The following is a 57,671-nucleotide window of genomic DNA, read 5'->3' as shown; positions in this document are numbered from 1 at the left end:
TTTATAAATATCAGCGTCTGGCCAATACTTGCAAATCTCTCGGTAAACCTCATTTTCAGGTACGCCTATAATATTCTTCTTGGCCAAGGTTTCTGCATAATCAGCAAGCATAGAACGTCTGTCTTCCCTATGTGAATTTATTAATTTCGAATCAATATGATTGGCGGTAGCAACCGCTTTTACTGTTTCTTCCGGCATCCCTAACTCTCTAAGTACATTTTGTAGTCTATGTATATCCGTTGTAGGTACATGTCTATCCGTATTGTGAAAGTACATCTGCAGCAAAATAGCATCTTTCAAAATTTCCTCATAGGGACCATGGCTGCGCTGTTGATCATCTTGATAAAAGATAGATCTAAGAATGATAGACATCTCTTCATCAGAAAAGAGTTCAGAGCTGCGTAGGATGGGTCTTACAGCATCAGCACTATTGTGGCCTGGAAAGGTCTTTATTCCCGTTTTGACGAAATAATAATTGTGAAGTAACCCCGCGATTGCAGCGATTTCCGAGTCTTGTCCTCTCCTTATAGCAAGCATTGAAGCAAAATTTGAAACCCCAGACAGTTGTGACCAGAACTGATGTTGCTTTAAACTGTTTTTAACTAGTAAAAGATTATCAAAAACTAGAGATTGAACAAAATCAAGTCGCCTTGATTTCTTATCACTTATCAAAATTACGCCCCCTAATCTCAAACTATTGCAGACTTATCTTTTAAAATTGATCTATTTTACGATATTATGCCGTGTCTATCCTAGCTTGTACATTTCTAGCGCCCCTCTCCATTTACAGCAATCATCTGCACCACTTTTCTATCATCACCCTTCAGCTTAACGTTACCGGCGAGCAGTTGTGAGGAACCATCCCCGTCTAGAAAAATGCCTTCCTGTAATTTTCCAACGGCAATACTACTCTTTATCGCAGTACGAAATTGCTCAGCCGTAGATTTGGTAGAAGAAACAATGAGGTAGATGTCTCCCGATGTATCATAAGCCATTGCGCTGCGAAGACGCTTGTCGCCAGGAAACGGCAGTCCTTCTTCATTAATCGCAACGTCATACCAACTGTCATCGTTCGTTATATTCATACTTACTCCGCCTTGAGCCCAGAACTTTGTCTCATCTGTAATCGTTAGATCGTCGGCACTTGCAACTCGCTGAACGTCAACCTTCTTTGTGATCCGATCATATACCATCGTTCCACGGTCGTATTTGGTGTTAAACCAGCCTGATCCATATTCTTTGACACTTCCGCTAGTAGGCACACCATCCATCACTGCAATACTGAGCAACTGATCTTCCCAAAAGAATCCGCCATTGATTCCACTTTGGCCCGAACGCAGAATGCTGTCGTTTATCGTCAGCAGCGATATATGATCTGGTTCCGTCTGCAATACGTGTAGAGTAACCCCATTGTCAGTAGTTGTTTGGGTATACGTTATTCCATCAGGAATTTCTTCTTTAGTAAAGAAACGTGTATATACGATACTTGATATTAGAATAAAAACACACATGAGGATTAGTGATAAATATCTTAAAAAAGTCCCCCTATTCATAGCTTGGTCTCTCATTTCACACACATCCTCCTAACAGTAGAACACTTATATTTGACATCCCAACTGCAAAATCCTTCCTGCACGAAATTCTAAAAAATACAGCTGATCAACTGACCAGCTGCATTTTATTCATTAAAATTAATACTGAGCAGATACTTCAATTTTATCGATGTTTGGACCTTCCGTTCCTGTCGTTACTACTTTTACTATATTATTTCCACTGTTCATTAGGAACCCCTCTCTAAATAAATTTGCGATGTAAACTTGTTTTAATAAAAAGCAGTCCGCTCGAAGTTATAACCAGACTCCGCTCGGACTGCTCTATTACGTGTGTTATACTATTTTACTTTTTCCAGACTTCATCAATTGCCGCTTGGAACGGTTCTTTGTATTTCTCAACAACCGTTGATACGGACACGCCTTCTAAAATTTCACCGCCAAATTCATAATAAGGCATGCTAGGATAACCATCAATGGTATCAATTACTTTAATGCTTTCTCCCGCATTACGGGCATTGTTCAGATCGTCCTCATTACTGAACATCGTCTCGAATCTAGATTGTTTCGGATAATCGTACATGGATTCAAAGTCATGCATTTTCTCATAAATATAGACGATTTGATCCGGATTTTCGATAGCACTTGGAACGGTTAAATAGTTAGGTATGGTGTTGTGAGAGTGATATCCGGTAGCACTTGGTCCTTTAGGGAACGGCAGAAATCCGATATCATAATCGGGCATATCTTTTGCGAAATTTTCTATTTCATAATCACTGCTCGCAACCATTAAAGTATTACCTTGACGGAAAAATTGACCAGGCTCAGTCCAATCTCCTCCCTCAGTAGGTCTTGCAACAGATTCCGTAGCAAGTGTAGACAAGAAGTTTAATACTTCCAATGTTTTTGGATCATCCAAGTTTTGTTTATCACCAGCAACCAAGTTAGCTTCATTTGCGGCCATAGCCTGAACAAGAATAGAAGCAGTAGCCAGCCCCCAAATATCCAACTTCCCATCATTGTTCGAATCTTTATTTGCTTCTTTAGCGACCTGTATAAAGGTATCCCAATTCCAGTTGTCCTCGTTAACATACTCTTGTAATGGCTTCATACCTAACTGATTCATTAACGTACGATTGTAAAAAACACCGGAAGAAGCTCCATTAATTCCTGTTCTAAATCCGTAGCCTCTTCCCTCAAATTGCGAGTATTCGTTCGTGTACTGCTGAATAAACACCTTTTCGTTCTTGGTGTATTCATCTACCGGGTGGAATAACTCCTGCTTAACCAGTGTCGGAATCATCCAAGGTCTAGCTACCCTGATAATATCTCCAAGAGGTTCGCCGGCTACGAGCGATGCAGTTACTTTATCTTGATATTCGCCAAAATCGACTACAACATATTCGATTTTAAAATTATGTTTTTCCATTAGAGCATCCAAGTTTTTCTTCACTTCAATACTGTCTGGGTTATCTTCCTTTACCGATTCATCGTACCAAGATACCCATTTAAGTGTCCGGCCGCCCATGTCAAAATCCATCTCAGGTGTCCCGGTGGCTTCTTCCTCTTCTACTGCTGCTTCCTTATCTTTATTCGTCTCATCCGTTCCCGCATCAGTGCTTACATTTCCCGGTTCTGGATCAGAAGCTGTACCTCCCCCGCCACTGCTGCATGCCACCATGAACACTAACAGAAAACAACAAAGCAGCATTCCCAATTTACGCATCTGCATGTTTATCCCCCCTATAATTAACAACCTCAAGATACAGCGCTTTCATTTCTTGATTCTATAGCCCATTTCAAAGCATCAGCTATATATTCATTCCAAAAATCCCATGTATGAGCACCTGAAGTTTCGACATATGTATGATCGACATCTTCGCTCAATAAAAATTGATGCAACCGCTGGTTAACATGAAGTAAAAAATCTTCTGTTCCACAAGCCAAGTATATTCGCGGTATATCTACCTCTTCTGTCTTCAGACAGCGAACCAGCTCCTCTGGGTCTTTATCACTTCCAAGAACAAGATCGAGGTCGCCAAATACACTTTTGTAATAATCGTAACTAGCAATTCCATTGTGTACGTCTGGTCGCATATCAGGTAATGAGTATGGCAGCAGCGCTGACGATAAGGCGATAATCCCTCCAAAATGGTCAGCATACTTTAGTCCGTTACGTATGGCGCCATATCCGCCCATTGACAGCCCGCCGATAAAGGTATCCTCTCGCTCAGAGGATATGGGGAACATACGCCGAGTAAATTGTACGAGTTCACGTCCAATATATTCCCCAAGCCATTCTTCTCTCTCTTCATTATCGAGATAGAACTTATTTTCTCCCGCAGGCATAAACACGGCCACTTGATGCCGATCGGAAAGTTCTCGTATCCTCGAATAGCTAAGCCAATCCGTATGGCTTCCGCAATAACCATGAAGTAAATACAGAGATTTCAGACCTTTCGTGTTTTCTTTAGAATCTGGACTTTCCTCTGCGGCTTGATCAAGCGGCAACAATGCATTGAAAGTTACCTCTCTTTTCATACACTTTGAAAAGAAGCTGATTTGCATTACAGCCATATCCTTCCTCCTCTCTCATATAATCGGTATTATCAAAATTCAAGCAAATTCACTATTCCCTTATCGTTTATCTTATAATCCTATAGTTAAATCCCTATACGATCTTAGGACTCAACAGCATCAATTACATCCCAATAGGAAGCTTTCGGTTTATGCTGTGTATCAAAGAGAAATGGCCAGTTTTTACGATTACGGACAGGAAAATGATCCAGCCAAGTGTAATCATCCGCGGCGCCCCAAAAAGTAACAGAAGTGATGTGATCACTGTACTCCTTAAATAATCGGAAGAACCCGGCATAACGCTCAGCTTGAAGTTCAAGAATCTCTTCCGTCGGTGAAGTCATATCCGTCCTCTTATCTTCATGAGCAAAGAGCGAGACGTCCATTTCTGTAATATGAAGCTTCATTCCAAGACTCGCATATCGTTCAATCGCTCCCCTTATGTGATCCAGCGACGGATGTAACAGGTTCCAGTGTGCTTGCAGACCAACGCCGTGTATGGGAACCCCCTGTTCGATCAGCGACTTGACAAGTGCATATATCTTTTCTCGCTTTTCAGGTATAGATTCGTTGTAATCGTTGTAGAACAAGAGCGCATTCGGGTCCGCTTCGTGTGCATATTCGAAAGCTTTTGCAATAAAGTCTTCACCGATCATATCAAGCCATTTGGACTTACGCAGTATTTGCTCGCCACTGTCTGATACGGCTTCGTTAACAACATCCCAAGCATAAATACTTCCTTTGTAGCGTCCAACGACCTCATCGATGTGAGATTTCATTCTTGTAAGTAAAGTCTCCCGGTCAGCTTTGCCTCCCGAACGACTTTCAAAAACCCAGTCCGGGGTTTGATTATGCCACACAAGGGTATGGCCTCTGACTGCCATGTTGTTCTCCATTGCAAAAGCAACTAGCTGATCTGCTGCTTCAAATGTATACCTTCCCTCCTCTGGCTGAACTCTTTCAAATTTCATTTCATTCTCTGCTGTTACACTATTGAAGTGCTGTGACAACAGATCTTTTTGTGTAATTAATGACATCGGATTAACAGCCGCTCCAATGTGAAATAGTTCCCTATAAACCTCATGGAGCTTAGGTATGGCTACCTTCTGATCGACTGTCTGATCTGTCAATTTTGCTGACCCCCTCTAACCTCATTCAGAATTGGATGACTGGCGTAATGCGGTAGATGGTTCTCCTCAAAAGTTTAGCTTTTGCTTTTATCTACAACAACCTGCTAAACGGTAGATTTTTTTCGCTCAGAATAATGAAATCCATACTTTCACAGGTCTTTTTCAACATCATGATCTTCTATCTCAATAAGATAGGTTTCATTTGCTATTGTATCGAAACGAACCAAATCACCATCCCTTACTGTTTCGATGTTTGTCCCCGTTTCTGTCCTAACCGTTAAATGATGTCCTTCACTTCGAACTTGGCATACGGTGCTGAATTTCGCGTGCACAGCAGCCTGTAGAAGATTGTTCTCTTCCCAGTGAATTGTAACTACGAATCCTCCGCGTGCCCGTAGACCGCTAACCATCCCGGAGGTCCATGCTTGCGGCAAGGCAGGTAGTAAATCAATGATCCCTTCATGACTTTGTAGTAACATCTCCGCAATACCGGCTGTCCCGCCAAAGTTCCCGTCAATTTGAAATGGGGGATGGTTATCCAGCAGATTCGGCAGTGTTGAATCACGTAATAGGTCAGATATATTACGATAAGCTTCCTCTCCATCGCGGAGTCGTGCCCACATATTGATGATCCAAGCCCGGCTCCATCCCGTGTGTCCTCCGCCAAATGCAAGCCTGCGATGTAACGTCGCACGAGCGGCCTCAGACCATTCTGGCGTACTTCGCGGAGTGATCCTGGAGCCGGGATGAAGTGCAAATAGATGAGAGATATGCCGGTGACCAGGCTCCACTTCTTCATAGTCTTCCATCCATTCCTGTAGCTGTCCGTGGCGACCGACTTTCGGCTGAGGCAGACATGATCGCACTTTACGAAACCGTTCACGCAGTGCATGATCGATATTTAGCAGTTCAGCTGCTTCAATACAAGCCCCAAATAAATGGTCAAGGATTTGGCTGTCCATGGATGGAGCGATACATAGTGCACCTGTCTCACCACTTGGTAGACGATATTTGTTCTCTGGCGAGACGGATGGTGAAGTCACTAGCTTTCCATCCGAAGTTTCTATCAGATAATCTAGAAAGAAGACCGCGGACTCCTTCATTATTTCATATGATTTTATGAGAAAATCTCGGTCTAATGTATAGCGATAATGCTCCCACAGATGAAGACATAACCATGCTGCTCCCATTGGCCAAACTGTCGAAGATATCCAAATGTCCTGTGGTGCCGTATCTCCCCACAGATCTGTATTATGATGAGCAACAAATCCACCGCAGCCGTACATTTGGCGTGCTGTCACCCTTCCATTTGGACGCATCTTCTCTATCAAATCAAATAAAGGCTCGTGACATTCGGCTAGATTGCACATTTCTGCCGGCCAATAATTCATTTGAGTATTAATGTTAATCGTATATTTGGAATCCCACGGCGGCGTAAAATGTTCATTCCAGACCCCTTGCAAATTGGCAGGCAATGAACCCGGTCTACTACTTGAAATGAGCAAGTAGCGCCCGTATTGAAAATAGAGCTCTACTAAACCGAGATCTTCCAAGCCTTCCTGAAGTGCAGCCATTCGCACATCCGTAGGCCGCTTTTCATCATCTTCATCTGTCTTGGCAAGTGATAGAGAGACGCGTTTGAACAAACGCTGATAGTCAGCAATGTGAGTTAACCGCAGCCTTTCATAACCTTTCTGTTTCGCTCTTCTCACCGTTTCGCGGCTATACAGTTCTGGGTTCTCATATCGATAAGTTGTTCCTGCGGAGACGAGAATGATGGCTTCATCTGCTTGATTGACAAGGAGGAACTCCCCGCAGTTCGTGACCTCTCCCCCGCTGACTTGTATGTCGACAACGGAACCTATTTGAATTCCGTCCTTACCTCCCGTTCCGGCTTTCATGATAAGCCGCCCCTCTGCTTCCGTATGCAAACTATCAATGAATCGTTGTCGTCCCCGTGTAAACCGGAGTCTGAACGATACCGCTCTTGTTTGATCAGCTTTGATTCGCACGGCAATGACCTCATCAGGAAAACTCGCCAAATGCTCCCTCTCGTAACGTATACCACGCCATTCATAATGCACGGTAGATATACTGTGCTCAAGGTCAAGCTCTCTCCGGTAATTGACAACTTCCGATTCATCATGACCAAATTCCATAGTAAGATCACCCAGCGGTTCATAGTGACGCTGGCTCTCCGGCGTTCCGGGTAAGGACATCGCAGCCAGTTTCTCAGCTTCGCTAAGACGTCCCTCATGAAGTAACTGGCGAATCTTTGGAAGATGATGAAGCGCATCCGAATTATTACGAATCATGGGTCCTCCAGACCAGATCGAATCTTCATTCAATTGAATACGTTCCACGTGAGTCCGTCCGAAGATCATAGCTCCGAGTTTTCCGCTTCCGATCGGCAATGCTTCGTTCCAGCTATCCGCAGCTTTTTCATACCAAAGTTTCAGCGTTCCATTCATCGATTCGTACCCCTCTCATCATGAGGATTAAATGATTTCTTGAAGCTGTTTCTGGCTGTGAGAATCTAACATCCGCCAATCCTTGATTTCGCATCGTTTCCCATTCATATCTGTTATGATAATCCAGCCCTCTCCTGGATATAGAAGATGTTCATGGAGATTTCGCATCACCATTCGAGTCGGTCCTAAGTTCGTTTGTAATTCCCATAGCCATAAACCGGATTTGTTTTTCACACTGTCTATGTGTGTCACTTTTGGCAAGAAATAACGAAGTTCAAGCTCTTCTTTCAGTACGCACGCACTTTCCTTGTCCAGCTCCTCAATCTCGCGGACAATGCCAAGTTCTTCGTCCTCCGCATTTCGGATGGAGATATAGGAAGAATCATATTGAAATGGGAAACAGCGATAGACGATAAGTTCATCGTAATATTTCTCATTCACCGTCCCCTGTATGACCCCTCCCTTGTTTCTTGAGAGGTTAATATCCTGCTGTCTTAGCAGCTGAATATCAAAATGTTCAGCCATTCACGCCCACTCCCCTAATCTGTGACATTTCTTTCTGAGCATCGACCAATTTTCGGTATACCCCATCCGGTTGGTTGAGCAGCTGCTCATGTGTTCCGACTTCGGCAATCTTGCCTCGGTCCAGGACAACCAGTCGATCAGCATTTCGCAGTGTTGATAGACGGTGAGCAATAGCAAACGTAGTTCTGCCTTGCACGAGTCGATTGATTGCTTCTTGAATTTGTCTTTCCGTCTCCGTATCAACAGAGGCCGTAGCTTCGTCTAAAATAAGGATTCGCGGATCATGGATAATTGCTCGTGCGATCGCGATCCGCTGTTTTTCTCCGCCAGACAGCTTATGTCCTCTTTCTCCTACTCTTGTGTCGTAGCCGTCTGGCAATCTAACAATAAAATCATGTGCGTTTGCGATTTTTGCCGCACGCATGACTTCTTCTGGCGTTGCATCTTGTTTGGAGTAGGCAATATTGTCAGAAATCGAACCATCGAACAAAAAAGTTTCCTGTAATACGACGCCGATCTGTCTGCGAAGATCATGCTGACTAATCTGCCGAATAGGAACACCGTCAATACGAATCGTTCCTTCATCCGTATCATAGAACCGGCATATTAAGTTAATAAATGTTGACTTTCCTGCACCTGAATGACCGACTAGTCCAATCATCTCTCCAGCTTTCACTTGTAAGTTTACGTCCTTTAGTACAGGATGATGCTTTTCATAACCATAGGTCACTTGTTCAAAATCTACGTCGCCTATGATCGATTTTATCGGTACGGGATTACTGGCTTCAGGTACTTCAGACGGTGTATCCATAATCTCAAATATACGATGAGCTGCCGTGAATGCATTGCTCGCCCAGCTTACCATCTGGCTAATCCATTGCAGCGGCCCGAATAACATCCCAAGATAAGTAACGAGCGCCAAAAGTACGCCTAGCTGAATTTCGTTTCCGAGAACCTTTCCCCCGCCGTAATACCAAATGAGCAGTGTCCCCACTCCAGCAATGAGCTGGAAAGCAGGAAAAATAAACTGCCAAAGTCCTTCCGTTTTAATATTATTTCGAACCACTTCCAGATTGGCATGATCATAACGTGTCATCTCTTCCTTTTCACGTCCAAATGCTTTCACAACCCGGATTCCTTGCATGGATTCTCCAACCATCGTGTTTAGACGGAAAATGGATCGCCACTGCTGGTATAACCTTCGGCCAATCTTAGGCCAGATGGTAACAGATACAATGATGATGAAAGGAACGGGCAGCAAAGCGAGCAAGGACAATTGCCAATCCAAACCGAAAATAATGACGCAAATCGCAGCGATTCGCAGCATCTCGCCACCGACATACATCACACCATCTGTCATGAACTGGCGCATGGATTCTGCATCACTATTGACTCGGCCGATAAACTGGGAGGTTTGCCTTCGATCAAAATAGGCGAGTGACAACCTCATCAGAGAACTGTAAATATCATTACGAATGTCGCCCATCAGCTTCGAGCCAACCCAAATGCCGATATAACCACGGACGGTTTGCATTAAGGTCATCATAATGGTTGTTGTTCCGAGCGCTAATACGAAAAAGAGAAGTGTCGAGACCGCAGCCTTCGGCTGAAGCACATCGTCAATAATTAGTTTTATTAGATATGGCGGTGCTAGTTCTACAAGTGTTGTAAGAATAAGCAAAATCGCCGCTATAGCCATTCTTAATCGGTATGGTTTCGCGTAACGGAGTATTCTTGCAGCCGCCTGGCCTTTGTTCATACAAAACTGGCAAACCTGTGTCCCCTCGCTAAGTGGGAATTCGCATGTTGGACAGTGCCGTGGCAGATCTTTCTCCGAAATCATCGGGATCGTCTCTTCTTTAACAAGAGCTTCAATCAGCTTCGCTGCGAAACCAAATATGGATGAAAGTTCAGCTGTGTACCGACCAATCGCTATAGGTCCTTCCTTTGTATCAACAAGCAGTGTACCTCCGCCGATCCCTTTTGCGGTTCTCGCTTTACTGATTTCTGACAAGGATATGATTTGTTCCGGTAAATCCCCCGTTCCCCACAAGTAGATCACATCGTCTGTCACTACAATCCATTGCTCACCAAAACTACCGCTTCGAAGCAGGTCCGTTTTTGCGCTAAACAGCACTTCTCCCGTTAACTGCTCCGCAATATTCTTCGGAATCTGATCATAATAGGACATAGCACCCTCCACATAAGAATGATTATTCATTTACACCCGTGGTTTTGAACAAGTAAAAACGCCTTGCACAAGCTCTTAGAGTGGCAAGACGCTTTCTTTCGAAGTGATCTCATTGAACTATCCGACAATACCTGTTCGTTCAATACTTTCAACAAAGTAACGCTGAACGAATAAATAAATGATAATAAGCGGTAAAATCGCAAGCAGAATGCCCGTATCTTGCACCATACTTAAGTAGAATGGATCCGCTTTTGAAGCATCGCCTCCGGAGAGCTCGATTGCCAGATTATAAGGCAGTGAAGACAATTGGGTTGACATAACCTTACTTGAAGTCAGATACGTTGTTGTAAAGAAGCTGTCATTCCACTGCCAGACAAAAGAGAAGAGAAGTGTTGTAACAATAGCGGGAACGGCATTCGGTAACATGATTCGAATAAATGTTTTACCTACACCTGCACCATCGATATAGGCCGCTTCTTCCACCTCTTTAGGAACACCTCTAAAGAACTGACGGAAGATAAAGATATATAATCCTGCCTTAAGTGAATTTGCTGTTACTGATGTCAAAATAAACGGCCAATACGTGTTAAGCAAATTAATAGATTTTCCACCTGTAAATAACGGAATAATGCCCATAAGATTAAAATCTTTTAAGTTTAGATAGATAGGAATTAGAATCGTAGTCGGCGGAACGAGTATCGTCAAGATCACTCCAGCAAATAACAGATTGCTTCCCTTAAACTTCAGACGGGCAAAACCATACCCAGCAAATGCACATGAAATCGCTGTCAGAATCGTCGTTGTTGCGGATAATGCAAATGTATTCAGTAAGGTCTCCCAATAATCCATAATTTGAATGGCATTAATAAAATTATCAAGCGTGAAATTCTGTGGAATCCACACCACAATGGGAGAATACAAGTCGTTCTGATGCTTAACTGCCGTTGAAATTTTTTGAAGTATCGGAAACAAAATGACAAACGATAATCCTATAATTAGTGTAAACCGGACGATTATCCATAACCATTTCTTCCAATTGTCAAGTGATATAAACCGGGAAAAGATCATCCTTACCCACCTTCTTCCTAATCCTGATAAAAGACTTTTCTAGATACGAGATACGTGCTGATCAACAGGATAATGGCTATTGCCACAAAATAAATCCAGGCCATTGCCGAGCTAAGACCAAAATTAAAATTCACGAAACCCGTATTACGAATTAGCTCCGTAAGATCATTACGAGAGAAGGAATCGATAATGGTATAAATCATATTTACCAGGATAATGGGACTTACCATGGGAAAGGTAATTTTCCAAAAAGCTTCATATCCTGTAGCACCCTCGATCTTCGATGCTTCATACAATTGAGGCGATATGGTCTGAATGGCTGCCAGGAAAATGAGGATCTGAACTCCAGATTGGCTGACAATCTGATAAATTCGGTCCACAGCTCCCGTCAAATAATCAACGATGGTTTCACTGACACCCGCCTGAAGCATCATATTCGAAAGTTCAAAACTGCCAAACCCTCTTAGAATACCTGAGCTCTGACTTTGATCATTAATCGCCTGAACCAAACTTGAGCTCTCTAAACTCAGAATGATACCAGAAGACAAAATTACTGGTAAGAAAAACACCGATCTGGCTATCGACCGTAAAGCAAATTTCTGATTCAAGAGAACCGCCAGGAACAAGCTGAAGATGACAATCAGCGGTACATTGACCACCATATTAATGATCGCTTCCGTCAATGTACGGTTAAAGCTCGTATTGACTGTTAATGCTTCGATATAATTCTTCATTCCAGCAAACGATATGGAAATCCCCGATGAATTTGCCTCTACATTGCTGAAACTGTATCTGAGTGAAGATAACAATGGAACCAAAAAGAAGAAAATGAAACCCAATGCCCATGGCAAGACATAGATGAATCCCCAAAATGCTTTTTGTTGTGCGTAAGTTCGTTCTTTCAATCCAAGCTTCATAAAGGACTTCATGAATCTGCACCACCCGTCACATAACTCTCGGCTTCGATTGTTCGCCCGTCGAATGTAACGGCAGAGCGATTATAATTCACAATAATGAATAAGCCATTCTCATATTCTGTCCGAAACACACCGTCAGCAAGTTTCTCATGATGAGTAATGCTTTCATTCTTCACGTTCTTCAGGATGGCATTGACTTCACGGTAGATATCCGAAGCCTCATCGATCCATAGTTTGTAATTCACGGCATATAAATGACTATCTTCTGAATCTTTTACTTTGTAGTTAGGTTCGTGAATCCATTCAAAATATACATTAGCCCCATATTCCAAACTTTTTAAAATGTATGGCTTCACATCGGTGTACGTAGATAGATTATAAGGATCGCCGGTGTAATCGATGTATCCACGCACGACCATTTGATAAAATGGAATCTCTTCGTCTTCAATCTTAAACTTACTGCTTGTCATCGGTGCATTCATAATGTCTGTAAGGTATGGAAGTGTATAAGCATTCCCGCCCTCTGCCAAAACATCGATCCCCGATTCTTTTATTTTTTCAAGAGACTGTATGGATAACTGCTCAGATTCTATCCGATCAATCAGCTTATTTTTACGAAAATCACTGTTAAGTACATCTGCCAGATCTCTCAGTGAAATACCGCCTGTGTCATATTTCTGGAATTCCTTTAGTAAGTCTTCCATCAATGCGTTTGCTGTCTTTGGAGAAATAATGTACGAAGGCAGTCTGCTGCGATCTCGGCGTCCCATAGCTACATCGAGAGGATACAGCGTTGCAGGATCCCCTTTGAGCGTTCTTGCTGCTTCTTTTGCTTTATTAAAGCTAGAACCTGAATTGGCCATTAAAACGGCGACGTCCGGAAATAATGAAATGTTTTGTTCTTTTGCAAACAAAGCGAATGATTTCATTCCTGCCTTCCCGCCAATTGCCTGATCAACCGAGATCTTATCGGGCACCTTATGATTGAGTCCTTCGTTAAACCATCCTGCATATCTCAGCTTAATATCACGGATTTCACGTTCTTGTAATTCCGTAATAATGTCTTTAGCTTGCTCGAACGTAGTTAAAGGTTCTAAGGCCTGATAAGGAATGCCGGCAAAATGCTTTTGTTTTGAAATACTGCCAATCAGTTGAAGATAAAACGGAATATTGTCCGAATTCTGTTCGGATTGTTCTTTTTGTGGAAGACCATTGTTCTGATCTAGATATTGTTGATAATAAGCTGCCATTCCTGAATAGGAGGCTTGATTGCCGCCAAGGAACGCATACCGAATAGTAAAGTCGGTCGCCATCGGACGCTCTTGAAATGAAGGAATGGATCGTTGTTGTCCGTTCGCATCCAAAGTCATGTCTCTCTTATTCAGTACAGTAAAGCTTGGGTATACATAGTTGTAACTGTTTACCTTGCCGCTAATATCCGCATTAACCGTTGCTGCGGGTGCTCCTTCTTCAATAATACCGAGGAATGCAGCGTTTTCCCGCAAAATGCCGAATACCGGCAATCTTATGGCTTCCGTACTTAGCGCATCTTCCGTTCGATCCATGGTTTTATCTGTACCATAGACCGGCTGTTGATAAGCAGGATACTGCGTTTTTCCATTGTTAAAATGAATGAGTGCACCTGATCCGTCCGGTACGAATAGAGAACCTTCCTCCTTTGAACTTCCTGCCCCAAAGTAACTAAGAAGAGACAGCGTTCCAAGAGGATACTTTTCTGGGTATTCAATTCGATCCGCAGGCACTCTTGCTACAAGACTGTCACCGTCCAGCGTGTATTCAATAGAAGCTAGGAACAATCGAGGTTCTGGCTTCGTTTGATCCAGGTTGTTTTCTTCAATATCGATGGCAAGCTCTTCTTCCGTATACCCTGCCTCTTCAAAAGCTTTGAGTGCTCGGTCGAGCTGAAGACCCTTTAACGCTCCATCATTACGAACAAAAACCTCAGCATCACTGTCTTCTGTGTAAACCAGCATAAGTGCCCGCTGATTCGTTTTATCTAATTTAGCGAGGAGTCCTTCATAGCGCGTTTTACTAATCTTCTGCGGCATATCCTCAGCTGACTTGGCACTTGTCCCGAATTGATAATTCACTCTTACTCCATTCTCAATCGGTTCAAAATTAATTTGCTTATGCATCACTGCATCTGTATATGAGTTAACCGAATTCACTTGACCAAACGAGTTGTAATATTGAAGCTTCATCTGAGCAGATAACTCACTTTTATTGACACCAGCAGCCAAAGCATCCGTATCTCGGTCAGAAGGGTTGCTGTACCAAATTTCACCGCTGGCTTTATGAATGACCGCTACTGATCCAGATTCTTCGTCCACGAGAAATCGTAATGAATCATTTTCGGCTACTCCCTTCATATTCGCTGCACGGGAATCGGTGAAGGAAGCTGTGAGCGGCTTACCCTGTTCAAATACTTTCGTCTCGGTCTCCGTTTGATTTGCGCTGACCAGTTTAGCTGAATCCGTACCTGAACAACTGCTGAGAAGCAGGCAGCACACGATACCTACACCAATAAGTGCTTTTTTAGAATTCATATTCATCTCTCTCCCTCCTTCCCTAACTCCTCATAACCAGTTCTTGATAGATGACGGATATGAAGGACACAATTTGCTGAACCAGACTGAAAAACAGCATACCGATAAAAGCCATGAACCCCATTGCAACCACCGTTAGCAGCATAATACCAATGGTTTTTGCAGGAGTGAATTGATGTACGGTCATATTGCCTACGAATAGCAGGAATAGAAACCAAAGAATAGAAAGTGCATTGGAAAAATAATAAAAAGTGGCTTCCTGTAAGGAAATGATGTTACTCAGCCAAATCCAAGGAAAGTTAATGATAACAAGGGGGAGTAAGGCAAAACATGTTGATGTAAAGATTTCAACAAATTTTCCTTCTCCATCCATAAGCGTAGTCAGTGACCAGTTGGCAACGCACCAAAATAGTACGGGAACAACGATATATACGACTTCCAAAAGACTGTTCATGTCCTTCGGGTTATACAAGTTGACCAAAATACCACTGTACTGTGTGCTTAAAATATTCGTAATCACCAGAAAAAACAGAATGAGGTATGAGATCATCAAATTCTTTTTCTGGGTTTGCTCATATTTCAAATCCCAAAATCCGTTAAACGGATGCACGATCAGCTGTAAAGGGAATGTTATGAGTTCTTTATTCAAGCAGACACACCTCTTTTTCTCCGCACGGATTTTCGGTATATACGAGCTCCTACGAAGGCTACAACACCCAGGACGAGTAAAGTCATGATCGTACCGAAATAATCTCGCAACAATTCTTTGCGGTAGAGCAGGAACGACTTGGAGTAATTAGCCAGATCCATACTTCGATCAAAATAACTCATTGCATCTTTATAATCCCCTTGCCTTAGCAGCGCTTTACCGATTCCAGAATAAGCAAATTCTAAATTTGCGTTCATATTTATCGTTTCATTAAATAACTCATAAGCTTTCTCTTCATCACCGCGATAATAGCTGCGTACAGCTTCATTAAGTGTTCTTCCATAAGCAGTCGTACGGAACAAAGTGATCTCACCCAATGCTTTATCAAGCACGATAAAGTCATCCCCTACACGTTCGATCGCTGTCGGTGTTTTAAATTCACCAAGCAAGTTACCAATACCGCCAAAGATATACATTAAGTGTCCATCCCCGTTATATGTGAAAATTCTTCCGCGCTTCGAATCCAGCACGCTGTACATTTCACTATCGGAAACTTCGATATCAATCAATCGGGAAGGGCCTGCATCTACCGTATAATTAATATCGCCTTGGGGGTTAAAATAACCCGTACGCCGTAAGATATCATTGCCTTGTGCGTTCAGTTTTTTAATATTGTCTCCCCACTGATCTCCGTTGGTCGCATAAATAAAACCTTCGTTATCAATGTCAAGATTCGTAAATTCCGTAGGTGTATACATAATCATCTGACTGCGCTGCGCTTGTGTGGAGATTCGCTTCCAAAAATAATCGATAGGATCGATCTTTACTCGGTTCGCACCAATAAAAGAAGTGAATACTCCCTCCGCATTAAATTCCATAAATCCGTCAAATACACCCGTCGACATGACGTACAGACGCTGTGCATTATCCATTACCACACGTACGGGCTGAAACTGAAAATTAGCTTGCAATAGATCCGACTCCGGCGCCCCAATCACTTTTACTAAATGAAAATCCTGGTCTAAATGAACGATTCGGTTATTTCCTGTATCTGCAACGATTACATGATTCTGATCTGTAACGAACAGCCCTTGAGGATTGGAAAAAGTATCCTCCTTCCCATCATGATCGAAAGAGGTAATTGTAACTGCATCAGTGAAGCGATTATTCATCACAACAACTCTGTTGTTACCCGAATCAAGTACATAAATCCGCTGATCACTTGATACATGCAGATCACTAGGTTCTTTTAATGGTCCTACACCAAGATCAGCTCCGCTATACAACTCGGTTGCCTGATAGGCTGCAGGCGCTTCAACGGTCTCTCCCCAAAAAGAATAATTATACGAAGCTCCATCACCAGCAGCATTTGTTACTCCCCCGCCCAGCGTAACACCAAGCATGAAGCAGATTGCTGATAGGAGCAGCTTCTTTCCTTTCGATTTCGTCTTCCGCATCGTGCAAGGCTCCCTTCTAATCCTTCATACCTGATGTCGCCATTGTCTGCATAACACTGCTCTGGGAAATAATGAAGAGCGTAATTGGAACAATCATCAGCAGCAGTGCAACGGCTGCCCCGACACCTGCTCTGGCAATACCGCCTTGTATAATCTGACCCAGCGCATAATGAAGTGTCTTCAAATTTTCGCTGTAGATAAAACTTCCTCCGTCTGATCCCCACAGTGCTGGAAATTGTAAAATCATAAGTGTAAGCCATGCAGGCTTCACATTCGGCATAATAATACTCCAAAAAATACGATATTCACTTGCTCCGTCAATCTTTGCAGCTTCAATAAGTGCATCCGGGATTTGTTCCATGAACTGCTTCATTAAGAACAAGCCTAGCGGAAAAGCAAGTGATGGAATAATGATGGATGCATGTGTATTAATCCAGCCAAGCCATGACATAACCATGTAATTGGGAATGGATGTAACATGTGCAGAGAACATCAAGGATAGAACAACGATAGAAAATAGGATTTTCGAACCGAAAAATCGGTGTTTCGCCAGCGGATAAGCAGCTGCAGAAGCGAGTAAAATATGACCCACTGTGCCAATAATGGTAATCAGCAGTGTATTAGCGATATACCTTGTTAAAGGCACCCACGAATTTCCCATTAAGGACACCAAGTCATAGAAATTATCCATCGTTGGATTGATAACAAAGAAACGCGGTGGAAAAATGAATATCTCATCCAGCGGTTTAAATGCGTTATTGATGGCATAAATAAGCGGTAATGCCATGAATGCACCAAATAGTGCCAGGATGATGAACAACATAATGTTGACAGGTAAGGAACGGTTAAGTTTCTTCTGTGTTCGGAAAATATTTCTCATTTTTAATACCACGTCTACTCTCCCACCTTTCTAAGGAGTCTCTGCGTCAGCTTGTTCGAGCCAATCATTAAGAAGAACAAGACGGTTGCGATCGCTGAAGCATATCCCATCTCAAATCGAATGGTGCCGTAGTCCATCAAATGCGTCACAACGGTATGAGCTGCATAGTTAACACTTGGGAAGCCTGCTAGAGCAATGGAGATATCTGCAACAGCAAAGGAGGCTGTGATTTGCATGACTGCCCCAAACATCAGTTGAGGTCTCATCGAAGGCAGAGTAATGTACCATAATTCCTGCCACCGATTTTTAATACCGTCTACGGCTCCCGCCTCTACGAGTGTTTTGTCAATCGTCTGGAGCCCCGCAATAAACGCCAGGAAACTCGTGCCTAGACTGAGCCATAGCTGAACGATCATTACAATGGCAAGGATATACTTCTCATCAAGCAGCCACTGAATGGGTTCCAGAATAAATCCAGCTTTCATGAGGAACCCATTTAAATAACCGTAACTATCTCCAGAAAAAATGATGAGCCATATAAAGAACACATTCCCAGAAATCGAAGGCGCATAAAAAATGAGAGTCATGAACGCTCGGACCTTCGGTGATAGCTCATTAATAATCCATGCAAAAATAAAGCAGGCTATATAACTAATAGGTCCCGTAATGACAGCAAACAGTAATGTGTTCTTTAAAGCAATCATGAAGATATCATCGTTCAAAAACAGTCTGGCGTAGTTCTGCCAACCGACAAAACGCGGAAACTCCAACATGTTGAAATAGAAAAAACTGAGACCGAATGACAATACAACGGGTATTACCGTAAATAAGAAAAAGATGATCATGTATGGACTCATTAACAGGTAATAATGTTTGCTTCGATGAAATTCTTTCTTAATTCGAAACATTCGGCTTGGCCGTGTTGGATGGACGGCTTCTTTTATTGGCTGAACATTCGTTCTTGTCTGCACCTTTTCCCCACCCCCTTATTCGTAAGGCAAATTGAATTCCTTTCGCTTGATCTCGATTTCATCGTTAATGTAAAGAATATAATCTGAGAATGCTTCCCGTGGATTCTGATTCGCGTTCACTACTTTACGGAAGGCATTATCCAGATGCCTGCCTGTAAAATAACCGCCAGGTACTTGCGGAATCCCTTGTACCCATTTCCACTGACTTTCCAGATTCTTATAATCCTTCACAGGCCAAGGAAGTTCTTCTAATGCTTCTGTATTGGCTGTTGGGTACCTTGCCGCCTCACCCATCAGACCTTCCATCTCTCTGCCGTAACTAATCTGAACATCTTTATTTGTCCACCATTTCATAAATTCCCAGGCGGATTCTTTATCGTCCGCATTATTCAGCATCATAACTCCTGTTGTATGACTCGCTACCTCGTGGTTCACCGATCCATCGGCAAGTTTAGATCCGGGTACAATCGTGAAATCCCAAAGTCCTTTTATTTCAGGAGCCATTACGGTCAGCATGTTGTATGTGGTGTAATCAGCAATTCCGATTGGCATTTCTCCTGTCCGGAATCGGTTAGGGAAATCCGCTTGCAGCGGGAACTTATAACTGGTATAAAATTGTGTCCACTTTTTAAATGCATCCATGGAGATGTCAGAATCAAGCGTGCTTCGCATCCCGTTATCTTGATAGAATTCTCCTCCATTTTGGTACAAGAGCATCGAAAAAGTCGCATTAGGTACAAGACTTGCATTCGATGATTCCAGAGGTAAATAGAATTCCATATTATGTTTTTGCAGCACAGAAATCATATTGTAGATGTCTTGCCAGGTTTTTGGAGGCTCAAGTTCCAGTTCTTTCAAAATGTCTTTGCGATAAAACAACATAGGGAATGTCTGTTGCTCTGGGAGTGCATATACTCCTTCATCGTACATATAAGGCGTTAGTCCACTTTCACGAAACCGATCTGCAACATCTTCATAATCTTCAAATTGAGTTAGATCCGCAGCAGCTCCCCGCATTGCATAATTCACTGGGAGGTCTTCACCAATCTGCATCGCAATGTCCGGTCCTTCATCTGCAAGAGTAGCCGGCAGCAAGATGTTGGAAGGAACAAGTCTAAGATTTACAGAAATGTCCGTCTCCGGAGTGAACGTATCGTCGATTAATGCTTTTAATACCTGAGCCTGATCTCGCCCTGTGGTTACCCATACATCAAGGGAACGATTGCCTTCAGCAATATTACCGATACTGTCGTAATCCTCCGTATAGGAAGCAATATAAGCACCAATCTCGTGCTTTATTTCTTCAAAAAAGGTAGCTTCCGCTCTTGGTAATTTCACGTCAGGTGACGAAACAACCATATAATCAAGAGAAAGCGGTTGTTCACGTACGGTCAAAATCCATGTTCCAAGTCCGCCGACATTGATTTTGAATGAATCCAGCCGCTGAGCCACTGTCTCAGGACGCTGCACCATTTCTTTTAGCTGATATACCATTGCATAAAGAATAGCAACCTTATCACTCTTTTCTCCTGTTACTTTCTCTAGATAATCTGCTACATTTGAAATCGTTTCTGCTTGCTCTTCAAACACTTCTATCATATCTGGGATCCGCTTCTCGAGTTGATAATCACGATAAGGATCCGGTGTGTTCGACGTAATCATCAGTATTTTTCGGTACATCTCATTCAGTTCCAGCACACTTGATTCAATCGTTCTTAGCAGTGGGGCAATTTCTCCAAGGGAGACGGTCATACGAATTTGGTGTTTCCCTTTTGTTAAGTGGAATAAATAAGGCTCCTCCCCACCAAGGACGTTCATCTGCCAATCACGATGAAATTTGAATCGAATTCGTTTCATTTCTTGAAATGGGTATTCCCCGTCAATCATTAAGCTTCTAGTAGCGTAGATTCCTCGAAGTTGATCCTGTTTTTCCTTTAGCGCAATCTGATATAATCCGTCCTCAGGAACTTCGATTTCCCACTCAATCCATTGACCTGGTAGTTTCCAGTTCGTACCGCCGATCGAATTGATTCGGATTTTAGATACATCATAAGGAATTACGGTCGGACTCGAGCGGTCTGATATCGGAGCTAAAGTTGGGGAAGACTTATACGCCGCATCCTCAGCTTGAATCAGCATGTATTGATCCTTTACTGGCGTTAGTCCAGCGGAGGCATATTCACTGCTTACCTGTTCATACGTTTTCTGTCCTGACTGCTGATACAATTCGATATAATCAATCGCCATCGGTTCTCTTAATGCGGTTAAAGAAATTTCTTGTTCACCGGATTCAAAATAAAACGAAAACGGTTCATCATAATAACCTTCTCGATCTGTTAAAGTGCCATGTTGCCATGAAGGTTTCTCAACTTGTCTTGGACGAAGATCATTATTCCGATCATCCTGCTGAATTTCATCCATTTTATTTCCCCAGATTCTGTCAAATAAAAGAATTTCCGCACCCTTGAACGGAACCTCTCCGTTAATCTCTAATTGCCTCTCAATAGCCGAACTTTTTCCTTCGATCGGATAGTAATGTACTCTCACGTTATATAAACCTGCTTCCTCAATAGGCACAGACCAGGATATCATTCCTTCTTCCGGTGTTAAGACAGCAGTTCCATCAAGTTCATATGGATGGTCTGCTATTTCGAATTCGCCGCCTGTAGCGTTTACATAACTTTCCCCTTCAATTCGGATTACTCGGTCAGGTCTTGCCGCACGAGTATGACGTTCCAGGTATGCGGAATAACCGTTCTCATCGTCAGAACTCACGACCGCTTCAAAATCAGAAATCGGTTCCATCTTTTCGCTGGCCATGATGGATTTCAAAGGATAAAAAGAGCCTATAAATACGGCGGATAAACTAAAAACGAGCAACGAAATGGCCCATCGTTTCTTATGGATGTTCAACGCTTTCTCCCCTCCAGCTGCATGACGTAATAAATTGATCCACAGCCCCTCTAAACAAGTGCTTAAAGGGGCTGATAGGGATCAATATCTAACGTTTAATTGCCGTATACTTCGTCAATCGCTGCTTGAAAAGTTGCTTTGTACTTCTCAATTACGGTTGAGACAGAAACACCGCTGTTCAGCTCTCCTTGAAAATCATAAAATTTCAGATTTGGAAACGTATGATGATCAAGCACGAGCATATTCGGTGCAACCATTTTTGCATTGTTCAGATCTTCTTCATTTGAGAATACGGTTTCATATGAACTTTGATCTGGGTAATCATATACGGAATCGATATCGTTAATCTTTTCCCATATATACATTAACTGCTCCGGATTCTCTACAGATTTTGGAATGGTAAGTGCTTGGAAAAGTGCCTCTGCAGAATGGTATTCGGTTGCACTTGGTCCCTTAGGGAAAGGGACGAAACCTAAATCATAGTCAGGCATATCCGTTTTCAAACCGTTAAGTTCATGTAGTGCACCGGCGTACATTAAAGTATTTCCTTGACGAACAAACTGACCTGGTTCAGTCCAGTCTCCGCCCTCTGTTGGTCTTGTGACTTGCTCATTAGCGATGCGGTTAACAAAGTTAAGAGCCTCCACTGTCGCAGGATCATCTAGATTCTGTTTTTCGCCTTTGGTAAGTGAAGTATTATTTGAATACAAAGCTTGCTCTAAAAGAGAATTATTTGCCAAACCCCATGTATCCAGCTTGCCATCATTATTCGTATCTCTGTTCGCCTCTTTAGCAACTTCAATAAAAGTATCCCAATTCCAATTGTCTTCATTTACATAATCTTGAAGCGGTTTAATACCAAGTTGGTTCATAAGAGTGCGGTTGTAAAAAATCCCCACAACTAGATTCGCCTGATTCTCAGTAAATCCGTACCCTCTGCCTTCGTAAGTGTAGTATTCATTCGTTACCTTTTGATTAAAGGCAACAGGGTTCTTCGTATATTCATCGATAGGCCAAAGCAAATCCTGTTTAACCAGAGTCGGAACCGCATAAGTCTTACCAAGACGAACAATATCTCCAAGAGGCTCGCCTGCAAGCAGCGACGCTGTCACCTTTTCTTGATATTCCCCATAATCAACAGCCACGTACTCAACTTTAAAATTATGCTTTTCCATTAATGCCTCGAGGTTTTTCTTACGCTGAATATTATCTGGGTTATCCTCACCGATCGTCATATCCCACCACGAAACAATTTTGATTGTTCTGCCACCCATATCAAAATCCATTTCCGGGGTGCTGTATACACCCTCCTCATCTGCATTGCCAGCTACATCCTCGCCGCTGTTTACCTCGCCAACATCTTCCGTTGGTGTAACATCCGTGTTGACCTCTTTCTCGCTGCCTGAACCACTGCTACAAGCTACAAGCAACACCATTATCATGAATAACACAATGATCGTTTTGCTGATCCGCATGATTCAATCCCCCTCGTGATTTGTGAGCACAATCAAAGTGTAGCGCTTACATAATAAGGCAAACAACCTGCGATATACGTGTTTTAGTACCCCTCAAAATATAGGTGCCTTGGCAGCGGCCATTCGTAATGTAAGAAGAAGTAAACAAAAGTTAGATAAATAAAGATATGCACATTGAGAACTTTCTTTTATTTTCACATAATGAAAGCGTAATCATTTTTACATAGAGAGGATCACATGATTCATAAATAATCGCATGGGGGGCTATGATTATGTATAAGATCCTGTTCGTTGATTTACATCATCATTGGGATGCAAAAAGTCAAGATTTCTTTAATTGGAATAATCTCGGTTTCATATTAGAAGATTACACGAATGAATCCGATTCTGCTTTATCTCTCCTCAAATCAAAATGTTATTCTCTGCTAATCATCGATATTGTAAAATGCCCTGAACAAGGGATTACCCTATGCAAGCATGTACGTGCAATAAGTCCTGTTCCCATTATTCTTATTAGCGATAGTACTGACTTTCAGCTTGCTCGAAAAGCAATGCAGTATCAGGTCAGCGACTACTTACCTGCCCCAGTATCCAGCGAAGATATGACAATATGTCTACAGCTTATGAATCGAAAATTAAATGAAGAAAAAGCAGAGAATAAGAAAGCCAGTTTTGATATAGCGGATGATCTAGAAGAATCCGTTATTGATAAAGTGAAAGAATATGTGACCGAATCTCTTGGACAGAATATCACCTTAAAGGAAATATCGAGCACTTTACATTTTAACTATTCGTATTTAGGGCAAAAATTTAAATATCACGAGAATATGACCTTTAATGCCTATTTGTTGCAGCAACGTATGGAAAAAGCAAAGCAGCTTCTTGAGAAGACCGAAATGAAAGTATACGAAATTGCCAATGAAGTGGGATATTATGAAATGGATTGGTTTTATAAAAAGTTCAAGCTATACACGGGTGTGAGTGCCAACGAATATCGAAAAATGAAAATGGTCACTGCGTAACATGGTTGAACCGAACTCTTCTTTTACCCATACAAAATAGCCGCTTACTTATCTTTAAGTAAGCGGCTATTTTCGCAGATATTTGGGTATTATTAGTTACTCAATCTTACTCTTTCTCTTTCTTTCCTTGATCTAACCAGACAATTTTGTCTCATTAGGAGGGTAAAGAACAATCCGCCCCTCCTCCATTTCAACACGAACTTTATTACTGTCCTTAAATTCTTCTGCATCGAGGTACCCCGCTGGGATCTGAAGTCTCCCCGCCTTGTCAATAACCGCATATTCGATATGGCTGTCTGACATCTTTTGCTTTTCCTCTGCATCCAATAGAGCAAGTTCCTCCGAATAAGAGGTCCGCCGAATCATTTCTGCTGAGGTCTTACCATCACGAATTTGCACAACCCGGTCCACCTTCTGGGCTAAATGCGGATCATGTGTAACAATGACGACCGTAAGACCCGTAGACCGGTTAAGCGATCGAAATAGATCCAAGACTTGGTCTGATGTGCTCGTATCAAGCGACCCGGTGGGCTCATCTGCCAGCAGTAAACGCGGGTTATTTGCAAGTGCAATGGCGATGGCTACCCGCTGCTGTTCCCCACCAGACAGCTCGCTTAAGCGGTTTTTCATCCGTTTTTCCAGTCCAACCGCCGTGAGCAGTTCTATTGCACGCGCCCGGCTCCGCTTGCCGTGCAGCAGCATCGGCAGTTCCACATTCTCTATGGCTGATAAATACGGAATCAGGTTACGGGAGTTATTTTGCCATACGAACCCTACCGTCTCTCGTTTATACACTTTTAAATCTTTCTCTGTAAAAGAAAGCATGTCTTTACCATCTACAAATAGTTTGCCTGCTGAAGGCTTATCAAGCCCGCCAAGCATATTGAGCAGCGTAGATTTACCGCTGCCTGAATTGCCGATGATAGCCATAAGTTCGCCATCTTCTATCGTCATATCGAGTCCTTGAAGCGCAACAACCTCAAGATCGGCCGTTTTATATATTTTCACAAGTCCTTCGCAGTATATCAAGGCTTACTCCTCTCCCAGTCTCAACGCCTCGGCAATTCGGGTACGTGATAAACGGAAACTGATTACGGTAAGTCCAATGATCAGCATACTTCCGATAATACCGTATACTTGTAAATAGTCGCTGAGCTGATAGGTGATTTGAAAAGGCGGTACCTGATCTGTAGTCGCAAATGACATTTCAAACAAAGGAACAAACCGTTCGCTTGTTACATTACCGATCATCACTCCTATGAGGACCGCAGCTACCGAAGTTAACATCTGCTCGCTGACAAGCATACCGATGATGTGCCGAAAAGGCATACCCATCGCCCTGAGCACTCCATATTGGAGCGATCTTCCCGCTAATGTCAATGTCCAGAACAGCAGAAAACCAAAGAAACAAATGAGCATAGAAATGACAAATCCAAGCGTCATTACTCCATTAATAGCCATACGGAAAGGGTCATTCACGGAACGAACCAGCTCTTGCGTCGCGTCCCGAAGGCTTGTAACGGGTACCTTACTCTGTTCCAACTGCGTATAGATCTCTTGGCTGGACACCCCGTCCTTCAGCTTGAGCCATACTTCATATGGCTCAATGGCCAGCCTGTTCTGAATGGTGCTTAGATGTCCGACAATCAAAAAGGGATCTGTCCCCTTACCTTCTGCATCACGACTAACAGCGAGCGGATTCCAACTTGGCCAGTAATCGATAATGCCATAGACGGTAAGCGGAATTTGATTGAGTCCATCCCAAGCAACACTGATGGTATCACCCGGTTCAAGTTTCGCCTTATCCGCGAGCGAACGGGAGATGAGAACCGCTTTCGGATTTGGAGCAATCAGATTTAGATAGCTGTTCAATGGATAATCCATTAGTCCGTTCTTCATCCACGCTGTATTTCCAAATTCCATCGTATTGATGCCTACGAGTTCTACCTTTCCTGATGTGCCGCTCTCTTTTGCACTAAAACGTGCTTCCTCTTTCCGAAACACTTTAGCTACTGACTCTGCACCTTCCAGTTCTTCGAATGGGGTGAAAGGAGGTTCCGTATACTGCACACGTCTTTGTTCGGTAAATTCACTATTCGCTGAACCCGTCTGAGCTGCTGAAGCCATATTGACAGGCGGTAGTGCATTACTTTCCCATTTGGACGTAATTACGATATCTGTTCCTACAGAATACTGGATTTTGCTATCCAGATTATCGTTAATCGTTCGAGCCGCATTTGCACTGAATATACCTGTTGCGACGGTCATGATTAGAAACACATTGATTGTTAGATACTGTCCGGAAGAGCGGCTAATCTGTACGAGTGAGCTATAAAGCGGCGGGGACCACCATTTCTTCCCTGATACGTAGATGATTCGAATCAGCCAAGGATATACCCGCAGCACAAGGAGTCCGCCGCCGAGAATGAATAAGGCAGGAATTAAAAACACGAGTGGATCCATTTGCAGTAATTCTGAATCCAGTGCCAACCGCTTTAAATCAGCCTGTCTTTTATTGAAATTATAAAGCAGATACAATGAGATTCCGACTAAAAGGAAATCGATTCCCGCCTTATACCAGAACGGGGTATGAGCAAGCCGGGCACTCTGCTGCTTATGGCTGACGATACTTACTTTTGAAGCAAGAAACGCAGGAATTAAGATAAGCAAAATGGCGCCTGACACAGCAATGACGGCAATTCGATAAGCATCACTTGATAAGCTGATTTCGAGAGCGGAACGCTGAACAAACTCGAGGAACCCGTTAGAAGCTCCAAGTATTTTAGTGAACCATACCCCAAGTATAGGTCCAACAGCCAGTGCGCTGATGCCTAGAAGTGTACTTTCGAGTACGTAAATACACATAATCTGAAAACGACTGGCACCTCTGCTTCGCAGTACAGCGATTTCCGTCTTCTGCCGATCAATTATAAGATTCGCAGACATATATATGTAGAATGCCAACATCATCATAACGGGAACATAGAGAGACAACATCATTAAGTCAAGCTTCTTTTGTTTCCCCTCATACGATCCTACCGTCTCGGTCGCTGGAATATTTACTTCTTCCACTCCAAGTTTCCCGCGAAAATAACGTTTCACGTCCGTAGCTGCTTTGGTGAACTGTCCTGTTTTCTCTACCGTTAGCTGTTCGTAGTTCAAGGCAAAACGCCACTCTAGTTCGGTAAGGCGGGCTTTTCCACCTTCGATAAATTCACGCTCAAATTGCTCGAAAGGAATCAGAAAACCATTCTCTTCGTCTGTTGTCAAATAGGGGAGATAGGGGTCCGCAGCCGGATCCGTTTCAATCAAACCAACAGGAATTACACGGAATGTACTACGATCTGCTTCCGGCGATACCATCAACAGTTCATCGCCAAGTCCGCGTTTTACTGACAATAGAAACTTCTGTGTCACAAGCGCTTCAAATATACCGTCTTGCCGGTCCTCCGGCATGCGACCCTCAGTCAGTTTGACCCGTTTTTCCATATCAGATAAAGACTTGAAAATTCCTGTTGTTTTCTGTATCTTCTTTTCCTGGTCCGAAGCGTCGGCTCCATATACTTTCATCTTATGAGTCTTGCGCTGCTGGTAGGAAGACATCGCCTCAATTCCCGTCCGCTCCGGGATACTTGCAGCAAATTGATCAGCACGAGAAATCGCACTAATCGTCTTCTCATCCATTACAGAAGAAGATACACTTGTACTAATGCGCATAAACCCAGGATATACACTGCTCTGATGCTGGATCTCCTGTAATTCCTTGGTCAATGTCCGCTGCAAAATGGCATCTGAATAGAGCGGCATAGAACTAAACAACGCCACACATATGGTTAGGCCAAACCACAAATTAAGCTGCAGCCATTTGTTACTTGCCATTTTGCGAAGGATCATCGTCCACAAAGCCATATGATCACCCCCTCCTTCCTGCCCTGAAAGTAGATACAAATTTTAATTATTCAAGATAACTTGCTGAGTTTCTTCGAGACCTTTCACAACCTCCACCTGTGTAGGTGTGGTAAGTCCAAGTTCCACATCGACTTCTTTCCGCTGGTCACCTTCAGCTACTTGAACATAACTGCGCCCCATGTAAGAGCGAATCGCAGACCTTGGAAGAAGGATTACGTTCTCACGGCTTTGTAATTTAATCGTGAGTTCCGCGCTGTGACCAATTTTCAAATCACTTGGTGCATCTTTCATACCTATAATGATGGTCACCGAATTTCGCTCCGACTTTGCTTCATCTGTCGTCTGAGGTGCTTCAGCAGGGGATTGTAACACCGTACCTTCATAATCCTTACCTTTGTATTTCAAACCTACCGGCATTCCGGTTTGGATTGATAGTAGATCTTTGGAATCAGAAGCGGTATAAATAAGCTTCATATCAGAAGGATCAGCGACCGTAATTATCGTTTGATAAGCGCTTACAATATCTCCTGTGTTTAGTGTTTCCGTAAAGGTAACAATACCTGAGATCGGAGCATAAATTCTTGCTGAAGACAGTTTCTTCTCCATATTGTCCAGCTGCAATTCCTCTCGCTCCATATCAATTTCACGCAGTCTGAGTTCCGTTTTAACAACACCGGATTGCTGAGCCTCTTTATACAATAATCTCGCACGCTCAACGTTCAATTTTTGTAAACGGATTTGAAGATCGAGATCGTCTGTTTCCAGCTCCGCCAGTAATTCACCAGCCTTTACCTCTTCTCCAACTTTTGCCTTCATAGACTTTAGACGTCCTCCGTTTTCTTTAAAGAACAGCGTCGCTGAGCTTGCCGAAACAAAATTGGCCGTTCCTCTTAAAGAAGTCTCGATATTGCCACGGGCCGCCTCCACAATATCAAGCTCTTCCTCGGCAGGCTGAACAAGCGGCGGCTGAAGACTTTCGTCTTCAACAGGAAGAAGAGAACAGCCCGTAAGAGTAAGCATGGCAGCGAGAAGAATGCTTACCTTTACATTTGGTTTTCTTTTATACGTACGATGATGCTTATATCGATTAGGGTACAATTTTGCCATCCTCCAATGCAATAACATAGTCAGCAAGCTCCATGATCCCCGGATCGTGTGTTGTTAAGACAATCGTCATTCCTGAATCTTGCACTAGATCCCGAAATACACGCATCACCTGCAGACCCATCTTGCTGTCCAGCTCAGCCGTGGGTTCATCAGCAATTAGAATGGCAGGCTCATGTGCGATCGCCCTTGCGATCGCCACGCGCTGCTGCTCACCGCCCGATAATTCCATAGGTCGATGTTTCATTCTATCCTTCATACCTACTCGCTCCAGTGCTCGTTCTGCAGCTTCTTGATTTCCTTTAACCGACTCGCCTGCAATGCGAAGACCAAATTCAACATTTTCGTATGCTGACATAAGTGGGATCAGCCCAAACGACTGAAAGACGAGTCCAATTTCTTTACGGCGAAGTTTGCTTCGTTCTGCTTCTGACAGCCCGGTAATTTGTTGTCCCTGTAGAATGACGGTTCCTTCTGTCGGTTCATCTAGCGTAGCAAGTATATTCAGAAGCGTCGTTTTCCCTGACCCTGATCTTCCTTGCAGTGCCACCATGTTGCGAGCGGGCACAGATAGATGAATATTATCTAGTGCAGTAACCATCGTATTCCCCCGCCCAAACCTTCGGTACACACCGACGGCCTCAAGAATCGGATCACCGTAAGTCTTCCTATCCTGCTCTGTATATGGCATGAGGCACCCCCTCTTTAAACTAACGAATGAATTGCCATGCACCTAATTGAAACAGTTCTTTCTCTGATTCACCTCTAAAAACAAAATAAATATCATGGATCCCTTTCACATTTGAAATTTCTGTGCTGATTACCTCCCACCGCTCCACGTCTTCTGTATGCGGTACGACAAGGGTTCCTAATAATTCACCATTTGGATTATCCATCCGAATTTCAATCTCACCTTCACTTGTTCCAACAACCCAAGCTACGATGGAGGAAGCACCTTCCGCTAAGTCTGCATTTGCTGCTGCAATCCAATCACCATCATGTATATTAGAAATGACAAGTTTATCGGAATGTCCGTCTTCATCTGCCACAGTAAAAGAACGGACGTTTATTCCTGCATTCCATGCCATAGTTACCGCATCAACAATATGAAATGGATTTAGCGTTTTAATTGGGTCCACACCCTTTAAATCTGCCGTGATCTCTTTTATATCCCCATTTTCAGTAAACTCGACTTGATTAAGATGTGTGGAACGGTATCCTTTAGGAACACCCATTGCAGCTGATAAAGTCTGAGCATGATAAGCGATATACCATGTGTCATGAAGTGAGAAGATGGCATGATGATTATTACCGCCTACGCCAAAAAAGTGACCTGGATTTTTCAGAATCGTATTTTGATAAGTCCAAGGCCCCATCGGATGATCACTCGTCATATATGCAATCTCTCCCGCCGGTGGACTCCCTTCAGGACGTGCTCCCGGATAGAAATTAGAACAATACGTGTAGTAGTACACCCCATTATATTTATGGATGCCCGCAGACTCGAACATAAAGGGAGCTTCGATTACTTTTGCCTCGCCAACAACACTAATCATATCTTCACCGAGCTGAATTACACGGGCGGTATTTGGCATCTCCCATTTTCCTTCTGGTATACCTCCTCCATAATACAGGTACCCTGTTCCATCTTCATCGACCAGAACAGCCGGATCAAATAACCAAGTCACACCTGCAGCTGCTGGCATTTCCCGGGATATGAGCGGTTTGCCGATAGGGTCCACCCAAGGCCCAGTCGGGCTGTCACTTGTCAAGACTCCAATTCCGCTTGCATTATTAGCAAAGTATAAGAAAAATTCATCTTTCCCATTGCGCTCTTTATGAGCTGCAGCTGGTGCCCAGGATTGTGTCGCCCATTTTGCAGCACCTTCTGCACCTGCCGCCTTAATTGCGCCGTGATCTGTCCAATTGATCAGATCTTCAGATGAAATTACAGAAAGTGTATTGATTGTCCCATACGTATTCTCTTTTACATTTCCTTCATTATCATGCTCCAGTACATCGTGAGTATTGTATAGATACACCCGTTCCTCATACACCAGTGCGTAAGGATCTGCACCAAATTTATGGGATACGACGGGGTTACCATTCCGAGGCTGCTTACCAAACGCCTTAGCCTGTAAGTCATCACGGAATTTTACTCCATCAACCGTGACACCATTTACCTCATTCTTCCTATCTTCATATAAGCTTAATTCCTCTTTCATTGCTTTCTTCAACTCCTCGTTAAGTAATCAAATCCTCAAATTGTGAGCTACATATCATGTGCAATCTGATGGCATACTTCGTGTTTAGTCTCTCTAAAAAGTTTATCGCTTACAATTACTGGCAACAACCTGCCGAATCGTATATCCAGTACCTGTCTAGTTCTAGTCCTGAAACAAAGGCAAAGAAGCCGGCAGCATCTCATATCTGCAGACTTTTTAGCGGGTATATCCCCTTTTTAACTATTACGGCCAACAGCCGACTCTTTGTACAAACTGTCTCGAAACTCTTGCGGCGTTATGCCGGTCATCTTTTTAAAGAAGCGTGTGAATGAATGGGCTGCTTCGTAGCCCACGGATATAGAAACGTCCCGCACTTTTAATTCGTGATTACGAAGTAACTCCTTTGCTTTTCGAGTTCTACTTTTATCGATATACTCTGATAGATTGATGCCATATTCTTGTTTGAAGAATCTAGATAAATAGGATGGGTTGAAAAAGTGAAGCTCTGCTAACCGTACTAATGAGAGATCCTCGTTCAAATTTTCCTCAATATACTGACAGATATGTTCGATTACCTGAGTAGCACGATCTCGTTCGTCTTTATTTTTATATTGAAAAATCATTTCCGCAATCTTCGTAAGATACAAGAATCCTTCTTTCATCGAGGCATGTCCATCGAGCTGCATCAATTTGTTGATATTACCCATATGGCTGTGCATTCCCATCCGGTTGATATGCGAAAATAAAACAAGAGCGGCTGCGTAATATCCTTCGCGTGCTTTATGAACTGAGCTGCTTGTCTGCAGCAAGGTAACTGACAATTCGTCTAGTTCATCCATGAACTCCGCCGCTTTTCCACTTTCCAAATGTGCCTCTAATCGTTCAATTCGATGACTTATATAAGAAACATCTTTTAGACCAAGATTATCTGATGTCTCTGCTCGGTCTACTAAGATCATAGAAATCCCATTACCAATCTTCAACTGTTGCAATTGACGAAGTCTCTCATATTGGGATGTTACTTGTGTCCAGTCGCATGCCCTGCCGCTTAGCGTAAAATTGAGCGTCAAGCTCAGTGAAGACTGACACGCTTCTTGAATGAGCTCAAGTGTTCCCTCCATAAAGCGAACGAGATGAAAAGAATCATGTTCCTCATAACTGGGTTGAAGCAACCACAATAGGTCCCCTTGCTTATCTATCGTTCCTATACTGCTGCTTTTCTCGGATATAAAGGAATCCCAGATCATTCTAACTGACGTGAGAAGTCTGCTTTTTTCTAAGTAACCGGTTCCTTCAGCAAAAAATAATCGACCAAGCGCTAATATAACAGGAACTTTTGGATCTAAAGCAATACCAAGTTCTTTAAAATCTTGGGCTAGAAAATCTGCACGATCCATGACAACGTGACTTTCTTGAAGCAGCTGTCTAATATAGTCCCCCTGTGCCATGAGCTGAAGGGTACCGATCTGTTCTTGAGATTTTTCAATCAATTGACGGGTTTGAATATCCTGATCTAGTTCCTGGACGACTTCAAGTACCGTCTGGGTTACCTTTTCGTACCCTTCTGTTTTTAGTAAATATCGTGCATTTGGCAGCTGAATAGCTTGATACGCGTAATCGAATTCACTAAAACCGGTCAGGAAGACAATTTTGCATCTTGGCCAGTGTGTTTGAATTTCTTGACTCAAGTCCAAACCGCTCATTCCGGGCATGCGAATGTCCGTAAGTACAATATCAATCCGGCTCCTGGACATCCACTTAAGAGCTTCTTTAGCGGAATATGCTTTATAAATATCAAGCATTTCTGGCTTGAATTGCTGCAGTACTTCATATAATCCGTCTGTAATAATCTCTTCATCGTCCACAATCAAGAGCCTATACAATTGATCGCCTCCTCCGTCTTGATTCGTATAAGCACTTCAAGGCCATTCAGCTTGCTTTTTGCTAGAAATAATCCACTTCCTTCGCCAAACGTAAGTACAAGACGCCGATGAATATTCATGATTCCCGTTATTTCATAAGAGTCGGCTGTATGATGAAGATGTTCACGAAGTGATTCAAGTTCCGAATCCGTTATTGCATTTCCATTATCTTCAATACGGATTAATATTTCACCTGGGTTCTTCTCGAAAGCAACATGAAGAATTCCGTCCTCTTCCATTTTCTCAAGACTGTGTTCATAGGCGTTTTCAATAATCGGTTGGACGATCAAACGTGGTACCCGTATACTTTCCATTTCTTTTGGCAGCTCATCAAAAAAGACGGTAATACGTCTTGAGAATCGTAAATTTTGGATTTCAGTATACGTACGCGAATGTTTTATTTCCTCTGACAACGCAACATAGTCTTCTCCGTTACGAGTAATAAAACGGAAGTATTCCCCCAGCATATTTGTAAATTTCTCAATCCGATCTCCATCCCCCATTCTTGAGAGCGTATTCAAAATAAAGAAACTGTTATATAGAAAATGCGGATTGATTTGAGATTGCAGCTGTTTCAGCTCCGCTTTTTGCATCATCATTTTTTGTTTGAAATCCTGATCGATGAGGGTTTGCAGTTTACTTAACATATGATTAAAACGAGTATATAAATATCCAAACTCATCTTTACGTTCATGTTCGATGGGGCTGTCTAATGAGCCTCCTTCCATGCGCTTAAACCCTTGAATAAGTTTTAACAACGGTTGATGAATAATTCGGTACGAAGAGTAAGAAAAGACGACGATAGCAAGAAAGGATGTCATAATGAATATCCACGCCCATTTAGAAAATGTACTCAGCGGCCGCTTTACTGTTTCTTCAGGTAAATACATAGCTACAGACAGTCCTGTTGCATCCGAATACACTTTATTCATTTGAAACTTCTTGTTTTTTAGCTTCATGACAACGGCATCATTACTTGAAGGGGAATTTCTTATAAAATCTTGAATGGCTAGATCTGCATCCTTGTCCGTGCTGAGCACGAACCCAGCTGATTCTGACAATAACAAAGAACCACTTTCCGGATATAGGTTTACTTGTTCCAAGGACTTTAGCAGTTTTTCGACATCAAGCTCAATTTGAACTGTGAAAAGTGGTTCCGCTCCTTTTCTTCCGCTTTCTTTAGAACCGTTAAGATATATCGAATTACTCCATTTGATCAATCGATGGTCACTTTCTTTAGCGCCGGAACGGAAGAAATAATATTGGATGAGATCCAAATCCTGAATGGCTTCAGCTGTAGATAACGTTTTGTTGATCGACCGAATATGAATGTAAATATCTTTAATATAGGGACTGCTGTTCTGAACAGAGGTCATCCGTTGAAGCAATCTGCTTAATTCTGATCTTTTATCCGCATTATCAATGAAATCCCATGTTACAGAAAGTGTATTAAGCCCGCTATCTTCTACCATATCGAACAATTGAAGCTCAATCCATTCCACTTCCCGATCAAGGGTACCTAAGTAATAATTCAATTGCTTTGAAGTTGCTCTTGATATGTCCTCACTTGCATTCTTGTAACTCCACTGATAGAGATACAAACCTAACACAATGATCGGAAAAACAACAAAGAGATACGTAAACACCAAACGTACAAATATTGAATTACGTAGGGAAACAGCGGGAAATTTAAACAAACAAATGCCTCCGATGCTGCGAGATGATAAATATTCTAATAAGAAGACATCTTATATTCTCAGTCAAATCCTCTCCTTTTAAGTATGAGAAGTTATGGTTTTTGTTCTAAAAACCACTGATTGACTTCTTCTGTTATTTGATCACCGCCTAGCTTCTTCCACTGCTCAACAAAACGGTCAAACTCTTCAATAGGCCTGCCGAGTATAATGTCCATATACACTTGAAGTTGAATTTCATTCAAAATGGACTGTTTTTCGATCATGGTTTCCGTTGGAGTGCCTACAAAACTTTCGTACAATAATTGATTGTTTTTTTCGTATTGATCAATAATGGCCATAGCCCCTTGTTCACCATAGGTTCGTTCCCAGCCCCATCCAATCTCGATGTTACCGCTTCCAGATAGATACGTCGTGATATTTTTCTGGATTGCTTTGGCCTCTTCATTCAGTTTAGACTGGTCCCCTGTTATGCGGGCTTCCTTCAATTGTTGAAAAGCCTCCATATTTTTCCTTGCTGGATAGGGTGTTATAGGAGAAAGCTGCCAAACCGGATAGGGAGAACTATAGTATTTTTCGTATTCTGCTGTTTTCCCCCAGTTCTTTTCTAAATGCAAGTTAAACATCTTTATGATCGCTTCAGGATGCTCAACCCCTCTTTTTACAGCAATAAAATGAGTTGTATTGAACTTTAGCGGTACCTTTGGTGCTTCTCCGGAAACAGAAACGATAGGAAACGCTCGCCAATCCGCATTTGAGTCACTCTCACGGCTCACTTGAACAAGAAACGACCCCCACTGTTCTCCGTATAACATTCCTATTTTGCCCTTGGCCACTTGCTCTTTGACTTTGATCCCATTCTTCATCGCAAATTCACTATCCAAATATCCATTACGATACATATTTTGCAGTGACAACAACGCGGATTTTACTTCGGACTGAATACCTCCATATGTCAGCTTACCTGAATCATCATGAATCCACATCATTGGGAAAGCATCATAACCTGCCATAAAAGAGGTGAGTCCCATAACGGGATCCCATAAATATTGAGTTGCTGCCAGCCCAAATGTGTCATTTTGTTCATTTTGATCAGGATCTCGCTCTGTAAACGCTTTCGAAATTGCGATTAGCTCATCCATCGTCTGTGGTGGTTCCAGGTTCAGTCTCTCAAGCCAATCGGTACGAATCCAAAGTACCTGCGCACTCTCAATCGAGGAATCCGTTTCAGGAATACCCATCAGCTTTCTATCTATAGTGGCAGCTTCAAAAGGTCCGGATCCTTCTTGGTTCAAAATTTCTTTGGTGAGCGGAGTCGCATACGTATCAAATACGTTCGTCAAATCTTGAATATACCCTGCATTACTTAACAGCCTCAACTGCTCAGCATCCACTCGTACCACATCAGGAATATTACCTGAAGAGAGATCAACACTAAATTTCTGGGCGAATAAGTCTCCTTTAGCGGTCCAATCATACGTAATTTGGATTCCTAAAACTTCTTCGTAAAGTTGACTCCAGGTGTTATCGTTTAATGTTTGTCCTGGCAAACTTCTAATTAATTCATCAAGCTGAGCACTCGTTTCTCTTACAAAAGAGACTTTGATGGGCGGGTCGTATTTGCTTAGTCCCATCTCTTCATACTCAAGTCTTGTCGTATTGTCATCTGCAAGTGGATCAAAAACTTTGTTTACTTCGTTGGTAGGACTGCAGGCATATAGTAACTGAAAACTAAGGAACACTGTAAGCGCAATATTCATCTTATTCATTACGCATAACCGCACGGACAGACCCCACTTCACTAGTTATATAGAAATGACGAGTTGCATTATGATAATTATCAAGAACGGATTCGTCATAAGCAAGATGCATCTTTCTATTTTGTTACCATCTCTTTACATTTTTCTTTGATTATCGCATAGGTTTTCTTTGTCTACAATGGACCTTATTTTATGATATAAAAAACCGGAGGTCAGTTTCTTCTTTTTCAGAAGTTACTTTCTCTCCGGTTCACATTCATCTTTTTTAATTCATACTTCTTACTTCTTATTTATTGGGATCGATATGCTCTTATTATGTTTTTCGATATAATCAAATTCGTCTAGCAAGAGGAAATCCGGTTTGTCTGATGTTTTGAAAGAATACGTCTGCTCCCATAAGATATTACCGTTTTTCAAATCCCATTGACGGGAATCAGAAATGGAAGATACAGGAATTACTTTACCGCCTGCTAGCACGGATAGATTGTCTGTTTTTAGGAATGTGAATTCTTTTCTAGCGATGACGATATCATAACCCGTATCTGTTTTGGTTACGCTTCGAATCCATATTTTTTCACTGCCCAGTTTAATAGATTGATCCGATGGAGAAGCAAGAGATATCGGTTCTTCTACTTTTTGCTTTCCTGGAAAACTTTCAAGGACCAGTTCAATGGTTTCTACTTTCTCGGTAGGAATTACATCATATTCTAGAACAAACGGAATTCCTTCTCCAGATACACTTTCTGAATCCCCACGTAGTACCCATTGATGTAGTTCTATTCCATTGACATAGAGCTTTGTTGTGCCTGTGAATCTCGGCATTTCTCCGTTATCCATTTGATAACGTCCTTTTACAATAGTTGAAGTTGGTGAAGCAGTAATGGAGTCATAGTGAACAGCTCCCTGATCGACTGATACTGATTTTGAGATATCTTTTTTAATTATACTTTTCATTGCTTTGTTGGCTTCATATTTGAAAGAAACCGGATAAGACACCCTTTCACCATCATCCTTCCACTCATAAAAAGTAACGGTTAATGTTCTTGAGAAGGGACTAACAGGCTCGAATTCATATCTTCCCTCGTAATGGGTTTCGTCTTTGCTATGATTCCCGCCGCCTCCCCGTGCTTTGGAATCCGTCATGAAACCTTTAATATCTTGAACACCGTAACGATTTGAACCGCTATCAGTATACACGGAACCTTCAAGACGATCTATCGTGTAATAAATTGAAAATGCATTATCATCTGCGATAACCCCATTAATGGTAATGACCGTGCCATCATCTAGTGTTGTGCTTTCGTTGACTGCTTGTCCGTATCCTTGTTCCCACACTTCAGCAAAACTGGAACTCAGCTCATTTTTATTAAGCAACTTTCCCCCATAATAAGCAAACGCAGGATATTGATAGGTGCCAATAATCAGAAGGAGAGCAGCAGCGGATGAAGCAAACCAAGTCATCGTTTTATTTCTTTTCTTTTTCTTAACAGGAACATGTTCAAGTGTACTCCGAAGTCTACTTTCAAGTTCTGACGGAGCCTTTATCATATGTGAGGTCTGTTTGTGTTTTTCTAATTGTTCCTCGATTATCGTCATCACGCTCACCTCCGATCATAAGTTTTAATTTCTTCATTCCTACTGAAATTCTTGATTTGGTTGTGCCAAGCGGAACACCGGTCATGTCCGCGATGGTCTGATAGGCAAGATCATGAACATAACGAAGTTCAATAGCTTCTCGCTGCGGGCCATCTAAATGAGATAGCAACACCTGCATGTCCATCTCCGACTCCGTATCGCGATAAGGTGAGTCATCGGTAAATACGGAATATGCTGATTCCTCATCTTCCTCAAGTGACAGGTAACGTTCCTTTTTGCGTAGTAAAGTTTTGCAACGATTTACAAGAATGGTTTTGCTCCAGCTGTAGAATGCTTCTCCTTTATGCAGTTGATCGATCTTTTCATAGAGTGTAACAATCATATCTTCCATTGCATCCATCGCATCATGCTCGTTTCCCATGTATGTATAGGCAAGACGATAATAAGCGTCCTGATCAGCTAGGATTAGTTCTAATAACGCTTCTTTATTGCCTTTTTTGGCTTGTTTGACAAGACGGCTTATTTTCATGTTCTCCCCCCTTTCATAGATAAGAGATCGCAAAGGCTATAAAAGTTCATTTTACACAAAAATACTTTCCATTTTCTTATTCGGAAGAAAAAATGGCTTTCTAAAATTTGATGCAAAGTCATATAACGACAAACGAAAAACCAGCCCTTCCGCTGAAAGATAGGGACTGGTTTATTAAAATATTGCTTTAAATAAAACGAAAACAGCATTTAATAGATAGACTATAATCGTAATTCCTACTGTATTGAAAAATACTTTCTTCCATTTTATTTTCACATCTTTTTTCATAAATTCAAGTATGATAACAAAACAGAACATGGATAGGGTTACGCCGATAAGCCCATATTCATTAACAATAAGAAAATCTCGGAAATCAAGCTCAGCCACAATAACAGCACCTCTCGTTCTATTTTACATTATTATCCATATTAATCTATTTAATTCCAGTCGTCTATGTATTGCTTGTCATTTCTCCTTAGAAAATATATGTTCTTCAAGTTTATTCCCCTTGTTCTATGTTATCGCTTACAGAATATTCTGTTATAGTCGGGTTGTGCGCAGAGGTGCACATCTGCGCACAACTCCCGTGGTACCGACGTAAGGTCGGACCAAACAACCTACACTAGAAAGGGTGGAATTTATTGAAAAAAGTTTTGGGGTTGTTTCTGTCTTTTGCCATGCTCTCGATGTTTTATGTTGCTCAGCCCGTTTCGGTGTCAGCCGCATCGCCAATTGTAGTCAGCACAACGATTATCGTGCCCGAAGGCCAAACTTTTGACGGCAGCGGAAAAACTTATGTAGCTAATCCAAGTACCCTGGGAGATGGCGGACAGGGAGAGAACCAGAAACCGATCTTTAGACTTGAGAAAAATGCAACGCTGAAGAATGTAATCATTGGCGCTCCTGGCGCTGACGGGGTACATTGTTACGGAAACGCTACAATATCTAATGTTACGTGGCAGGATGTAGGCGAGGATGCAATGACACTGAAAGCCTCAGGCACGGTCAATATTACAGGCGGCGGTGCATATAAGGCTTACGACAAAGTGTTCCAGGCCAATGCATCCGGGACCATTAACATTAAGAACTTTAGAGCTGATGACATCGGTAAGCTGGCACGTCAGAACGGAGGAACTTCTTATGCAGTGAATTTCACACTGGATAGTTCCGACATTTCAAATGTGAAGGACTCGATTTTCCGTACGGACAGCAGCAGCAGTGCCGCAAAAATCACCAACACACGGTATTCTAAAGTACCTACCCTATTTAAAGGTTTTGCCTCTGGTAAAACTACGCAATCAGGTAATACCCAATATTGAAATGACTATGATGCAGATTAAACACGCAAGACCATTCACTTGAAGCATTCTGAGAATACTCACTTTCAATGGATAGCTATATTTGTTTTTCTAACTGAGAGTATATGTTTTTCTTATTATTTTCTTGCGAATTAACAAACAAAGGGTATGGAGAGATTCCCTCCTGCCCTTTGTTTTTGTTAGACGAAAAATTATAACTCTTTAATAAAGAACAATACGTTACCGTAGTGACTCATAAACCTTTTATAATCCATAGTTTCCTTTAAAATAACGATCGCTGGATAAGCATTCACTTTGCGTTGTTTTAGTGCTGCAAAAACTTCCTTCTGTTCAGTGAAATAAAATTTACCATCCTGATACTGAATAATTAGCGGGGGCAAATCCGCTACGTTGTCATCTGCTTCATTTGCATGTTTCTTGTCTAACATGATTCCTTCAAGCTGGATGAGACGCAAAGGGAATTTTACAACGCCAAAATATAGATGTTCTTCTCTCGTAAAATCATCGATATTCGAAGTGACTTTCTGGGTAAGGAGTAAATAACACTGGATCCATTCTTCAAGCATCCCGATACTTGCATATTTTACGGCTGATTCTACAGTTGGAGCATAAGTTAGATTTCTATCCGTTTTCTTTGAGTAGATAATTTTCTTAATTGAATCCAAGGATAAAAAATATTCGTCCGCGAGATCTGAAACCGACAATCCACTTGCGTACTTATTGCGGATCATTATATTACGCCTTTGCAATCGATCTCGATAACCAGACATTTCGCCCCATGCTCTTTTTTCCTCTCCTGTAGGAATATAGAGAAGTTTTCCGGCCGCATATTTCTGAATTTCTCTTATTAACTTTTCAGGTAAGATATCACTAGCATTTTCGTATTTCATAACTTCTCCCTTTACAAAGCGTATATACGATCTTTCAGTTCACCGATTGATTTGATAATGGAGATGCAGGACTCTGTGTCATCAATTGATGCATGCCACCGCAATACATCGATCCCCTTGTAATACGCCATACATAAAAATCTTTCCTTAAAATCTGGAATGACGATGTCCCTATTTTTGCAATAATCGACTAAGCGTTCTGGAATCTTCAAGTAAGGTTTATTTAAGTCCATAATCGCAAAATCTAAGAGGAAATCACAAATTCCAGATCTGCTCCAGTCGGGAAACCCAACCATAGTCTTTCCATCCGTAATCGTATTTTCGAAAAAGGTATTATTATTAACTAAATAACGTTTTCCTTCACAGTAATCAATTCTGCTAATCATTTCCTTCAAGTATTTTTCTACGAAGTCACGCTCGATCATCGTTGTATCGTATAGTTCCTTCCAGTTATACCAATACCCTTCTTTCTCTTCTGCAAAGGTGCCAATCAGATATTCCCTGCAGGTGCTGTATTCTGTTTTACAATTCTCATTAAACTCACCATAGCCCTCTACTCCCGATATACTAGCTGCACTCACCTTGAAAATCTCGTCAAAAAACAACTCATAGCATTCTGCAAATTGATCTGGGTTTAATAAATCTGCAACAAATCCATTTGGTGTCATATTAACTTGATCAGGAAGCATGGACTTAATGATATCGTCTTTACTCATACTTATTTTTCCTCCTAATTAAAATGGTACACTCATCAGCTGCGCATCTGATATAACGTAATGATAACACTCGTAAACTACAGGATATAGGTAATGAATAGGTTTACTCAACGTTACACTAACCAAATAGATCCCCAGCCAAAGTGAACGGGAGCTTCTTCAAAGCATTCTTCAAAATGTACGCTACAATACAATAAAGAAGGCAGCCCTCGTGGTGAGTGGCTACCTTCCTTAAACGTAATGTTAGCATCTAACTGAGTAATAATATACTCAGTATAATGGTAGATCGGAACACTATTTCCACTGATCGACTAACAGCTCCGCATGATGAATTAAATTCAATTTTGCCTTCTCGCTAACCGTGTCTTTACCGTCTCGTTTATTCAGTTGCGAGATGTATTTCTCAAGGAAGAACGAAGCCTGTTTCAGATCTTTCTTGTCATAATGATGACGTGCCTGCTTAAGTGAATTCGTTGTCTGATTCACCACAGCACCGCCGAGTTCTCCTTCTTCGACATACATGCCATGGTGCTGTTCAAGAACATTCAGTAATCCGGGAATAAACACATTTGGAACGTTCACTTTACTAAAATCGGTATCCGAAGCAAAGTAGTAACTAGTGTACACAGGCTGATTGTAGCCTGTATTCTGGGTAGCTACTCCCGCCCGGTACTGAGGATCATGCAAGAGCGTATGCAGCTTGCGCTCTGTTACTTCCGTATTCGTATATATACGAATGGCGCTGCTGTCCACCGTGCGGACAAGCATTTCTTCCCGCCAATCACCAAACACATCCGCTACAAGGGATGGTGTACCCTTCGTGTGATTATTCGTGCGTGTACCTTCCGCAGTCAGCACAGTTCCCTTTTTCCAATCATCAATTGTCGGTGTATTCTCCAGTGCTCCGTTGATGATTTGGGTCGTCATATCCTTCGACCATTTGATGCTCATGTTCGTACCCGGCATCTTGTCACTGATCTTTTCACCTTGAGCGGTGTAGACGCCAACGGCCCAGGTTTCGAGCCCTGGATGATCTGGATCAATATCACCAATCATGCCGCGTCCGGTATCTTTTCCCGTGTAACCGCCATAGATAACTTCCCCTGTCTTCGCGTCTCTCAGTGCATAACCATAAGGGGCATAAGGTCCACCTTCGTGCACCATGTATACTTCTAGCCCTTCCCGCGTGGGATCAATATTGGCTACATGCAGTGCATCACCATGACCTAAATTGGCAATTGCCCCAGGGTTAGCACTTTCAGGAGGCATAACTGCGGAAGAATTGGACAACACAGACCCATCATGATCAATCGTCGTTGATCCATATACAATTTCCTGCTTACCGTCTCCATCCACATCAGCTACGCTGAGGGAATGTGCACCTTGGGTTGTAATTTGGCCATATTCAGGGTCCGTACCCGGTCTTCCATGTGGTCCATCTCTGAACGGATTCGTCATTGGGGCCCAGCCGCTGTCTACATACCAATATTCATTCAGGTTAGTTCCGTCCCAGTTATAAGAAACTAGGGTTGTTCGAGTATAGTAACCCCGTGCAAATACAGCATAAGGTTGCTGTCCATCCAGATACGCGACGCCGGACAAGAACCGATCCACCCTGTTCCCCGGCTCTATACGGTTCATCGCATAGTCACCCCAGCGCAGTCCATCATCGGTACGACCCGGTTTATAACGGATTGTCTTCAACTCTTGCCCCGTTGCTCCCTCGAACACAGTCAAATATTCAGGACCAGATAAAATAAACCCTTCGAACTCGCGAAACTTATTCCGATTCGCATCCTTGGATGGAGCAAACACGTCCATGAAATAATCCGTCAACTGCTCCGCATCAGCACGAGATAGAGGATATTCATATTTCGGTTCGATACCGAAAGCTTCTTCGAGGGTTTGCGGCCAGCTTCCATTACGAACTTCCTCGTAGTCATGCCAGTCCATAAACATGTCCACCATGTGCTCGTAATACCCTTCTCTGCTTACTCGATAATCATCTTCATTTGTATATCCTGCAGCTAGATCTTCGTCCAGCATCGTAATGTATTCTTCGGAAGTAACCTCTCCTTGTTTATTATAATGGAGAATTTTAGTTCCCGGTGCCGTCTTAAACATAAGTTCTGCCTTGCCATCCCCATCGAAATCATAAACCAGGAACTGCGTATAATGCGCTCCTGAGCGAATATTAACACCAAGGTCGATTCGGTAAAGCAATTCTCCCGTAAGCGTATAGGCATCAACGTAGGTATTACCGGTATATCCCACTTGGGAGACATCTTTGGCATTGCTCGGGTCCCATTTTACAAAATACTCTAGTTGTCCGTCCCCATCCACATCCCCTACGCTCATATCATTTGCAGAGTAACTATAGGTTTCACCGGCTGGCGTGATCCCATCAGCAGGCTTCTGAATCGGAAGATCATAATATCCCTTATTCCAAGGCGTAACGGAGTTACTCTGATCCACCTCTTTTCCATTAGATACTGCACAGACGTAATAAGAGGAACCTGCTACGCCTGCAGCGTCAAGAAAATTCGTACTGTTTGTCACTTCACCTACAAATTTGCCGTCTCGATATACATGAAAATCAGTGCCTGTCAGTCCGGTTTCACTGCTTCCCGATACCTCTTGAGCGAGCAACCTCCAACTTAAAAAGTTACCTTCTCCTGTCTTTACCGCAATAAGTCCTCGGTCCAAATACTCCATCTGAATGCGGTTTTCCATATTCTGATGCCCCTTTCCGCTTATGTTCTGTGCTGCAGAAGCATAGCCTCCCGTACTTAAAAGGACAGCACTTATTCCAGCTGCAGCGACTTTTTTCCATATATGAAGCTTGTTCGTACCTTTTGGCATGAAAGCACTCCTTTTTTACATTATGGTCACGCTTACATATTAGACTCTATCAATCTAGCAAATTATTCCTCCCCTTTTCATCAATTTTCATATTAAATCAGATTATAAACTTGCCTCCTCCCTGTCGCCATTCACATATCAGTGTTTCTTGTTCATATATCAGAGTTGTTCGGTATTTTGGCTCGTTCGCTCCACTTGTTTTGCTACGCAAAGCCAAAAGTCGCTCACGATCCAAAAACCTCACCAGGCACCTACTAATCTTCACTTGTTTAACACAAGTTCTGCTTAAACTCTCAAAACTGGAATGACGAGTAACATAGCTGAAATAACGAGTATGAATAGCGAGTTCAATAGCGAGTTCAATAGCGAGTTCAATAGCGAGTTCAATAGCGAGTTCAATAGCGAGTTCAATAGCGAGTTCAATAGCGAGTTCAATAGCGAGTTCAATAGCGAGTAAATGTTTACTTTGCTTTCGCAAAGTGATCCGTCGGCTTTCGCCGTACGTAGTTTTGAAAATTTTGAAAGATACGATTTTTCGGAAACGATTCTCTGTAGAAAGGTGCTAATTATTATGAAAGTGGTTTACATATTACGGGGAGGACTTCTAACACATATGGATACCTTGACATATCCAAGCGAGAGGGGTAGTTTATTCTACTAGGAGTTGTATACACCAAGATTTACCACACTAATAATTTCTAATAATTTATTACTCTATAAGGAGATTCTTATGAACACTACAGTTACTAAAACTACACTCAAAATGAATGGTATGGAGTACCTCTGCCGTACGGCAGGGTTAGAGCAAAACGGTGAACTGATTATTTTCCTTCACGGATTTCCAGAAAGTTCGATTATATGGGAAGAAACAATGTCTAAGTTGGCCTCGCTAGGCTACCGCTGTTTAGCTCCTGATCAGAGAGGATATTCGGACGGTGCCCGCCCAAACGGCATTGAAAATTATTCTTTAAAAAAACTTTCAGCCGATGCCATTGGATTTGCAGATGTAATGGGCTGTTCAGGTAAATTCCACCTGGTTGGGCATGATTTAGGAGCAGCAGTTGGTTGGAATGTTGTCACTCTATATCCTCAGCGGATACAGACGTGGACAGCTTTGTCTGTACCTCATTGGGCTGCTTACAAATGGGCGCTGGAAAATGATCCGGTGCAGAAACAAAAAGGTGCCTATGTAAATAAATTTATGGAACCGAATGTTCCAGAATCCTTAATAGCTGCTAATGATTATGCCGTTTTACGACATTTATGGGAAGGCTTTGATCAAAAAACGCAGGAAGACTATATGCGGATTTTCTCGCAACCTGAGGCCAGAACTGCAGTTATCAATTGGTATCGCGGCATCATGCAGGTTCAAGAACAGATCCCATATGGAGATATTGAAACTCCGACCGCTTTCATTTGGGGGAACGAAGATTTGGCTCTTGCCCGTGCAGGAGTAGAGAAAAGTCACACCTATATGAAAGGTTATTATGATTTCCATGAACTTAATGCTGGTCACTGGCTAACACAGTTTAATGAACCAGAGGTATCCGAAATTATCATCAAGCACATACAAAAGTTCCCCATAGAATAATAGAATTATATTTACGGATATCGAAGATTTTATGATCAATACAATGAAAAGCAACCGACTCTGGGAATAATCAACAGACGGTTGCTTTTTTTGCATTTTAAAAATACCAATATGAGCGGGATAACCAAAGTACTTTTTTCAGAAATGCTAGTTGGTTTCGCATCATTTGGCTTTGTTTCTGAATACTCATACTGATAATATCGGCGTGCTAGTAGAACATAAAATATATCAAGTAACACGCTCAATCCTTACTGCAGTCGTCTAAAACCCAGGCATTTTCGAAAAAAGATCTAGCTCCGCTCGAGTGGTCCGGTTTACATTCTGCACACCGCACCAATGAATCGGTACAAACAAGGTATCCTTTCGAATTTTGGTCATTAAAATGGCATCTTACCTGGAATTGTCCATAACAGTGATGATATTTTCGCCCATTTCTGCTCCTCTATCCTATAATGCCGAGCAGATTTCGGAAGAATTCTCACATAACTTTCTACTTGCCTTGACGACTTTCTTCTATACTATATATTTAGGTCCATCATCTATATATATTCAAGTCATCACCTGCTTCATCTTATCTGATAAATGTCCGCTCCACTATTTTTCATCATATCGTTACATATACAATACCACTAGGAGGATCAACTTCCACGAGATATGCGGAGACTTCCCCTTCGTCAGGAGCTTGAACCTTCCCGCTCGTTAAATGAATTTTCCAATCGTGGAGGGGACAATGCACCATATTTCCACATACCATGCCCTCCGACAATTTACCGCCCTTATGAGGACAGCGATTCTCCAGCGCTTTGATGGTTCCATCGCTGAGTCTAAATAAGGCAACTTCTGTATTTTCAATCGTCACAACCCTCGTTCCCAGCGTATCGATGTCGGACTCATGGGCTACCGAATATCTCTGACTCATGTAATCCCCTCCTTATTCATGCGTTAACTCAAATCGATTCAATGGCTCAAAATTTTTCCTGAGCTCCTTATTTTCCGCGATCTCCTTCCACGGATCTACTGTATGCTCAAGCGTCTTTCTCAGTCGATTGACAAGTTCTGATCTGAATACTGAATCTGCAAGTGCTTCCTTAATAGAAACAACGCCTAAACGGTCCAGCCAGTGAGAGGTTCGCTCACTCCAGCTCGCTTGTTCTCGGTAATATTGAATAAAGGCGCCTGCCCATTCTATTACTTCATCTTCCGTCTTCACCGTACAGAGCAGCTCTCCTGCTCGCACCTTGATTCCCCCGTTACCCCCAACATAAAGTTCCCAAGCCCCATCAATGGCTACTACGCCAAAATCCTTGATAATGGACTCCGCACAGTTTCTTGGGCAGCCTGATACTGCCATTTTTACTTTATGAGGAGCATTCAGTCTCTCGAATGCTTTTTCAAGACGTATCCCTAAAGCAATGGCATCCTGTGTTCCAAATCTGCAGAAAGTAGAACCTACACAAGTTTTTACTGTACGAAGTGTTTTACCATAAGCATGCCCAGATGGCATAGCAAGATCTTCCCACATGCTTGGCAAATCTTCCTTCTTCACACCTAGTAAATCTAGACGTTGCCCACCTGTAAACTTTACCATGGGTACATCATACTTCTCTGCCACTTCCGCAATTTTCTTGAGTTCACTTGGTGAGGTTACTCCGCCGTAAATACGCGGTACTACAGAGAAAGTGCCGTCCTTCTGGATGTTGGCGTGATAACGTTCGTTCGTAAATCTTGATTCCTTCTCATCCACGTATTCTCCTGGCCAGAGCATACCAAGATAGTAGTTAAGAGCAGGCCTGCATTTCGTGCAGCCTTCAGGCTCATTCCATCCCATCACATACATAACTTCCCTCACCGTCTTAAGACCCATTTCCTTTATCCCAGTAATGATTTCATCTCGGTCAAGTGAGGTACATGAACAGATACCTTCTTTCGATTTTATCGCAGCTTCTTCTCCTGCATAGGCAGTAATTAGCTGCTCCACAATCGGTTTACAACCTCCGCAAGACCCTGAAGCTTTGGTACAGTTCTTCACTTCCGCTACACTGTGACAACCTTGCCCAACTGCATTTACAATCCCCTTTTTTGTCACACCATTACATCCGCAGACAATTTCATCCTCACGCATCTCGAGTATTTTTGCGCCTCCGGCAGAGCCATCCGTCTTCATACCAAGCAAAAGCTCCTTTTCCCGTCCTGTGACCGATTCGGCGCTTCGAATGATCGAGAATAAAGGTGGACCGTCATTGGTGTCGCCGAAAAGCACAGCTCCGACCAGCCGATCTCCGCGAATGACTAATTTTTTATATACACCTTCCACTTCATCCTGATATCTTATCGACCGTGTATTTTCTGAATCCAAATAATCCCCTGCTGAAAATACATCCACACCCGAAACCTTCAGTTTGGTCGAGGTTACTGAACCATGATATCCTTGATGCTCTACTCCCGATAAATGCTTAGCAAGAACACTGCCTTGCTCATAGAGCGGAGCGACCAGACCATAAGTTATTCCCCTATGCTCAGCACATTCTCCAACGGCATATACATCTCTTATGCTCGTCTCCATATTGTCATTTACGATAATCCCCCGTTTTGTTACCAGTCCTGCTTCCTTTGCCAGTAAAATATTCGGTAATATTCCTACAGCCATGACAACTAGATCCGTTTCCATTCGCTCCCCGTCACTAAACCTGATCCCATTTACACGTTTCCTTCCCGTCAACGCTGCTGTATTTTTGTTAACCAGAAATTTCATTCCTTGCTGTTCTAGTTCCTGACGAAGCATCTTTGATGCAGGTTCATCAAGCTGCCGATTCATTAAATATTCACTGTTATGAATAACGGTAACTTCCATACCAAGACTCAGTAGTCCACGCGCTGCCTCAAGGCCTAAAAGTCCACCGCCAATCACCGCAGCTTTTTTATATTTCCGAGACGTTTCGAGCATCATTTCGCAATCCTTTATATTCCTGAAGCCGATGACTCCTTCTTTATTCGCACCTGGTAAAGGGAGAATAAACGCATTCGATCCAGTTGCAAAGATCAACTGATCATAAGACTCTATGATTCCAGAAGAGGATGTGACTGTTTTCTTCAACGTATTTATTCCCCTTACTGGATCACCCGTATAAAGACGAATATGATTTTCTTCATACCAAGCATAGTCATTCAGAATAATGTCATTTACCGAAGTACCACCAGCAAGTACCGAAGATAACATGATCCGATTGTAATTTGGATGAGGCTCTTCTCCGAACACTGTAATTTCGTATTTATCTGGTGCAAGCTTAAGCAAATGTTCTAAGGTACGTATTCCGGCCATTCCGTTACCTATAAGCACAAGCTTGTTACGACCATTCATATAATCGCCACACCCTTTCTAAACCTCTATTTAATAAAAAAAAACCTGCCACGCTATAGGAGAACATATTTGTTCCCTAACTATTAAGCGAGGACAGGCTTCGTTGCCATACCTAGACGAATACGCCATTGTATTCGTGGACGTTTATGAAATTGATGTTATCACTATAAATTGGTTTCATTCTTATGTCAATATACATGACGCAACAATCTTTGTCACACCTATATTCATTCCTAAATATAATTTCAAGTAAGGTTATCTAACAAATTTAGGTTGATTTCTTGGAAAAAACAAGCGAAAATAAACAGAAAGATGTAACGGGCTTGAAATTCCGATATTTTGACATTCAGGGGGTGCCGATGCTTCCATGCGTTCTTTGTTACTAGTAGAAATTAATGACCAAGATGTGGAGATGTCACATGAGCATCTAAGTCCAGAAAAGATGCTTACAGAAAGTGAATATCTTGTTCATGTTGTGAGTAAAGAAGCCCAAATCCACACACTTCTTCCCAAGGCAGACGCAGCCATTCTGCATTTGCCAGTTTATGATATTAGATTGTGGACGGAGAAGCTCCTCCAAATCAAGTCCCTTCCCATCCTGTGGTGGTGCAGTCCATACGCAGCGGGATCTGCTATAACTTCTTGGGAAGTTGAAGTATCCATCGATGGTGTTCTGACTCCTTCCATGAAAGAATATGAACTGAATTGGGCACTTCACTTTAGTGAAAAGCGTTATTTTGAACGACAGGAATGGGCTAGTGAACGCAAACAGTTGCTTACTCGAATTGAGGATCGGAAATGGATTGATATGGCGAAAGGGATACTTAGTGATATTAACAAAATCAGTGAATCTGAAGCTTATGATTTACTCCGCAAAAAAGCGATGAATGAACGAATGCGCATCGTTGATGTCGCCATTTCTATCGTAAAAGCACATCAAATGCTAAAAGCATAAAGTTTCTTAGGGAGATCCGTATGAGCATGCTTCATTGTTTAAAAGAAGATCGAATTATTGATCAAGGAGAAGCTGCTCTTCAGGTTTTGGTCCCTGAAATGAATGGAATTGATTCTTATGTACCTGAAGTGGAAGGGATTCCAGCCAAACAGGCGAAAGTTAGATTAGATGTTCTTCAAGGTAATGGCTAGATGCCATTCACAAATTCAGGTGCTTTTTACGTCTGAGTAAGGCTGTTTGTAGCGGAACATGCAAGTTCTATTGAAGAGGATATATATTTAAGCAAATCACTTCTCGAAAGTAGGACAGCGTGGCGAGCCTATCAGCTATTTCACACAAATATGACGACTCTTTTAAAACCTGAAGAAGCCTTGATGGAGTAAATGTACGATAAATACGAACGCCCTTATTCAAATAGAATATGGGCTGTTTATGAAACGGAAGAATTTCACAGAAATTCCTCTCTCCTTTATAACAATCCTCAACTTATCTTCTTAAGTCCTATTATCTGTTTCATTCACAGTGCCTTGTCATTTGATATATTACGTTATATCGGTATCAATCGGTTATGTTTCGAGAGCACTCTGCTCGAAAACCAGTTTTTCTCCTGATTTAAGATTAAACTCATAGTTCCCATCCATAGTAGCTTGCAAGACGGTGCCATTCCTACTATGCACCTTACAAGCAGTAATCCAGTCCGGCAACTGAAGCTTCGTGGTGATTTGGCGACTAGCGAGTATTTCTGCTCGAAATGATCCAGCTGCCTGGTCCCATGTAAGTGATAGGTTGCCTCCCGGTATACACCAGCCATGAATAGAACCCCTGATCCACCGCGCTGGCAATGCTGGTAACAGCTTGATCCATTGCGGCGATACATAGAGCAACATCTCCTGCACCGCATTAACCCACCCTAGATTGGCATCCAGCTGAACGGGTGCTGCGGGCATGGACATGCACACCCCCATATTGCGCCAGTCGTTATGAAGGGTAAAACCGTTATTCAACAGACAGGAGCGTGCGAGAATATCCAGACATTCCAGGGCACGCGCTCCATCGCCAAGCCTAGCATATATGGAAGACATATGTGCAAGTGACCAGCCGCTTTGTGCTCCAAGTTTTCGCTGATGCACCGCTTTCTCAAAGGCCTCGAACAGTTCTGGTTGCTCTTCCCGATTGACTTCCTGTCCCGGAAAAACAGGATATAGATGCGAAAGATGACGATGATTTTGCCGATCTTCAAATGCGGGATGCAACCATTCTTTCACTGCCCCGTCCCTATTAACAATATAGGCGGGCAAACGTTCCAGCATTTTTTCCCAATGCGGAATCTCGCCCGAATATATACCTGCGATCCGGCTGGCTTCAATGGCATTCTGTAATAATTCCTTGATAATAGCAATATCCATTGTGGCATTGATTGCTGTAGGCATAGGGTGAGCGAGCTGCTGCCCATCCTTTGGCATAAAGTTTTCGGGCGTGTTCTCTGGGGAGACAGAAGGATATATGATATATTGCCCGTCTGCACCCAGCACCAGAAAATCTTCATAGAATCGAAGTGCTTCCCTCATAAAGGGCAGAGCATCGTTAAGTAGAAACTCCATATCGTCCGTGTATCGGTAATGCTCATAATAATGCCGTGCGAGCCAGCCGGCCGCCCCGGTCCAGTTCATGATAACGGGGACAATCTGATTTGGGACACCCATGCCGGGTGTGGTACCAGCGGGAATGTATATGCCTCTGCAGCCATAGAGCTTCGTTGCGTTATTTCGGAAATCCTCCATCAAACTATTGTAATATCGGAACAAGGACTGATTTAGGTGAGACAACCCTCCAACAGCAGTGTGCCAATACATCATCTGGACATTCTCATTGACCATGTTATGCCCCCAGATCAGCCGGTAATCCCCTCCCCATAAGCCATATAGTCCAAAAGGTGATTTGCTATGTTCCGAGGTTCCGCTGATAAACAAATACCGACCGTAAGCCCATAATTTACGAACTAGCCCCATAGGAGCCTCACCTTCATAGGCTTCCATGAGTAGCTCTTCATTACTAAGACTGTCATCAGCCGCATCATCAAGATCAAGCTCAGCGGAGCGAAAAAGGGGTTGATGCAGCTCCGTATGCTTTGCCAACAACTGACCGTAACTTGTGCCAAACAACGCCAGTTCCTGTTTTAGTCGTGCCCATTCCTGCTCCCGCTTTCCAGAGCTAAACATTTTGACAAGAATAAGCAGCTTGCCTGACGTTTGAAAATGGAGCTTCCCGCTATCCTTGAATTTCTCTTGTTTACCTCTCTGGATATCATCTAAATTTGTATCTATGTTTCCTAAGGAGCTTGAGTTCCTATGAGCGGGTATTCCTTCCTGAACTGGATCTTCAGCCACTCTGATCAGACGCAGTACTGCACCAAAATCTTGTCCGTCGTCATTTTGTCCGCCATAAAATAGGTAATCGTCATCCACTTGGACTGTTATTGACGATTTTAATGCTATGAATTCCTCATCTTCCCGCACACGGTCACCTGGATGGAACTGTAGAGCTATTGTTCCTGTAAGCAATGGCTTGCTTATAGCTGATATTCCAGTTTCCTGGTCCGTATCTGCCTCTTTCAGTTCCTGGCCTTTCAGCTCATAGACGACACAATCATCTGCACGAGAGACGAATAGGCTTCTTGAATAGCACCGTTTTTCCTCCTCCCAGCGGACATGTACCTCACCGGTGTCCATATCCAGTTCCCTTCGGTATTTGCGAAAAGCGCTGTCACTCTGCATTGACACCGTCAATGCAGCCAGCGGAAAACGGGAAGAGAGCTTAGAAGCATATCCCTTTTCCTGTAGAGTTCGGGTCAGATGCCAGCTTGCCTCTAGATATCGTTCCTCCTCCATCATTAGCCGGGTCTCAGGCAATGTATAACTAACATCAGGGAGCTCATCCTTCCGCCCCCAATGCCATAATTCACTGTGCTGCAATAGTATCGTTTCTTCCTGTATGCCGCCTTGGACAGAGGCGCCAATCTTGCCGTTACCGGATGGAAGTGCCTCACGCCACATTCCCTGCCACCAAGAAGCCGGGTATCTTAACCGCAGCTTGTTTCTATCCGGTCTTATATCCGATTGTCCGTTCTTTTCCTTCATTCTTCGACTCCTGCCATCTTCTCCATTTCAATACTGGCTAGCAGGAAAGGAGCAACTCCCATTTGGACATCGCTGACAATCTCTTCGCTAATGTAATAGGCATATGAACCGTCGCGGTATTTCTTGCCGCCTAGTCCAGCACCATGACAAATACGGTGTAGGTGCACACCTTTTTCGTCCTCTGTGACAAATTGCTTCAAAATACCCGCATATGCATTTTCTACAACTTTAGGGTCCAGTTCTGCCAAATAATTCAGCCGTTGGCCTTTAGCAAGCGCGTAGGTCAACATACAGGAAGCAGACGCCTCCAAGTAGTTGCCTTCTCTGCCGTTCTGATCCATTACTTGGTACCACAGCCCGCTCTCCTGATCTTGGGCATGAGCGATCGCTTGAGCCATCCGTTCAAAGATTCCCATGATCTGACCGCTCTGCGGATGATCGATCGGAAAATGCTCCAGTGCATCGACAACCGCCATCGCATACCAACCCATGGCACGGCCCCAAACATGAAAAGATTGGCCAGTTTCCTTGTCGCACCACCGCTGTTCCCTACTCTCATCCCAGGCATGACAGAGCAGACCGGTCCGGGGATCGCGAGTCTTTCTTTCAATCAGCAGAATCTGCCGAGCCGCTTCATCGAAACTATTCTGATGATCGAAGGTGCTGGCATATTCCGCCAGAAACGGCGAGGACATATAAATTCCGTCCAGCCACATTTGGAACGGATATATTTTCTTATGCCAGAACCCGCCTTCACTCGTACGCGGTTGTCCTTTCAGCTGAGCGACCAGCTGCAGAATCGCTTGATAGTATTTTTCTTCGCCGGATCGTTTCCACTGGGTGAAGAGATTTTTCCCTTCATTAATCATATCCAAATTGTAATCCTCCAGCCGGTAGGTCCGAATGGTACCATCGCTCTCTATCAGAGCATCCATGTGACGGTGAACAAGCTCAGCGTATATCGGATTGTTGTTCCACTGGGCTGCACGTTCTAAAGCCATCAGCGTCATCCCGCCTACGTACCCCCACTTACCCGCAAGCTTCGGATGATCACCATCCTTACATTCAGAGAGCAGAGTATCTGCAATTTTGACGGACATTCTGCGCTTCTGTGAAGTTACCTCTGCCAAAGTTTGGGCCATGCAAAATCCCTCCTTTTACTAAGCAAAGCCGTATACAGAATTATTTTGAGCTTTCAACCCTGGGCAGCGTGGATGTATCTTGCGGAAGATCAATGAGATAGATATTGGCGTACCCCGTTCGGTCACTTGTAAAAACCATTTGCTCCCCCGAACCGGTAAACCGGGGATGAGCGTGCACTTTTTGCGAATGAAAGCTGCAACGCAGCTCACACAGAACCCGTGGAACATCAAATTGTCCATCCGCCATCCTACGCCAAAGGTTCAGGGTTTTCACCTTTCCCTTACCGTCAGCCACTGCCTGAGATAATCCGTCTGCATGGGCATGCCAGGTATCAAAATGAAACTCGGTTTCTTCCAGATCTGAATTATCGTAATTGATGGATCCGAAGAAATTAGTTCCGTCAGGACGAAAGCCATGATAACCTATCCGATTCCCTTCTGGGAAAAAGAATTCATGCCCCACCATTTCTCCCGGAGCAAACCGTTCACGAATTTTCCAAACTGTACCCGTCTTAAGGTTCAGACCCCAGATCCGGTGATCCACGAGATGCCAGGGACCTTCATGACAGAAGGTCATTAACCATGGCATAGTAGGCGATGCATTCACATGTGTAATGAAGCAATCGGACTGGTATACCTCTTTCGTCAGGCCTGAGACTAGATCAATGGAAATTATGATGCTAGAAGGTGCGGCCTCCATCAGCTCGCGATGACCGACATATCCGTTGCCCAGATCTAAATCTAGTCTGTCAGACAGGTCCTCTTGAATACAAGTCAGAATGGACAGACCGTCTGCTGCGCAGCTGAGATTGCCTATGTTGTAAGCTTCAGGGCATTCATACAACAGTTGCTCCTCAAGTGAGTTCAGGTCTAGAGAAATAACAGCCTTTCCGCGTCTAAGATATGCATGAGTGCCTTCTGGATGAAGACAAGCCTCGAGCTGGTCATTGTTCTTATAATCTGTAAGCTGCGTGATTTCGCCATTGTCCATTTGAATCGAGAACAGATTCGTCGAATTACCACGGTCCGAGAAGAATAACATCCGTCTCCATTCGTCATACCAGCCGTTTTCGGTAAAATACAAATGGTGGCTATGCGCTTTATAATCCGTCAATTGCCGGACAGGCAAACCAGTGATCCGGTCATGATAAATTTTCCATTCTGCAGGGGTTATAGTCCCTTTCGCCATGTTGAATTGCTCCTCTCCAAGTTGTGTGGCTTATTAATCAGAGCAGGGGCTTAAGCCCTTCCCACTCTACCGACCAACTTCCGTCCTGCGGAAATCCTGGATTCTCTCGTTCCTCTTCACCAGCCCAACCAGCTGCCATCATAGCTACTGCTGTCAGAAGGCCGCCGTTCCCCGGTAAATACGCCCATAGACCCGGTCTTTGATAGTTATGACCATTTGGTAAATACGTGTTTTTCGTAGCGTCCATCAGTAAAAAATCCACCGCCATCTCTGGCTCACCCAGTCTAGCCGCTGTCATGGCGCACATGGGAAAGTCCCACCCCCAGGCGGATTCCCAGTCCCAGCAATCTTTGACTTTAAGCAGTGTATTTCTCATGATCTCCTTCTCGATAAGCGATCCTGGCAGCAGTCCATACGCTCCAACCATCGAGGGATGATCATGGTTCTTAACGGTAAACGTCTCTGGGCAATTTTCGTGAGCCAGATAGACTCCATTCTCCTGAAGAGGTCTTGCCATTTGTGATGCTACCCTCGCCCAGGCCGGATTCGCTGGATGATCCAGTCGCTCTGCCCACCGAACAGCAATCTCAAGCCCGTATTTCCAGTACTCCAGTTCATATGGCGGATTCAAGCTGTCACTCATCGTATGATTCTCCTGCGCGGGGATCAGCGGAGGACCTAACACATAGGCTTTTCTTTCAATATCCCAATGGGCATAGGACACCATAAAATCAGCCGCTTCAAATACAATATCTCTATAATGTTCCAGTACGGATCGCTCATGCCCTGCTAAATAACACATTTCGGCCAATGTCATTGGATGCGGCTGTTGCCAGATCAAACCTGGGGCTACAGGTGACGGGGTTTGCCGTCCATTATGGCCAACCATTTTTGGCCAGCGCGCTCCCGCATAGCCTTGAGAACGGGCTAGTTCTCGAGCTTCTGGCAGGATGGTTAGGTACCAGTCCATACTGCTGCGCAGCAATTCGGTACGGTTCCAGAGCGGAAAATGCGCTGCATGCCACCAGTGCATCTCCAGATGTATTTTTCCGAACCAGCTGTTGTACATATACCCAGTCTCCTGCGGAGGCATAGACCCTCCACTGTGTACAGCGCATAGGAATTGGGAAAGTACTACCCTCCGTTCGAGCTCAGCAGCTCGGGGATCTCTACTTCCGGACAGGTCTAATGCTCCCCCGCTGTTCCAAAATCTCTCCCAGTAAATTTCGCTTTTACCCAGAACTACATCCGCTGGCTGGGGCTCCGGTTCCTGTGCAGCAAACGCTACACTGCAGGACCAGCCTTCAGAGTCTTGAACAGCTTCCGGTATTAACGTGAATTCATGGAGACCTGTCTGCTTAAGACGACCCGCATCCCATATCCATTTCACTGCATATTCATCTTCATCCA

Annotated in this window: 43 protein-coding genes (2 of these 43 cut by a window edge); 5 read left to right on the top strand and 38 right to left on the bottom strand. The window is 43.0% G+C overall.

Annotated elements, in window-relative coordinates; all coding sequences use genetic code 11:
- From KJS58_RS09755 to KJS58_RS09670, 17 genes are all read right to left on the bottom strand, one after another.
- Positions 1-672, bottom strand: the 5' portion of a protein-coding gene (locus tag KJS58_RS09755; protein ID WP_249717116.1) for a CHAP domain-containing protein. It extends 417 nt beyond the left edge of the window; the window shows 672 of its 1,089 coding nt (coding positions 1-672); the start codon lies at positions 670-672; its stop codon lies beyond the left edge, outside the window.
- A 95-nt stretch (positions 673-767) separates the two neighbouring features.
- Positions 768-1,568: a hypothetical protein gene (locus KJS58_RS09750; RefSeq protein WP_213532345.1), complete on the bottom strand. Its 801-nt coding sequence runs from the start codon at positions 1,566-1,568 to the stop codon at positions 768-770.
- 328 nt (positions 1,569-1,896) lie between these two features.
- Positions 1,897-3,282, bottom strand: a complete 1,386-nt coding sequence (locus KJS58_RS09740; RefSeq protein WP_213532344.1) for an ABC transporter substrate-binding protein — start codon at positions 3,280-3,282, stop codon at positions 1,897-1,899.
- A gap of 26 nt (positions 3,283-3,308) precedes the next feature.
- Entirely contained in the window at positions 3,309-4,127 is an 819-nt protein-coding gene (locus tag KJS58_RS09735) for an alpha/beta hydrolase (protein WP_213532343.1), read from the bottom strand.
- 104 nt (positions 4,128-4,231) lie between these two features.
- Entirely contained in the window at positions 4,232-5,257 is a 1,026-nt protein-coding gene (locus KJS58_RS09730) for an endo-1,4-beta-xylanase (protein ID WP_249717114.1), read from the bottom strand.
- A 149-nt stretch (positions 5,258-5,406) separates the two neighbouring features.
- The gene (locus tag KJS58_RS09725) at positions 5,407-7,728 is read right to left on the bottom strand and encodes a glycoside hydrolase family 95 protein (protein ID WP_213532342.1); all 2,322 of its coding nucleotides are present in this window, start codon (positions 7,726-7,728) and stop codon (positions 5,407-5,409) included.
- Between the two features lie 27 nt (positions 7,729-7,755).
- A complete protein-coding gene (locus KJS58_RS09720; protein ID WP_213532341.1) occupies positions 7,756-8,253 on the bottom strand; it encodes a DUF1854 domain-containing protein in 498 nt (165 codons plus the stop codon).
- The gene (locus KJS58_RS09715) at positions 8,246-10,474 is read right to left on the bottom strand and encodes an ABC transporter ATP-binding protein (protein WP_249717112.1); all 2,229 of its coding nucleotides are present in this window, start codon (positions 10,472-10,474) and stop codon (positions 8,246-8,248) included. The genes KJS58_RS09720 and KJS58_RS09715 overlap by 8 nt, the downstream gene beginning before the upstream one ends.
- Before the next feature lie 87 nt (positions 10,475-10,561).
- Positions 10,562-11,512, bottom strand: coding sequence for a carbohydrate ABC transporter permease (locus KJS58_RS09710; protein ID WP_213532339.1), 951 nt, complete (start codon positions 11,510-11,512; stop codon positions 10,562-10,564).
- A 17-nt stretch (positions 11,513-11,529) separates the two neighbouring features.
- On the bottom strand, positions 11,530-12,441 hold the full coding sequence (locus KJS58_RS09705) for a carbohydrate ABC transporter permease (protein WP_213532338.1): 912 nt from the start codon (positions 12,439-12,441) through the stop codon (positions 11,530-11,532).
- Positions 12,438-14,996, bottom strand: coding sequence for a DUF5696 domain-containing protein (locus KJS58_RS09700; RefSeq protein WP_213532480.1), 2,559 nt, complete (start codon positions 14,994-14,996; stop codon positions 12,438-12,440). The genes KJS58_RS09705 and KJS58_RS09700 overlap by 4 nt, the downstream gene beginning before the upstream one ends.
- Before the next feature lie 22 nt (positions 14,997-15,018).
- Entirely contained in the window at positions 15,019-15,645 is a 627-nt protein-coding gene (locus KJS58_RS09695; RefSeq protein ID WP_213532336.1) for a YIP1 family protein, read from the bottom strand.
- Positions 15,642-17,102 carry a hypothetical protein gene (locus tag KJS58_RS09690; protein ID WP_213532335.1) on the bottom strand — a complete coding sequence of 487 codons (1,461 nt, stop codon included), beginning with the start codon at positions 17,100-17,102 and terminating at the stop codon, positions 15,642-15,644. The genes KJS58_RS09695 and KJS58_RS09690 overlap by 4 nt, the downstream gene beginning before the upstream one ends.
- Before the next feature lie 16 nt (positions 17,103-17,118).
- Complete coding sequence (locus KJS58_RS09685) at positions 17,119-17,982, bottom strand: carbohydrate ABC transporter permease (RefSeq protein ID WP_213532479.1); 864 nt, start codon at positions 17,980-17,982, stop codon at positions 17,119-17,121.
- Positions 17,983-17,996: 14 nt separating this feature from the next.
- Entirely contained in the window at positions 17,997-18,890 is an 894-nt protein-coding gene (locus KJS58_RS09680) for a carbohydrate ABC transporter permease (RefSeq protein WP_249717169.1), read from the bottom strand.
- 78 nt (positions 18,891-18,968) lie between these two features.
- Complete coding sequence (locus KJS58_RS09675) at positions 18,969-21,866, bottom strand: extracellular solute-binding protein (RefSeq protein ID WP_213532332.1); 2,898 nt, start codon at positions 21,864-21,866, stop codon at positions 18,969-18,971.
- Between the two features lie 95 nt (positions 21,867-21,961).
- A complete protein-coding gene (locus KJS58_RS09670; RefSeq protein WP_213532331.1) occupies positions 21,962-23,341 on the bottom strand; it encodes an ABC transporter substrate-binding protein in 1,380 nt (459 codons plus the stop codon).
- A 272-nt stretch (positions 23,342-23,613) separates the two neighbouring features.
- On the opposite strand from KJS58_RS09670, the gene KJS58_RS09665 reads away from it, so the two are divergent.
- Positions 23,614-24,363 carry a response regulator transcription factor gene (locus tag KJS58_RS09665; RefSeq protein WP_213532330.1) on the top strand — a complete coding sequence of 250 codons (750 nt, stop codon included), beginning with the start codon at positions 23,614-23,616 and terminating at the stop codon, positions 24,361-24,363.
- A gap of 132 nt (positions 24,364-24,495) precedes the next feature.
- Here the strand turns inward: KJS58_RS09665 and KJS58_RS09660 are convergent, their stop codons facing one another.
- The 11 genes from KJS58_RS09660 to KJS58_RS09610 all read right to left on the bottom strand — a co-directional run bounded on the left by KJS58_RS09660 (position 24,496) and on the right by KJS58_RS09610 (position 39,489).
- The gene (locus KJS58_RS09660; RefSeq protein WP_213532329.1) at positions 24,496-25,392 is read right to left on the bottom strand and encodes an ABC transporter ATP-binding protein; all 897 of its coding nucleotides are present in this window, start codon (positions 25,390-25,392) and stop codon (positions 24,496-24,498) included.
- 3 nt (positions 25,393-25,395) lie between these two features.
- A complete protein-coding gene (locus tag KJS58_RS09655; protein WP_213532328.1) occupies positions 25,396-28,272 on the bottom strand; it encodes an ABC transporter permease in 2,877 nt (958 codons plus the stop codon).
- 42 nt (positions 28,273-28,314) lie between these two features.
- The gene (locus KJS58_RS09650) at positions 28,315-29,379 is read right to left on the bottom strand and encodes an efflux RND transporter periplasmic adaptor subunit (RefSeq protein ID WP_213532327.1); all 1,065 of its coding nucleotides are present in this window, start codon (positions 29,377-29,379) and stop codon (positions 28,315-28,317) included.
- The gene (locus tag KJS58_RS09645; RefSeq protein WP_213532326.1) at positions 29,360-30,067 is read right to left on the bottom strand and encodes an ABC transporter ATP-binding protein; all 708 of its coding nucleotides are present in this window, start codon (positions 30,065-30,067) and stop codon (positions 29,360-29,362) included. The genes KJS58_RS09650 and KJS58_RS09645 overlap by 20 nt, the downstream gene beginning before the upstream one ends.
- 19 nt (positions 30,068-30,086) lie before the next feature.
- Complete coding sequence (locus KJS58_RS09640) at positions 30,087-31,601, bottom strand: glycoside hydrolase family 43 protein (protein ID WP_213532325.1); 1,515 nt, start codon at positions 31,599-31,601, stop codon at positions 30,087-30,089.
- Positions 31,602-31,837: 236 nt separating this feature from the next.
- Positions 31,838-33,484, bottom strand: coding sequence for a response regulator transcription factor (locus tag KJS58_RS09635; protein WP_213532324.1), 1,647 nt, complete (start codon positions 33,482-33,484; stop codon positions 31,838-31,840).
- Positions 33,469-35,220, bottom strand: a complete 1,752-nt coding sequence (locus tag KJS58_RS09630; protein ID WP_213532323.1) for a sensor histidine kinase — start codon at positions 35,218-35,220, stop codon at positions 33,469-33,471. The genes KJS58_RS09635 and KJS58_RS09630 overlap by 16 nt, the downstream gene beginning before the upstream one ends.
- A 92-nt stretch (positions 35,221-35,312) precedes the next feature.
- On the bottom strand, positions 35,313-36,986 hold the full coding sequence (locus tag KJS58_RS09625; RefSeq protein ID WP_306433071.1) for an extracellular solute-binding protein: 1,674 nt from the start codon (positions 36,984-36,986) through the stop codon (positions 35,313-35,315).
- Between the two features lie 270 nt (positions 36,987-37,256).
- On the bottom strand, positions 37,257-38,573 hold the full coding sequence (locus tag KJS58_RS09620) for a DUF4179 domain-containing protein (protein WP_213532322.1): 1,317 nt from the start codon (positions 38,571-38,573) through the stop codon (positions 37,257-37,259).
- Positions 38,500-39,102, bottom strand: coding sequence for an RNA polymerase sigma factor (locus KJS58_RS09615; protein WP_213532320.1), 603 nt, complete (start codon positions 39,100-39,102; stop codon positions 38,500-38,502). Before KJS58_RS09615 ends, KJS58_RS09620 begins: the two co-directional genes overlap by 74 nt.
- A 174-nt stretch (positions 39,103-39,276) precedes the next feature.
- Positions 39,277-39,489, bottom strand: a complete 213-nt coding sequence (locus KJS58_RS09610) for a hypothetical protein (RefSeq protein ID WP_213532318.1) — start codon at positions 39,487-39,489, stop codon at positions 39,277-39,279.
- A 254-nt stretch (positions 39,490-39,743) separates the two neighbouring features.
- Between KJS58_RS09610 and KJS58_RS09605 the strand changes: the two genes are divergently transcribed.
- Positions 39,744-40,421, top strand: a complete 678-nt coding sequence (locus tag KJS58_RS09605; RefSeq protein WP_213532316.1) for a pectate lyase — start codon at positions 39,744-39,746, stop codon at positions 40,419-40,421.
- Between the two features lie 191 nt (positions 40,422-40,612).
- Here the strand turns inward: KJS58_RS09605 and KJS58_RS25725 are convergent, their stop codons facing one another.
- From KJS58_RS25725 to KJS58_RS09585, 4 genes are all read right to left on the bottom strand, one after another.
- The gene (locus KJS58_RS25725; RefSeq protein ID WP_306433070.1) at positions 40,613-41,311 is read right to left on the bottom strand and encodes a CD3324 family protein; all 699 of its coding nucleotides are present in this window, start codon (positions 41,309-41,311) and stop codon (positions 40,613-40,615) included.
- An 11-nt stretch (positions 41,312-41,322) separates the two neighbouring features.
- The gene (locus KJS58_RS09595) at positions 41,323-42,027 is read right to left on the bottom strand and encodes a hypothetical protein (RefSeq protein WP_213532315.1); all 705 of its coding nucleotides are present in this window, start codon (positions 42,025-42,027) and stop codon (positions 41,323-41,325) included.
- Between the two features lie 294 nt (positions 42,028-42,321).
- On the bottom strand, positions 42,322-44,889 hold the full coding sequence (locus tag KJS58_RS09590) for a rhamnogalacturonan lyase (protein WP_213532314.1): 2,568 nt from the start codon (positions 44,887-44,889) through the stop codon (positions 42,322-42,324).
- A 97-nt stretch (positions 44,890-44,986) separates the two neighbouring features.
- Positions 44,987-45,367 (bottom strand): hypothetical protein, encoded by a 381-nt coding sequence (locus KJS58_RS09585; RefSeq protein ID WP_213532313.1) that lies wholly within the window; start codon positions 45,365-45,367, stop codon positions 44,987-44,989.
- A gap of 252 nt (positions 45,368-45,619) precedes the next feature.
- On the opposite strand from KJS58_RS09585, the gene KJS58_RS09580 reads away from it, so the two are divergent.
- Positions 45,620-46,480 (top strand): alpha/beta fold hydrolase, encoded by an 861-nt coding sequence (locus tag KJS58_RS09580; RefSeq protein WP_213532312.1) that lies wholly within the window; start codon positions 45,620-45,622, stop codon positions 46,478-46,480.
- 604 nt (positions 46,481-47,084) lie between these two features.
- Here the strand turns inward: KJS58_RS09580 and nirD are convergent.
- Complete coding sequence (nirD, locus tag KJS58_RS09575) at positions 47,085-47,399, bottom strand: nitrite reductase small subunit NirD (protein WP_213532311.1); 315 nt, start codon at positions 47,397-47,399, stop codon at positions 47,085-47,087.
- Between the two features lie 12 nt (positions 47,400-47,411).
- Positions 47,412-49,838 (bottom strand): nitrite reductase large subunit NirB, encoded by a 2,427-nt coding sequence (gene nirB / locus KJS58_RS09570; RefSeq protein WP_213532310.1) that lies wholly within the window; start codon positions 49,836-49,838, stop codon positions 47,412-47,414.
- A gap of 367 nt (positions 49,839-50,205) precedes the next feature.
- Here nirB and KJS58_RS09565 point away from each other — a divergent pair, with 367 nt between their 5' ends.
- Positions 50,206-50,793 (top strand): ANTAR domain-containing response regulator, encoded by a 588-nt coding sequence (locus tag KJS58_RS09565; RefSeq protein ID WP_213532309.1) that lies wholly within the window; start codon positions 50,206-50,208, stop codon positions 50,791-50,793.
- A gap of 20 nt (positions 50,794-50,813) precedes the next feature.
- On the top strand, positions 50,814-50,984 hold the full coding sequence (locus KJS58_RS09560) for a hypothetical protein (RefSeq protein WP_213532308.1): 171 nt from the start codon (positions 50,814-50,816) through the stop codon (positions 50,982-50,984).
- 375 nt (positions 50,985-51,359) lie between these two features.
- On the opposite strand, the gene KJS58_RS09555 is transcribed toward KJS58_RS09560, so the two are convergent.
- The 4 genes in view from KJS58_RS09555 to KJS58_RS09540 are tightly spaced (at most 40 nt apart) and all read right to left on the bottom strand, a layout consistent with a single transcriptional unit that may run on beyond the window.
- Entirely contained in the window at positions 51,360-53,930 is a 2,571-nt protein-coding gene (locus KJS58_RS09555; RefSeq protein ID WP_213532306.1) for a glycosyl hydrolase family 95 catalytic domain-containing protein, read from the bottom strand.
- Positions 53,927-55,072, bottom strand: coding sequence for a glycoside hydrolase family 88/105 protein (locus KJS58_RS09550; protein WP_213532305.1), 1,146 nt, complete (start codon positions 55,070-55,072; stop codon positions 53,927-53,929). The genes KJS58_RS09555 and KJS58_RS09550 overlap by 4 nt, the downstream gene beginning before the upstream one ends.
- Positions 55,073-55,112: 40 nt before the next feature.
- Positions 55,113-56,261 (bottom strand): oligogalacturonate lyase family protein, encoded by a 1,149-nt coding sequence (locus KJS58_RS09545; protein WP_213532304.1) that lies wholly within the window; start codon positions 56,259-56,261, stop codon positions 55,113-55,115.
- A gap of 37 nt (positions 56,262-56,298) precedes the next feature.
- Positions 56,299-57,671: the 3' portion of a glycoside hydrolase family 65 gene (locus KJS58_RS09540; RefSeq protein WP_213532303.1), read on the bottom strand. 685 nt of this gene lie beyond the right edge of the window; only the last 1,373 of its 2,058 coding nucleotides appear in the window; its start codon lies beyond the right edge, outside the window; the stop codon is at positions 56,299-56,301.

Origin of the sequence: Paenibacillus sp. J45TS6 (assembly GCF_018403285.1) — a bacterium.
In the GTDB taxonomy this organism is placed as follows: domain Bacteria; phylum Bacillota; class Bacilli; order Paenibacillales; family Paenibacillaceae; genus Paenibacillus.
This window is presented reverse-complemented; position numbering and strand designations above follow the sequence as displayed.

Excerpts from the sequence above, each read along its gene's own strand:
- KJS58_RS09750 (WP_213532345.1), bottom strand. The coding sequence starts at position 1,568 with ATGAGAGACCAAGCTATGAATAGGGGGACTTTTTTAAGATATTTATCA.
- KJS58_RS09740 (WP_213532344.1), bottom strand. The coding sequence starts at position 3,282 with ATGCAGATGCGTAAATTGGGAATGCTGCTTTGTTGTTTTCTGTTAGTG.
- KJS58_RS09735 (WP_213532343.1), bottom strand. The coding sequence starts at position 4,127 with ATGGCTGTAATGCAAATCAGCTTCTTTTCAAAGTGTATGAAAAGAGAG.
- KJS58_RS09725 (WP_213532342.1), bottom strand. The coding sequence starts at position 7,728 with ATGAATGGAACGCTGAAACTTTGGTATGAAAAAGCTGCGGATAGCTGG.
- KJS58_RS09720 (WP_213532341.1), bottom strand. The coding sequence starts at position 8,253 with ATGGCTGAACATTTTGATATTCAGCTGCTAAGACAGCAGGATATTAAC.
- KJS58_RS09715 (WP_249717112.1), bottom strand. The coding sequence starts at position 10,474 with ATGAATAATCATTCTTATGTGGAGGGTGCTATGTCCTATTATGATCAG.
- KJS58_RS09710 (WP_213532339.1), bottom strand. The coding sequence starts at position 11,512 with ATGATCTTTTCCCGGTTTATATCACTTGACAATTGGAAGAAATGGTTA.
- KJS58_RS09705 (WP_213532338.1), bottom strand. The coding sequence starts at position 12,441 with ATGAAGTCCTTTATGAAGCTTGGATTGAAAGAACGAACTTACGCACAA.
- KJS58_RS09700 (WP_213532480.1), bottom strand. The coding sequence starts at position 14,996 with ATGAATTCTAAAAAAGCACTTATTGGTGTAGGTATCGTGTGCTGCCTG.
- KJS58_RS09690 (WP_213532335.1), bottom strand. The coding sequence starts at position 17,102 with ATGCGGAAGACGAAATCGAAAGGAAAGAAGCTGCTCCTATCAGCAATC.
- KJS58_RS09685 (WP_213532479.1), bottom strand. The coding sequence starts at position 17,982 with ATGAGAAATATTTTCCGAACACAGAAGAAACTTAACCGTTCCTTACCT.
- KJS58_RS09680 (WP_249717169.1), bottom strand. The coding sequence starts at position 18,890 with ATGTTTCGAATTAAGAAAGAATTTCATCGAAGCAAACATTATTACCTG.
- KJS58_RS09670 (WP_213532331.1), bottom strand. The coding sequence starts at position 23,341 with ATGCGGATCAGCAAAACGATCATTGTGTTATTCATGATAATGGTGTTG.
- KJS58_RS09665 (WP_213532330.1), top strand. The coding sequence starts at position 23,614 with ATGTATAAGATCCTGTTCGTTGATTTACATCATCATTGGGATGCAAAA.
- KJS58_RS09655 (WP_213532328.1), bottom strand. The coding sequence starts at position 28,272 with ATGGCTTTGTGGACGATGATCCTTCGCAAAATGGCAAGTAACAAATGG.
- KJS58_RS09650 (WP_213532327.1), bottom strand. The coding sequence starts at position 29,379 with ATGGCAAAATTGTACCCTAATCGATATAAGCATCATCGTACGTATAAA.
- KJS58_RS09645 (WP_213532326.1), bottom strand. The coding sequence starts at position 30,067 with ATGCCATATACAGAGCAGGATAGGAAGACTTACGGTGATCCGATTCTT.
- KJS58_RS09640 (WP_213532325.1), bottom strand. The coding sequence starts at position 31,601 with ATGAAAGAGGAATTAAGCTTATATGAAGATAGGAAGAATGAGGTAAAT.
- KJS58_RS09625 (WP_306433071.1), bottom strand. The coding sequence starts at position 36,986 with ATGAATAAGATGAATATTGCGCTTACAGTGTTCCTTAGTTTTCAGTTA.
- KJS58_RS09620 (WP_213532322.1), bottom strand. The coding sequence starts at position 38,573 with ATGACGATAATCGAGGAACAATTAGAAAAACACAAACAGACCTCACAT.
- KJS58_RS09615 (WP_213532320.1), bottom strand. The coding sequence starts at position 39,102 with ATGAAAATAAGCCGTCTTGTCAAACAAGCCAAAAAAGGCAATAAAGAA.
- KJS58_RS25725 (WP_306433070.1), bottom strand. The coding sequence starts at position 41,311 with ATGAAATACGAAAATGCTAGTGATATCTTACCTGAAAAGTTAATAAGA.
- KJS58_RS09595 (WP_213532315.1), bottom strand. The coding sequence starts at position 42,027 with ATGAGTAAAGACGATATCATTAAGTCCATGCTTCCTGATCAAGTTAAT.
- KJS58_RS09590 (WP_213532314.1), bottom strand. The coding sequence starts at position 44,889 with ATGCCAAAAGGTACGAACAAGCTTCATATATGGAAAAAAGTCGCTGCA.
- KJS58_RS09580 (WP_213532312.1), top strand. The coding sequence starts at position 45,620 with ATGAACACTACAGTTACTAAAACTACACTCAAAATGAATGGTATGGAG.
- nirD (WP_213532311.1), bottom strand. The coding sequence starts at position 47,399 with ATGAGTCAGAGATATTCGGTAGCCCATGAGTCCGACATCGATACGCTG.
- nirB (WP_213532310.1), bottom strand. The coding sequence starts at position 49,838 with ATGAATGGTCGTAACAAGCTTGTGCTTATAGGTAACGGAATGGCCGGA.
- KJS58_RS09565 (WP_213532309.1), top strand. The coding sequence starts at position 50,206 with ATGCGTTCTTTGTTACTAGTAGAAATTAATGACCAAGATGTGGAGATG.
- KJS58_RS09560 (WP_213532308.1), top strand. The coding sequence starts at position 50,814 with ATGAGCATGCTTCATTGTTTAAAAGAAGATCGAATTATTGATCAAGGA.
- KJS58_RS09555 (WP_213532306.1), bottom strand. The coding sequence starts at position 53,930 with ATGAAGGAAAAGAACGGACAATCGGATATAAGACCGGATAGAAACAAG.
- KJS58_RS09550 (WP_213532305.1), bottom strand. The coding sequence starts at position 55,072 with ATGGCCCAAACTTTGGCAGAGGTAACTTCACAGAAGCGCAGAATGTCC.
- KJS58_RS09545 (WP_213532304.1), bottom strand. The coding sequence starts at position 56,261 with ATGGCGAAAGGGACTATAACCCCTGCAGAATGGAAAATTTATCATGAC.